The sequence below is a fragment of the Bifidobacterium sp. UTBIF-78 genome (genome assembly GCF_006408945.1).
GTDB lineage: Bacteria > Actinomycetota > Actinomycetes > Actinomycetales > Bifidobacteriaceae > Bifidobacterium > Bifidobacterium myosotis.
The window spans coordinates 1-57,671 of the sequence record NZ_JFAO01000005.1; the positions used below are offsets into that span (position 1 = coordinate 1).

At 63.0% G+C, this 57,671-nt stretch carries 34 protein-coding genes, 1 tRNA gene and 3 pseudogenes (1 of these 38 running past the window's edge); 26 read left to right on the top strand and 12 right to left on the bottom strand.

The window, feature by feature from the left end; genetic code table 11:
• Nucleotides 1-943: 943 nt before the first annotated feature.
• The 8 genes from BG22_RS11035 (at nucleotide 944) to BG22_RS01600 (ending at nucleotide 12,063) form a co-directional block, all read left to right on the top strand.
• Complete coding sequence (locus BG22_RS11035; RefSeq protein ID WP_140492496.1) at nucleotides 944-2,983, top strand: DUF6020 family protein; 2,040 nt, start codon at nucleotides 944-946, stop codon at nucleotides 2,981-2,983.
• A gap of 166 nt (nucleotides 2,984-3,149) precedes the next feature.
• Nucleotides 3,150-4,955 (top strand): FTR1 family protein, encoded by a 1,806-nt coding sequence (locus BG22_RS01565; protein WP_258186159.1) that lies wholly within the window; start codon nucleotides 3,150-3,152, stop codon nucleotides 4,953-4,955.
• A gap of 169 nt (nucleotides 4,956-5,124) precedes the next feature.
• Entirely contained in the window at nucleotides 5,125-5,826 is a 702-nt protein-coding gene (locus BG22_RS01570) for an iron transporter (protein ID WP_140492499.1), read from the top strand.
• Nucleotides 5,827-6,175: 349 nt separating this feature from the next.
• A complete protein-coding gene (locus BG22_RS01575) occupies nucleotides 6,176-7,453 on the top strand; it encodes a DUF2318 domain-containing protein (RefSeq protein WP_094667858.1) in 1,278 nt (425 codons plus the stop codon).
• Nucleotides 7,454-7,483: 30 nt separating this feature from the next.
• Nucleotides 7,484-8,821 carry an ABC transporter permease gene (locus BG22_RS01580; protein WP_140492502.1) on the top strand — a complete coding sequence of 446 codons (1,338 nt, stop codon included), beginning with the start codon at nucleotides 7,484-7,486 and terminating at the stop codon, nucleotides 8,819-8,821.
• Between the two features lie 177 nt (nucleotides 8,822-8,998).
• On the top strand, nucleotides 8,999-10,381 hold the full coding sequence (locus BG22_RS01590) for an ABC transporter permease (protein ID WP_169834090.1): 1,383 nt from the start codon (nucleotides 8,999-9,001) through the stop codon (nucleotides 10,379-10,381).
• Between the two features lie 144 nt (nucleotides 10,382-10,525).
• A complete protein-coding gene (locus tag BG22_RS01595) occupies nucleotides 10,526-11,323 on the top strand; it encodes an ABC transporter ATP-binding protein (RefSeq protein WP_140492576.1) in 798 nt (265 codons plus the stop codon).
• 179 nt (nucleotides 11,324-11,502) lie between these two features.
• Nucleotides 11,503-12,063 carry an FMN-binding protein gene (locus BG22_RS01600; RefSeq protein WP_094667855.1) on the top strand — a complete coding sequence of 187 codons (561 nt, stop codon included), beginning with the start codon at nucleotides 11,503-11,505 and terminating at the stop codon, nucleotides 12,061-12,063.
• Between the two features lie 303 nt (nucleotides 12,064-12,366).
• On the opposite strand, the pseudogene BG22_RS01605 reads toward BG22_RS01600, so the two are convergent.
• From BG22_RS01605 to BG22_RS01625, 5 genes and pseudogenes are all read right to left on the bottom strand, one after another.
• Nucleotides 12,367-12,816, bottom strand: a pseudogene (locus BG22_RS01605) (TetR/AcrR family transcriptional regulator); the annotation flags it as partial.
• A gap of 134 nt (nucleotides 12,817-12,950) precedes the next feature.
• Nucleotides 12,951-15,113 carry a YhgE/Pip domain-containing protein gene (locus tag BG22_RS01610; protein ID WP_140492505.1) on the bottom strand — a complete coding sequence of 721 codons (2,163 nt, stop codon included), beginning with the start codon at nucleotides 15,111-15,113 and terminating at the stop codon, nucleotides 12,951-12,953.
• A 227-nt stretch (nucleotides 15,114-15,340) separates the two neighbouring features.
• Nucleotides 15,341-17,860: pseudogene (locus BG22_RS01615) on the bottom strand (YhgE/Pip family protein); the annotation flags it as partial.
• Between the two features lie 565 nt (nucleotides 17,861-18,425).
• On the bottom strand, nucleotides 18,426-19,319 hold the full coding sequence (locus BG22_RS01620; RefSeq protein ID WP_140492511.1) for a hypothetical protein: 894 nt from the start codon (nucleotides 19,317-19,319) through the stop codon (nucleotides 18,426-18,428).
• 174 nt (nucleotides 19,320-19,493) lie between these two features.
• A complete protein-coding gene (locus tag BG22_RS01625) occupies nucleotides 19,494-21,161 on the bottom strand; it encodes an adhesin (RefSeq protein ID WP_258186161.1) in 1,668 nt (555 codons plus the stop codon).
• Between the two features lie 361 nt (nucleotides 21,162-21,522).
• On the opposite strand from BG22_RS01625, the gene BG22_RS01630 reads away from it, so the two are divergent.
• A complete protein-coding gene (locus BG22_RS01630; RefSeq protein ID WP_140492514.1) occupies nucleotides 21,523-22,854 on the top strand; it encodes a putative ABC transporter permease in 1,332 nt (443 codons plus the stop codon).
• Between the two features lie 460 nt (nucleotides 22,855-23,314).
• Nucleotides 23,315-24,769 (top strand): NADP-dependent phosphogluconate dehydrogenase, encoded by a 1,455-nt coding sequence (gndA, locus tag BG22_RS01635; RefSeq protein ID WP_140492517.1) that lies wholly within the window; start codon nucleotides 23,315-23,317, stop codon nucleotides 24,767-24,769.
• A gap of 253 nt (nucleotides 24,770-25,022) precedes the next feature.
• Here the strand turns inward: gndA and pgl are convergent, their stop codons facing one another.
• The 3 genes from pgl to zwf all read right to left on the bottom strand — a co-directional run bounded on the left by pgl (nucleotide 25,023) and on the right by zwf (nucleotide 28,677).
• A complete protein-coding gene (gene pgl / locus BG22_RS01640; protein ID WP_140492520.1) occupies nucleotides 25,023-25,895 on the bottom strand; it encodes a 6-phosphogluconolactonase in 873 nt (290 codons plus the stop codon).
• 209 nt (nucleotides 25,896-26,104) lie between these two features.
• Complete coding sequence (locus BG22_RS01645) at nucleotides 26,105-27,142, bottom strand: glucose-6-phosphate dehydrogenase assembly protein OpcA (RefSeq protein ID WP_140492523.1); 1,038 nt, start codon at nucleotides 27,140-27,142, stop codon at nucleotides 26,105-26,107.
• Nucleotides 27,139-28,677 carry a glucose-6-phosphate dehydrogenase gene (gene zwf / locus BG22_RS01650; RefSeq protein WP_140492526.1) on the bottom strand — a complete coding sequence of 513 codons (1,539 nt, stop codon included), beginning with the start codon at nucleotides 28,675-28,677 and terminating at the stop codon, nucleotides 27,139-27,141. The genes BG22_RS01645 and zwf overlap by 4 nt, the downstream gene beginning before the upstream one ends.
• Before the next feature lie 735 nt (nucleotides 28,678-29,412).
• On the opposite strand from zwf, the gene BG22_RS01655 reads away from it, so the two are divergent.
• Both BG22_RS01655 and BG22_RS01660 read left to right on the top strand, forming a co-directional pair.
• Nucleotides 29,413-29,485 (top strand) — tRNA-Lys (locus tag BG22_RS01655).
• 1,185 nt (nucleotides 29,486-30,670) lie between these two features.
• Nucleotides 30,671-32,266, top strand: coding sequence for a C69 family dipeptidase (locus tag BG22_RS01660; protein WP_140492529.1), 1,596 nt, complete (start codon nucleotides 30,671-30,673; stop codon nucleotides 32,264-32,266).
• 74 nt (nucleotides 32,267-32,340) lie between these two features.
• Here the strand turns inward: BG22_RS01660 and BG22_RS01665 are convergent, their stop codons facing one another.
• Together BG22_RS01665 and BG22_RS01670 are read right to left on the bottom strand one after the other, a co-directional pair.
• Nucleotides 32,341-33,375, bottom strand: a complete 1,035-nt coding sequence (locus BG22_RS01665; RefSeq protein ID WP_140492533.1) for a glycosyltransferase family 2 protein — start codon at nucleotides 33,373-33,375, stop codon at nucleotides 32,341-32,343.
• A 260-nt stretch (nucleotides 33,376-33,635) separates the two neighbouring features.
• On the bottom strand, nucleotides 33,636-34,481 hold the full coding sequence (locus BG22_RS01670) for a TetR/AcrR family transcriptional regulator (protein WP_223852054.1): 846 nt from the start codon (nucleotides 34,479-34,481) through the stop codon (nucleotides 33,636-33,638).
• A 132-nt stretch (nucleotides 34,482-34,613) separates the two neighbouring features.
• Between BG22_RS01670 and ftsY the strand changes: the two genes are divergently transcribed.
• From ftsY to BG22_RS01690, 4 genes are all read left to right on the top strand, one after another.
• Complete coding sequence (gene ftsY, locus BG22_RS01675) at nucleotides 34,614-36,083, top strand: signal recognition particle-docking protein FtsY (protein WP_181163331.1); 1,470 nt, start codon at nucleotides 34,614-34,616, stop codon at nucleotides 36,081-36,083.
• Nucleotides 36,084-36,425: 342 nt separating this feature from the next.
• Nucleotides 36,426-37,721, top strand: a complete 1,296-nt coding sequence (locus tag BG22_RS01680; RefSeq protein WP_094666605.1) for an ammonium transporter — start codon at nucleotides 36,426-36,428, stop codon at nucleotides 37,719-37,721.
• Nucleotide 37,722: 1 nt separating this feature from the next.
• A complete protein-coding gene (locus tag BG22_RS01685; protein WP_109057958.1) occupies nucleotides 37,723-38,061 on the top strand; it encodes a P-II family nitrogen regulator in 339 nt (112 codons plus the stop codon).
• Nucleotides 38,062-38,492: 431 nt separating this feature from the next.
• A complete protein-coding gene (locus BG22_RS01690) occupies nucleotides 38,493-40,319 on the top strand; it encodes a nucleotidyltransferase domain-containing protein (protein WP_140492537.1) in 1,827 nt (608 codons plus the stop codon).
• Between the two features lie 95 nt (nucleotides 40,320-40,414).
• On the opposite strand, the gene BG22_RS01695 is transcribed toward BG22_RS01690, so the two are convergent.
• Nucleotides 40,415-41,722, bottom strand: a complete 1,308-nt coding sequence (locus BG22_RS01695; protein ID WP_258186163.1) for an MATE family efflux transporter — start codon at nucleotides 41,720-41,722, stop codon at nucleotides 40,415-40,417.
• A gap of 421 nt (nucleotides 41,723-42,143) precedes the next feature.
• Here BG22_RS01695 and dnaB point away from each other — a divergent pair, with 421 nt between their 5' ends.
• From dnaB to BG22_RS01725, 6 genes are all read left to right on the top strand, one after another.
• Nucleotides 42,144-43,583 (top strand): replicative DNA helicase, encoded by a 1,440-nt coding sequence (gene dnaB / locus BG22_RS01700; protein WP_169833996.1) that lies wholly within the window; start codon nucleotides 42,144-42,146, stop codon nucleotides 43,581-43,583.
• 2 nt (nucleotides 43,584-43,585) lie between these two features.
• On the top strand, nucleotides 43,586-45,064 hold the full coding sequence (locus BG22_RS01705; protein ID WP_140492543.1) for a Mur ligase family protein: 1,479 nt from the start codon (nucleotides 43,586-43,588) through the stop codon (nucleotides 45,062-45,064).
• Nucleotides 45,065-45,120: 56 nt separating this feature from the next.
• Nucleotides 45,121-45,873, top strand: a complete 753-nt coding sequence (locus BG22_RS01710; RefSeq protein WP_140492546.1) for a type 1 glutamine amidotransferase — start codon at nucleotides 45,121-45,123, stop codon at nucleotides 45,871-45,873.
• 124 nt (nucleotides 45,874-45,997) lie between these two features.
• Nucleotides 45,998-46,297 (top strand): hypothetical protein, encoded by a 300-nt coding sequence (locus tag BG22_RS01715; protein WP_140492549.1) that lies wholly within the window; start codon nucleotides 45,998-46,000, stop codon nucleotides 46,295-46,297.
• A gap of 167 nt (nucleotides 46,298-46,464) precedes the next feature.
• On the top strand, nucleotides 46,465-48,201 hold the full coding sequence (locus BG22_RS01720; RefSeq protein ID WP_140492552.1) for an AarF/ABC1/UbiB kinase family protein: 1,737 nt from the start codon (nucleotides 46,465-46,467) through the stop codon (nucleotides 48,199-48,201).
• A 387-nt stretch (nucleotides 48,202-48,588) separates the two neighbouring features.
• A complete protein-coding gene (locus BG22_RS01725) occupies nucleotides 48,589-50,727 on the top strand; it encodes an alpha-galactosidase (protein WP_094666612.1) in 2,139 nt (712 codons plus the stop codon).
• Between the two features lie 97 nt (nucleotides 50,728-50,824).
• Here BG22_RS01725 and BG22_RS11040 read toward each other — a convergent pair.
• A pseudogene (locus tag BG22_RS11040) lies at nucleotides 50,825-53,044 on the bottom strand (alpha-galactosidase).
• A gap of 351 nt (nucleotides 53,045-53,395) precedes the next feature.
• Here BG22_RS11040 and BG22_RS01740 point away from each other — a divergent pair.
• The 4 genes from BG22_RS01740 to BG22_RS01755 all read left to right on the top strand — a co-directional run.
• Nucleotides 53,396-54,745: an ABC transporter substrate-binding protein gene (locus BG22_RS01740; protein ID WP_223852053.1), complete on the top strand. Its 1,350-nt coding sequence runs from the start codon at nucleotides 53,396-53,398 to the stop codon at nucleotides 54,743-54,745.
• Between the two features lie 164 nt (nucleotides 54,746-54,909).
• Nucleotides 54,910-55,830 carry a carbohydrate ABC transporter permease gene (locus BG22_RS01745; protein WP_094666615.1) on the top strand — a complete coding sequence of 307 codons (921 nt, stop codon included), beginning with the start codon at nucleotides 54,910-54,912 and terminating at the stop codon, nucleotides 55,828-55,830.
• The gene (locus tag BG22_RS01750) at nucleotides 55,827-56,711 is read left to right on the top strand and encodes a carbohydrate ABC transporter permease (RefSeq protein WP_094666616.1); all 885 of its coding nucleotides are present in this window, start codon (nucleotides 55,827-55,829) and stop codon (nucleotides 56,709-56,711) included. The genes BG22_RS01745 and BG22_RS01750 overlap by 4 nt, the downstream gene beginning before the upstream one ends.
• Before the next feature lie 508 nt (nucleotides 56,712-57,219).
• Nucleotides 57,220-57,671, top strand: the 5' portion of a protein-coding gene (locus BG22_RS01755) for a LacI family DNA-binding transcriptional regulator (protein WP_181163332.1). Its footprint extends 583 nt past the window's final position; the window shows 452 of its 1,035 coding nt (coding positions 1-452); it begins with the start codon at nucleotides 57,220-57,222; its stop codon lies off the right edge, out of view.

Consider the following 57,671-nt stretch of genomic DNA (forward strand, 5'->3'; position numbering starts at 1 on the left):
CCGGAGAGCGGTGAATGTACCCCTTGCAACGCAGATAGCCCGCGGATGGCTCACTCGGATGGGACCGGATAGGTCTAGATGGGGCCGGATAGCTCACTCGGATGGGGCCGAAGGGGCCGGATAGGACTTGACAGGGCCGGATAGTGCGTATCTGCGTTACGAGGGGCTGCCTAATCCGTTCATGCCTGCACGCAGCGTCGCAATCGTGGTGATTGTGCCTTTGGTCTGCGCATGAACCACCACAGCCGGTCGCCAAGCTCGCTCGCCTGAGTGTGTACCTTCAATCTGCGTGTGAACCAGCCCCTGTAACGCTGATACGTCGCACGGTATTCCATCGGGGCGAAGGACGCCGTCCTGCCTTCGTAACGCGGCTGCGTCCCAATCGCCTTGAGCATGAACGCATTGCTCCGTCCGCGTGAATTGTTGGTGTCCCCGGCCTCGCGGCGCCGAATGAAACCTAGGCTGTACAACCATGTGCGACAAGGTTCCTCCCCAAGCGTGGCGTCCGCTGGCGGTATCGGCAATGCAGGCGGAGCCAATATCGCCAGCGGACGCGCCGGTGGCCGTTGCGGAGGATACGAGGTTCGGACTCGGCACCGCTGGGACCGGCCTACGCCTTGCTGCGCATGCGACGCCATCCCATGTGATGTCATCTCATGTGACGCCACTCCATGCGACAACACCCCAATCGACACGCCCCCGCATACCGCAGCCTCATGTGTTGCCGCTTCGCCCGGAGCGATTCCCCGTGACGTTGGGGCGCGCGACAATATTGCGCAGGGTTTCATCCCGGTTTCGCGCTACGGCGGCCCGCATGGCGTCATTCCTCGCCGCTCGCTGTCCATCCACGTTGACCGCATCGCTCAGATTGGTATTCCTTCGATACTTTGCACTCATTGCCGTCGCATGGCTGCCATGGCTCGTCATCGCGTGGCCCGGTGCAATGCGCGACGATACGCTCGCCCAGTACCTTCAAGTGTCCGGCATTCACCAGTACTACACGCAGCATCCGCTTTTCGACACCCTGATCTTCGGCTTGTTCTGGCATGCGGGCAGCGCCGTCGCCGGCACGCCACTCGCCGGCCAGGCCGCATACATAGTGATTCAGGCAGTGCTTCTCGCCGCGGGGGCCGCGTTCACGCTGTGCTACATCCGCAAACTCGGTGCACCCCGCTGGCTCGTCATCCTGTCGCTCCTCTACCTCGCCACCAGCTATGTGGTGGCCGGCTCCATCATCACGATGGGTAAGGATTCGTTGCATACCGTCTTCTTCGTGCCGTTCGCGGTGATGTTTGTGGAGGCGTGTCTCACGCGGGGTGCCGTGCTGGCCCGCCAGCCGGTCGCCATCACGTTCGTTGCGCTTGCCTTCGCCGTCATCGCATCCAAACGTACGGCACTCGTCATCGTGCTGTGTGCCGGATGCTGTCTGCTCGCCGCATGTCGTGGAAATACAGAGGATAGGGACGCGGGCGGGACTGCGGATAAGGATGCTGACGCCAGCCGACTTCGGCGCAGCGCCCGGAACCATGATCGGTTCTTCGAGCGCAACTCCGACCGTAAGCCTGATTCCGACCAGCCCCGTGATCATACGTGCGGTCGGCAATCCCCGGAGTCATATCGTGGCCAGCAGGACCAGCAAGTTCAGCAAAGCCAGCTTCGCGGTCGAAGTGGCGACCAGAACACGCGGCAACGTCCCCAACCCCGCGCGCAACAACGCCCGCGACGTCCCCTGCGTCTGAGTCCTCGCTTTCGCGCCTTCGCGTGCCTGACCACCGCCGTCATCCTCGCTCAGGGCGTATGGGCCCCGCTCGCCGAGGCCGCCACGCATGCCAATCCCTCGCCCGGACGCGAGGTTTGGGGGCTCGTCACCCAGCCGGTCGCGCAGGTCGCGCACGACCATCCCAATGACCAGACCGCCATCACGCCCGACCAGCGGCGCGCCCTCAACGCCATCATGAACCTTGATCAGGCCGCCGCCGATATCAATCCGCACCGCACCAACGAGACCTTCCAGACTCTGCGCGAGCATCCGCAGCCGACCACGGCCCAGAAACTCGCGGCACTTCGCGTCTGGGCGGAACTCGGCGTGGCCCATCCCGGCGAGTATGCCAAAGCCTATGCGGGCCCGATCCGCGGCTGGTGGGACATGTCCGTGAACTTTGCGTACCCCACCGATTCCGATTACCTGTTCACACGCGGATACCTCAAACAATGGTCCACCTTCCTGCCGGAGACCGTGACGGGTGCATCCGCGGTCGGCGGTTCGGCGGCCGGCACGAACCCGAATGCGGACACTGGTTCCGGCGCCGGCACGGGCGCTGATGCGGCCGCCAATGGCGATGACGACGCCGACATCGCCGCCGCGCAACGCATCGTCGCCATCGAGCACGACCTTGCGCCGCTTATGGGCACGTCGCGCAAACCGCAATGGAAGCGGACCGTACTCGATGACGTTCGCCATTGGGTCCGCGACGACAACCCATTGACGGCCATGGGCCTATATGTCACATGGATTCCGCTGATCATCGGCGCCGCTCTGTTGCTGCGGTTGCCGCCGTGGCGCCGGACGGCTCGGCGACGCCGTTCGCCCCAGCCTGGCCAACTCGAGCAGCCCGACCAACTCGGGCGAATCAGCCCCTCTGCGTGTGCTCGCCAGCCATACTCGTATGATGTGCCGGCCGGTATCGCATCGGCCGGCATTGCCTCGGCCGGCATTGCCTCGGTTGGTATTGCCTCCACTGACATCGCCACAGCCGACATTGCCCCGGCCACCCCCGTCCCCGTCGATTCTGCCTCGTCCCGCACCGCCGCACCCCGTCCGGCCTCGGCCCTCGCCGCATACGGACTGCTGTTCTTCACAATCCTCTCGCTGTACGCCTCACCCGAGGCGCTGTTCTGGTATCCGATTCCGGTGTACTTCACGTTGCCGCTGTTCTCGGCCCTGCCGTTCGCCCGGGCGTGTCGTGCGGAGCCTGTCCGGTAGCTGGGTCGCATGGTGAGACAGATTCAGGGGTAAAACAGGCCGAAATCGCGCTTGTATTACCGCACTGGACTCAAAAAATCAAGACTGTTGCTGAAGAATTTTTTTCTCTACATTTCTAGATGGTTTTCAAGCCATTAGGCAAATGCATTTGAGAGAGGAATTCGGCATGCTTCGTCAGCCGCGCTGGTCCGTGCCGCGCGCATTCGTCGCGTTGGCCTTTTTGTTCGCCATGATCGTCGCCACCGTGGCACCCGCCGCGCTCGCGCCGCAGGTGGCCTTCGCCGACTCCTCCGACTCGAGCTCCTCCAGCTCCAGCAGCTCCGCTGACTACGCCTCATGGACCGACGTGGCCAAGGCGATGGACAAGCAGCTCAAGCAGGGCCTTAAGACCTACAAGGACGGCAACACCGCCGGCTCCACGTCCGAGGTCATGTCCGCGTACAACACCATCTACGTGGCCTCCAACTTCACCGCCGTGGTGCGCGACACCATCGGTCAGGACAAGCAGACCGCCCAGCAGCAGGCCTTCCAGTCCATCCAGGACCTCACCTACGTGCCCGGCAACGACGATCAGATGAGCCAGCAGATCGACGCGCTTTCCGCCGACCTCGACGCCACCGCCCAGCAGCTGGACGCCAACACCCAGCTCGCCAAGCCGAAGGCCTACGCCGAAGCCCTCCAGAAGCAGCTCGACAAGGAGCGCAAGGAGCTCGACGCCAAGAAAAAGAAGAACCCCGGCAAGGGCAACCGTTCGTGGACCGACGTGGCCAACGAGATGACCCCGATCCTCGACAACGCCTACAAGGCGTACGAGAGCGGCGACGGCGCGAAGGGCGCCACGCTCGTCAACACCGCCTACTACCAGTACTATGAAAAGCTCGGCTTCGAGAAGAACGTGATGAACGCCATCAGCGGCAACCGCGTCTCCGAGGTCGAATATCAGTTCAAGATGTGCCGCAAGTCGATGAACACCGGCGCCTCGCTCAAGGACACCAAGCAGCTCATCGATGACCTCAAGGCCATGCTGGTCAAGGACGCCGGCATCCTCGACGGTGGCGCCGCCGATCAGGAGGGCGGCTTCACCAAGTTCATCACCAGCTCGGTCGGTCAGGCCTTCCTCATCCTCATCCGTGAGGGCCTTGAGGCGCTGCTAGTGGTCGCCGCCGTGATCGCCTATCTCGTCAAGTCCGGCAACAAGCGCTTCACCAAGTGGATCTACGTGGGTGTGCTCGCCGGTCTGGCCGGTTCGGGCATCATCGCCGTGATCTTCGGCCTGATGTTCGGTGGCTCCGGCCCGCAGCAGGAAATCATGGAGGGCGTATGCGCCCTGATCGCCATGGGCATGCTGCTGTGGACCAGCAACTGGATGCTCAACAAGAGCTCGGTCGAGGCGTGGAACCGGTACATTCGCACCAAGACCGAGGCTGCGGTGAAGTCCGTGTCCTCGCAGGTCGAATCGGGGGAGAAGGTGGCGTTCGGCACGATCGTCTCGCTCGCCATGCTGAGCTTCCTCGCCGTGTTCCGCGAGGGCGCCGAAACCGTGATTTTCTACGAGTCGATCTACTCGATGAGCCAGGATTCCAAGGGCATGTGGATCGGCGGCATCGCCGCGGCCGTGGTGCTCGTGATCATCTTCCTGATCATCCGCTTCACCTCCGTGAAGATTCCGATCGGCCCGTTCTTCCTCGTCACGTCGATTCTGATGTCCGTGCTCGTGGTCGTCTTCGCCGGCGGCGGCGTGCACGCGCTGATCGAGGGCGACGCGCTCCCCGCCAACTACCTGCAGGGCGTGCCCACGAACGACTGGCTCGGCTTCTACCCGTACATCGAGACGATTGTGGCCCAGGCGATTGCGGCCGTCGCGGTCATCGCGCTGTTCGTGGTCGGCTTCGTCAAGCAGCGCAGGCTCAAGAAGGCCGCCGCCGCATCGGTCAAGCCCGTAGACGCTGCGGCGGGCGAGGCCAAAGCCTAGACGCGGTGAGACGGTCCGCCGCCGCGAGCCCACATCGTGAGCCGCATCGCGAGCCGCATCACGCGGAATCGCCTGCAGGCGACCGTGCCAACCCAGCTTTCCCCGAATAATCCATAATTCAACAATCTGTGAATACTATTCACTAACCAAATAAAGGAAGAGAACAATAATGATGAAGAATAAGAAGATGGCCGCCCTGCTCGGCCTGCTGCTCGCCGGCTCGATGACCCTGTCCATGGCCGCCTGCGGTTCCACCAACAACGCATCCTCCGACACCAAGTCGGACACCTCCTCGCAGTCCACCGACTCCTCCAGCTCCGACACCTCCTCCGACTCCGGCGCCTCCGATGCCGGCGCCGGCTTCGAGGAGGTCCCGGTGGGCCCGTCCGGCACCGCCGAGGAGCAGGACCAGGAGGCCGGCCCGCTGACCGTCGGCGCCGTGTACTTCCAGCCGATCGACATGGAGCCCGCCTCCATGGGCCTCAAGGCCGCCGACGCCTCCTTCCACCTCGAGGCCGACATCCACGGCAACGAGAAGGCCACCGAGCTGGGCTACGGCAAGGGCGACTTCATCCCGGACCTGACCGTGAACTACACCATCATCGACAAGTCCACCGGTAAGGAAGTCGAGGGCGGCACCGCCACCTCCGGTACCTTCATGCAGATGAACGCCTCCGACGGCCCGCACTACGGCGCCAACGTCAAGCTCGACAAGGCCGGCACCTACCAGCTCAAGCTCTCCATCGAGTCCCCGGCCAAGAAGGGCTGGATGCTGCACGTTGACCCGGAGACCGGTGTGAAGGGCCACTTCTGGACCGAGCCGATCGAGGTCACCTTCGACAACTGGGATTACACCCCGCGTCAGTGGTGAGTGCGTAAAGCAAACAGCCCGGTGGGCTGTTTGTAGCACTCATGGGCGATGCGACAGCATCGCCCGGGACAGTCGGTCGAAGGCCGTCCTCCAGTGCACGGCGGAGTGGCCGAGCCGTTAAGAAAACGCCAGAGGCGTTTTTAGGCGAGTGCCGTACGTAACCTGACTCCGTCAATAAACCTCAACAGAGCCCCCTCATCCCAGAGGGGGCTTTCGGCCGATTATGGCATGTAGGATTCTGCGTCCGGAAGCCCACTATTTGACTACCCCTCAGTCCTGTTTCGGGCCAGCTCCCTATGGCTGGTGAGGGGATGACGCAGGACAAATCAAACCTCAGGAAAGGGCGCGAATGCTCGAGCAATTCGTAGCGGTGATGCCGGGGACGCTGGCCCCTGCATTGCTGGTCATGTGTCTGGGCGTGATGCTCACCGTGGGCGAGGGCCGCGACAAGCCGATCAGCGCCCACTGGCGGCTGTGGGGCCTCGTCATTGGCCTTATCGCGGCGGTGGTGTTCGCGGCCCTGCGTGCCACGGCCGTCATCAACCAGCGCACGTTCATCAATTATCCGGTGCTCATCGCGGCCGTGATTGTGGATGTGCTGGCACTCGCGGTGGTGCTCGCCGCGCCCAGAATCACCCACAATTGGGCCAAGCATGCGCTCTGGATGCATGTGGCCAATGCGGTGGCCGCCGTGCAGATCGCCCTCACCGTCTTCTACGCCCTGCCGGACGTGATTCTGCAGCTCACCATCTGGGTGGAGCCGGGCGAGACCGCCTTCACCTCAGCCATGCTGCTGCGTGCGCTCGGTTTTGTGCTCGGTCTGACCATGTCCATCGTGGTGGCGGCCATCTTCCGCACGATGCGCACCACGGCGGTGCGATGGGCCTTCACCATCGCGGTGGTGGCCGTCATGGCCATCCTGCTCATCCAACACTTCACCGGACTCATGCAGATTCTTCAGGCCCGCGGCTTCCCGATCGGACACATGGGATTCGTGGCCCTCGCATGGTCCATCAACCACAATTCCGCGATGATTATGGCGCAGGCCATCGTGTTCGCCGTGCCGGCCGTGGCCTCCGTGGTGGCCGGCTTCCGCATGAAGACGCGCGGCGTGCCCGGCGCGAACGAGGCCACGCTGCGCCGTCATAAGGCGTTCCGCCGCCATGCCATCGCCGCGGCCGTATGGTCGCTGGTCGCGATGATCGGCGTCACCGTCACCCTCACCGTGGGCGTCGCCGCCACCCATCAGACCATCACGCTGTCGCCGCCCGAGGCCTATTCGCTCAAGGACGGCGTGGCCACCATCCCATTCAGCCAGGTCGAAGACGGCCACCTGCACCGCTTCGAATACAAGGCGAAGGACGGCACGGTCATGCGTTTCATCATCATCAAGAAGAACGGCGGCGCGTACGGCATCGGCCTTGATGCCTGCGAGAACTGCGGCGACGCCGGCTACTACGAGAAGAACGGCAAGATCATCTGCAAGAAGTGCGAGGTGGCCATCAATCTGGCGACCATCGGCTTCAAGGGCGGATGCAACCCGATTCCGTTCAACTACAAGACCGGCAACGGCAAGATCACCATCCAGACCGCCGATCTGGACGCCCTGAGCGTCCACTTCCAGTGATTCCAGTGAGTTCGAGGCGGGAGGCAAATCATGTTCTTTCTGCGAATGATCGCGCGCTCGTTCACGCGGCAGCTGCGCAGGCGGCTGCTCATCGCGCTGACGGTGTGCCTGTCGGCCACGGTGAGCGTCTCGATGCTGGGCGTGGTGTTCGACGTGGGCGACAAGCTCAACGCCGAGCTGTCCACGTACGGCTCGAACATCACCGTGCAGCCGAAGGCCGACGCCGTGGTCTCCGACCTGTACAACACCGAAGGGGTCTCCGGCGCGGCCAGTGAGGCCGATCCGACCGCGTTCCTCAAGGAATCCGACGCGGTCAAGATCAAGACCATCTTCTGGGCGTTCAACATCACCAATTTCGCGCCGCAGCTCAACATCCACGCCACCACGAGCCCGAGCGGCTGCAGCGGATCGTCGTGCGCGTCCGTCCCCGTCTCCGTGGTGGGCACATGGTTCAACAAGAGCCTCAAGCTGCCGTCCGGCGAGACCACTGTGGTGGGCGTCGAGGGCATGCGCTCGTGGTGGAAGCTCGAGGGCGCCTGGCCCAAGGATGATTCCGATCAGGGCGTGATTGGCAAGACCCTGGCCGATTCGATCGGTGCCAAGGTCGGTGACACCATCACGCTGCACAAGAAGACCGCGTCCGGCGAGAACCATGAGCAGAACATCACGCTGACCGGCATCTACGATTCCGGCGACGACGAGAACAGCTCGCTGTACATCCCGTCCTCCACCGCCCAGGTGCTGGCCGATCTGCCCGATTCGGTGGACAAGATCGAGGTCAAGGCGCTGACCACGCCGGAGAACGACCTCGCGCGCAAGGCCGCGAAGAACCCGGCCGCGCTGAGTCAGGACGAATGGGAGACGTGGTACTGCACCGCCTATCCGAGTTCGATCGCCTACCAGATCGAGGAGGTGATTCCGGGCGCCGTGGCCAAGCAGGTGCGTCAGGTCGCCGCCCTGCAGGGCAACGTGCTGCAGAAGACGCAGGCGGTGATGATTCTGATGACCGTGCTGAGTCTCATCGCGGCGGCCGTGGCTGTGGCGAACCTCATGGTCGCCACAATCGGCGAACGGTCCGCCGAGCTTGCGCTGCTCAAGGCCATCGGTGCCACGGACGGCGCGGTCTCCCGCCTGATGATGGCCGAGACGGCGGTGATCTCGCTGCTGGGCGCGATCGTGGGCGCCGGCCTCGGCTCCGGAGTGGCCCAGATCATCGGACAGGTGGTGTTCGGTTCGGGCATCACGATGCGGCCGATGGTGTTCGTCTTGGTGTTCGTGCTGCTCGCGGTCACCGTGCTGGTCGCCTCCGCCTCGTCCATCCGCTCGATTCTGAGCTTGAAGCCTGCGGAGGTGCTGCATGGCCGCTGAGTTCCACGGTGCCGGTTACGCCGGTTCCTTGGCGTGGGAGGTCGCGATGACACGGCCGGCCGGGGGATTTCGCGATCTCGCGATTTCGTCCTCGGCCATGATTTCGTCTTCGGTTAAAGCCGTCCTTCCGCCCTTCTTCGGAATCGTCGCCAACGTATGCAAGAAAGGAGACCGCCGATGACCAATACCGGCATGTTCTTCAGAATGCTGTTCAGCGCCGTGTTCCGCCGTCGTTCGCGCGCGGTCATGGCCGTGGTCGCCTCGATGGTGGGTGCGGCCACGCTGTTCTGCCTGGCGATGATCTGCATCGCCGTGCCGCAGCAGATGAACGAGGAGATGCGCGCGTACGGCGCGAACCTCATCGTGACCCCCACCGAAGCCGGCGCCGACGGCAAGGCTGGCATCGATGAGGCGATGGTCACGCACACCACCGAGATGGTGGCGGCGAAGGGCTCGGAGAAGCACGCCGCCTACCGGTACGAAAACGTGCGTGTGAACGCCGCGCCGTACGTGATGGCCGGCATCGACACCGCTGAAGTGCGCAACCTCAACCATCACTGGGTGGTGGATGGTGCGTGGCCGTCCGCCGGCAAGGTGCTCATCGGCCGTGACGTGGCCGATGCGATGGGACTCAAGGTCGGCAGCGGCATCACCATCGGCTACCGCGCCTCCGACAACGCCGGCTCTTCCACATCTGGTTCCACCGCAGGTTCCAACTCGGGTTCCTCCGAGTCCTCCACATCGGCTCCCTCTGATGAGGGATCTGGCTCCGCGCCCGCGGAGACTGAGGGAGAGACCGCCGCAGGAACGGGAGCCACCGCCAACGCCAACCCGCAGAACTCCTCCGAGAACTCCGGCACCTCCTCTACCCCCTCCGACCAGCCCACGCAGGACGGCCGCGTTTCCAGCGACATCATGGACACCTCCGGCACTGAATTCCGCGTGGCCGGCATCGTCGACACCGGCGGCAGCGAGGACTCGATCATCTACGCCACCAACGAGGACGTCAACAAGCTCACCGGAACGACCCGCGGCGTGGACGTCATCGAATACTCGGCCGGTACGGACGACCTGAACGGTCTGGTCCAGAGCATCAACGACATGACCTCGATGCACGTCAAGGCGCAGCAGGTCACCAAGATCACCTCGTCCGACACCCGCATCATCACCATGCTGCAGACCCTGTTCTGGATTGTCTCGCTGGTCGTCCTCGTGCTGACGCTCGTGGGTGTGGGCACCACGATCAGCTCGATCGTCTCCCAGCGCCGCAACGAGATCGGCCTGCGGAAGGCGCTCGGCGCGTCCTCCTCGGCGATCGGCATCGAGTTCTACGTCGAATCGGCCATGTACGGCCTGATCGGCGGCCTGATCGGCACCGCAATCGGCTACGGGCTGGCCCAATGGCTGTGCGTGGCCGTCTTCGAACGGTCCATCGGCTTCAACTGGTGGCTCGGCGCCGCCTCCGTGGTGCTCGCCGCGCTCGTCGCCGTGGTCGCCTCCATCCCGCCGGTCCACCGCGCCACCCGCATCGACCCCGCCGTGGTGCTGCGCGAGGAATGATGCCGTATCCGTCATCCGCCATCCGCCAGCCGACGGACGACGGACGACGGCCCGCACACGGGAGCAGGCGGAGGACGTCTCCTCCCAATCCCGGTTGAATACGTGAGTTGATAATGAATCCCAGGAGAGGAAACAGCCATGGATATGCTGCTTGAACTCGACCACATCTCGAAGATCTACGGCGACCTGCATGCCGTGGACGACCTGAGCTTGACCGTGCCGCAGGGCGAATGGCTCGCCATCGTCGGCTCGTCCGGCTCCGGCAAGACCACGCTGATGAACATGATCGGCTGCATGGACACCCCGTCCAAGGGCTCGGTCAAGCTCGAAGGCCGCAAGCTGGAGGACCTGAACGCCGGCCAGCTGGCGGATGTGCGCAAGAACATGATTGGTCTGGTGTTCCAGAAGTTCTACCTCGTGCCGCACCTGACCGCCGTCGAGAACGTGATGGTGGCGCAGTACTACCATTCGGTCGTCGATGAGAAGCAGGCGCTTGCCGCGCTGGAGCGCGTGGGGCTCAAGGACCGCGCCCACCACCTGCCCAGCCAGCTGTCCGGTGGCGAGCAGCAGCGCGTGTGCGTGGCCCGCGCCCTCATCAACGAGCCGAAGCTGATTCTCGCCGACGAGCCGACCGGCAACTTGGACGAGAAGAACGAGAAGATCGTCCTCGACCTGTTCCGCCAGCTGCATGCCCAGGGCACGACGATCATCGTGGTGACGCATGACGCGCTGGTCGCCAGTTGCGCCGAGCGCGAGATCATGCTCAACCACGGCGTGCTCGTGGGGGAGAAGTGGAACGACGAGAAGGCCCGCGCGGCGTACGAGGCGGCCGGCGGCAAGCCTGCATCCACCGGCGCCCAGGTCGAAGGAGCACAGACCGGCGAGACCGCCATCGGCTTCGCCGACCCCACCAAAGCCGCCAAGACCGGCGGCGAGGACTAGTGGTCTTCGTAAGTTCGTTGATTATGTTCTGGCTCCCCTTGTCAGGGGAGCTGGCCCGCCAAGCGGGACTGAGGGGTAGTCATTTCGTCAATGAATTTCTGGCGTAGCACACTGGTTGACTTCGTCCGTCCCGTACCCCGTACCGGACGTAATTCGCATGATTCAATAGGATGGTGGATATGACTGATAGCAAGACATTGCGGAAGACCGCCACGCTGGCCGCCGCCGGATTGGTGGTGACCGGTGCATTGCTCGCCGGCTGCGGCGAATCCAAGGCCACGCCGATGGACGACTCCTATGCCGGCAACTCGGGCGAGACCCAGCAGTCCCAGGAGGAGCAGTCGCAGTCCGGCGGCTCCGATGCGTCATCCGATGCGTCCCAGTCCGATTCCGGGTCGTCCGACTCGTCGTCCACCACATCCGACAAGAAGGACACGGGCAACTACAAGGACGGCGACTACTCGATCAACGGCCAGTACGGCCCGGTCGGCGAGGATTCCATCGACGTGCATCTGACCATCAAGGATGGCAACGTCGAGCATGTGGACATCGTTGGCCACCCGTTCACCACCATCTCCAAAACCCATCAGGACGACTTCGCCAAGGCCATCAACGGTGTGGTGGATGGCAAGCCGCTGAAGGATCTCAAAGTGGATAAGGTCGCCGGTGCCAGCTGGACCTCCGATGCCTTCAACAAGGCTTTGGAGATCGCCCGTCAGGAAGCATCCATCCAGGAGTAGCGGCACGCGGCACGGGGTTCCCCTATGGAATGATCGTCTGGGCGTTGTCTCGTTGCCGGTGGGGGCCATAGTTGGCGGATTATCGACGCCGAGTGGGTTCCAACGTTGTGTCACTGCCGGACTGCCGGTAGGCGGCCGCAACACGACGCGGGCCGGCCTATCCCGTTACTTGAGCAGCGCGGGCCACAGCAGGTCGGCCATATGATCGGCCCAGAGAGTCTTGACGTCGGTTGCGTCGGTTGCGCTAGTCGCGCCGTCCACCGGTGCATGCATCCAATCGGAGGAGACGGCACCTGTGTCCCCAATCGCCTCGTACGCCACCAGTGATCCGATGATGGTGGAGAGCAGCAGCTGTCCGTTGAGGCCCTGCCGGAATACGCCCTCCCGGGCGCCGCGCCGAAGGAACGCCGTCAGCATCTCAAGCCACGGCGTGACGACCTGATTGACGATATGCCGGAAGAATTCCGCTTCGCTCGACAGCACGATGCCCACGCTTTTGATGTCGATGTCGTTGTCCTGCACCCAATCGACCAGCTGCCGCAGCATCTGTGTGAAGTGCTCGCGCGTGGGACTGGGTGGTTCCGTGGGCATGTCGTGCACGAGGTATCGCGCACTGATCTCGCGCAGTAGGTCGTTGGCATTGTGATACCGACGATAGATGGTGGTCTTGGCCACGCCCGAACGCCGGGCCACCTCCTCGATGGTCACGCCGCTGATGCCGCGTTCCACCGCAATCTGCAAGGTGGCCTTCATAAGCTTCCGATCGGTGGCCTCACGCCTGCGCTTGGCGCGAGGGGCCACGCTTGCCGTGAGGCCCGATGCCGTTTCCATATGTCCTTCTTCTCGTACTCTTCTCGTGATTCCGTCGTTGGCCGTGGCTTGTCCGACTAGCTCAGCACCTTCGTGCTCTCCACCTTGGCCACATACCACTGGTTGAACCTGACCAGCGGCTTGCGCAGCAGCAGGCCGAGCAGGAGCAGCGGTGGGATGAACGCCAGCAGCATTCCGGTGGCCTTCCAGTAATCCATGTCGTAGATGCCGGCGATGGCCGCGCGCATCATCGTGACCGAATGGCTCATCGGCAGTACGGGGGGGAGCTTCGAGATGAAGTCGGGCAGCATCTGCACCGGGTAGGCGGCGTTCGCGCCGGTGATCTGCACGATGAGCATGAGCACGCCTATGGCCTTGCCCACGTTGCCGAAGCTCACCACCATCGTGTACATGAAGAACGAGTACACCAGCGCCGACAGCCATCCCGAGAGCATGAACAGCATCGGATGCACGGCCTGCACATGCAGGAACAGCAGGTCGCCGCCGAGCGAGACCGTGGCCTGGATGAGCGCGATCAGCCCGAACACCCCGTAATGGCCCAGATACAGCTGATGCGGGCGCGGGTCGCCCAGTTCGCGGCGGATGCGGCGCGAGACGGTGGTCTTCAGGGTCACCACCATGAGCAGGGACCCCACCCACAGCGGGATGAGCGTGTAGAACGGTGCCATCGACGAGCCGAAGTCGGCCACCGGGAAGACGGCCTTGCGTTTGAGCTGCACCGGTGCGGCCAGCGTGCCGGCCAGCGTCTCCGGGTCGGAGCCCAACACGTCCTTGACCATGCCCATGTCGCCGGTGTCGAGCGCTTCGCCCAGCTTGCCGGTGAACGAGTTCAGTTCGTCGGCCGCCGTGCGCAGCTTGGATGACACCTTGGCGAGCGTGGTACGCGCGTCCTTGAGCATGGAACCTGCGTCGGCCGACGAATCCTTGAGCTCGCCCAGCGTGCCTTTGAGCTGGTCGGCGTTGCTGTTCAGCAGTCCGGCCGCGTCCTTCACCGAGCCTGACAACGACTCGATCTGCGGCTTCACGTTCTCAGCGAAGTCGGTTTTGACACCCTCCACGCTCTCCTTGGCCTGCGCGGCGAGCTCCTTGACCTGCTCGCGTTGGTCCTGCGCGTTCTGGTTGCTTTGACGGATCTTGTCCGCAGCGCCGGTCAGCGCGTTCTGCAGCTTGGTCTGACGGGCGATCGAGCGGTCCAGCATACGCACGGTCAGTGCGTCGTCGCCCAGAATGCCGGCCAGCGTGTTGCGGATTTCCGTGTAGTGCGCGATCTGCTCGCCCACGGCCGCCGCCTGACTGTCCAGCTCGCTCGCCGCGGTGGAGGCGCCGGCGGCCGCGTCATCGTACAGCGAGTCGATGGAATCGGAGACCGCGCCGAAGCTGTTCGCGCTGGTCTGCAGCGCCTCGGTCATGGCCGATGTGGTGGTCTGCAGCGCGCCGGCCACATCGGTGACGCCGTCCTTGGCCCCGGACAGGTCCTTGCCCGCCTGCTCGGCCGAATCCGAGGCCTGCGCGATGAGGCCGTTCGATGTGTCCAGCAGCAGCTGCGCCGATTCGGCCAGTGAATCGTATGTGCCGAGCATATCCGCCGTGTCGTTGAGACGGGCGGCGAAATCGGTGATGTTCGTGTTGAAGTTGGCCAGCTTCTCCTTGGCCTCCGGCTCATCGAGCTGGTTGGCCAGAGAAGAGGCGATCTCCAGGGCGGAGGAGGTGATCGTCTTGGCGAACGTGGTGTTGATCTCGGCCGCGACCTCGTCGGCGCCCTCGTTGAGCAGATTCGGGGCCAGCGCGTTCTTCTTCTCGTTGCGGTAGTAGGTGAGCTGTGCGTTCTTGGCGTCGCTGGAGAAGAAGGTCATCATGTCCTTGCTGAAGGACTTCGGAATCACGATGGCCGCGTAGTACTTGCCGGATTTCGCCCCCTCGATGGCGTCTTCCTTGGTGGTGATCGTCCAGTCGAGTTGGCTGTTGGCGCGCAGGGCGTTGACCACTTGGTCGCCGACGGTCATCTTGAGGGGGATCAGGTCGGATTTGTAGCCCTCATCCACGTTCGCCACCGCGAACTTGAGATTCTTCATGTTGGAGAACGGGTCCCAGCAGGCGGCCACATTGAACCAGGTGAACAGACCCGGGATCATCACCAGTCCGATCACGATGATGATGGAGACCACGTTGCTGGTCAGTCGCTTGATATCGCCGATGAACAGCTTCCAGATCGTCTTCATCGTGCGTGCCTTCCTTCCTTCTGATGCAGCGGCGATGGCGTGATGCGTACGGTTTCAGCGGCGTCGGCGGCGTTGCTTTTTATGTCGCCGGTCGTGTCGCCGGGTTCATTGCCAGCGTTGCTGGCGTCAGCGACTTCGGCGGTATTGCCGGCCGCGGCGACTGCCCCGCCTACGGCCACCGCTGCGCCGACCAGCCCCACGGTCTTGCGCGCCGCATGTCCGGCTCCTGCCCGATGCCCGTACAGCATCGCGCGAATCGACTCGTCGGACAGGTTGCCGAGCTCGGTCTGGCGTCGGATCGAGTCACGCATGAACTCCACGACCATCAGGAATCCGATGATGATGATCACCCACGCGAGCCAGGTGGCCATGACCACGATCTTCTCGCTGGCGGTCAGCGAGAACACGATGATGAGCGTGGCAGGCACCACGAACCCGGCCACCAGCGCGCCGGTGAGCAGACGCGGGTAATGACGCTGGAACGTTGCCGCACGCCGTTCGATGGCGTGACGGTAGTCCTCGTGGTCGGCCAGTGCGGCGATGGCCTGCGTGATGCGGTATTCGTTGCCGGGCAGATGCACTTTCTCGCCGATGATGATGTCGCTCTCCTCGATCTCCCGCGCGAACAGGCGGTTGAGGTTCGCCAGACGCGGGCGTGCCACCAAGCCCAGCAGGAAGGCGAGCACCGCGAAGATGAGCAGCTTGCCGATGTAGTGGAACCAGTTGCCGTCGTAGAAGCCGGCGATGGCCTCGCGCATGGCGTCGATCGAGTAGGTGAACGGCAGCAGCGGGTAGATGGCGCGGAAGAAGCCCGGCATCATTTCGATGGGGTACAGTCCGGACGCGCCTGGCACCTGCAGGATCACCAGAGCCACGCACAGGCCCTTGCCCACATGCATGAACGTGGTGGCCATCGCGAAGATGAATGACATATCCACCAGCGAGGTGATCAGACAGGTGAGGAGGAACACGGGGATGTTCGCGCACTGCATGCCGAGCGCCAGATTGCCGATGCCCGTGACCACGCCCTGCGTGGCGGCCAGCACGGACAGCAGCATCAGACGGCCCAGATACCCCTGCGTGGGGGTGAGCCCGTCGATGCCCTCGCTGTCCGTCTCGATCTTGGGAATCACCACCAGCACGAACGCGCCCACCCACAGCGCCAGCGCGGTGAACAGCGGCGCCATGCCCGAGCCGTATGAGCTGACCGGATAGAGCGTCTTCTCGCTGATCACGGTGGGGGAGAGCATGAAATTGGAGATCTTGGCGGCATCCAGCTTGCCGTCGGTGTCCATAAGCGCACTGAACGTGCTGGAGATCGACAGCGCCTTGATGTCCGTGGCGAGGGTGGAGAGCTTGTCCTGCACGCTCGCCAGCGCGTTGTCCGTGTCCTTCAGCGCGGTTTTGGTAGAGGACACTGCACTGTCAAGTTGGTCCAGAACCTTCTTTGACTGGTCGATGAGCGAGTCCTGCGAGGTGATGCCGTTGGACAGCACGCCCGCGGTGGTGCTCAGCGTGTTGAGTCCGCTGTTGAGTTGCGGCAACGCGCCGGAGACCATCGTCTTGCGGGCGTCACCCATCGCGCCGATGGTGGTCTGCGTGGCGCTGTTGAGGTTGTCGGCGAGTCCCTGCGTGTGCGTCGCGGCGTTGCCGATGGTGGTGTTGAGGCTGCTCAGATTGCCCAGCGTGCCGGCCAGCCGGCTGTTACGGTCCGCCAGCTTGTCGATGACCGACTTGAGTGGCTCCTTATCCGCGTTCGGCAGTGCCTGCAGCTGGGCGATGATTTCGGCGTTGGCCTCGTTGATGTCCGTGGCGGTGTTGATCAGTCCGCCTACCTGCTGGTTGGCCGAGTTGATGGCGCCGGTCACCGTGCCCACGCTCTGGTTGGCCTTGTTCGCAGCCTGGCTGAGCAGGCTGGAGCCTTGGTCGATGGTGCCGGAGGTGTTCACGACGAAGTCGGTTACGCTGTTCTGCGTGGTGCCGATGAGTTTGGAGGTGCCGGCCAATCCCTGTGCGGCGTCGAGGCCGAGTTTGCGTGCGTCCTCGATGGCCTCGCGTGCCGTGCGTGTTTGCGTGGGTGCCTTGTCGAGCGCGGTGTTGAGCTTGGCGATGGTGTCGCGCGTGGACTGGACGTCGCCGGAGGCCTCGCTCAGGGCGTTGAGCGCCTTGCCCTTGGTCTGGTCGGTGCTGGCGATGGCCTTGTCGCCGGCCTGGTTGATGGTGTCCGTGAGCACCTTGGACACGGTGGAGACGAACGTGGAGTTGACCGTGCGGTCCAGCGTGGAGGCGCCCACGTCCGTGACCTTGGGTGCCACGGCGTTGGCTTTCTCGTTGACGTAGTACTCCAGCGTGGGGCGGTCGCTGCCGCCGGTCACCACGCCGGCGAGGTCGTCGGAGAAGCTTTTGGGGATGACGATGGCGGCGTAGGCCTTGCCTGATTCCACCATGTCCATCGCCTCGGCCTGATCGACGAAGGTCCAGCCGAGCTGGGTGTTCTGCTTCATCTGGGCCACGATCTGGTCGCCGAGGTTCTGCTTGCCGATGAGGGCGTTGTCGGTGCCGGCGTCGTTGTTGGCGATGGCCACTTTGATGCCGTTGGTGTTGCCGTAGGGGTTCCAGAAGCCCACGATGTTGTACCAGGAGTACAGCGGCGGGATGAACACCATGCCGAACAGGATTACCCATGCGGTCGGCACTTTGAGCAGGCGCAGGACGTCCCGCTTGAAGACCTTGAAGATATTGCGCACTGCATACTCCCGGCTTGTGTTGGTTGGTTGGTTGTGGTTGGCGGCTTTGTGCCATGCCTGTCAGTCAAGGGCTACGTTTTCCGTAGCGATACGATAACCGTAGCGCTACGCCGTAAGTAGCGTAGCGCGGTGCCGGGAAATTGCACGCGAAAACGCAGACTGCCCAGCGGCATATCGTGCGCCGCTGGGCAGTCTGACTAATTTGTGGTTGTGGATGGAATCGATGGGGTGTGAATGATGTGATGTGATACGCGGCAAACCGGCCTTAGCTGGTTCGGGGCGTTCGGAGGTGATGTTACACACGGCGTGCGGCAGTCAAGTCATGGCCGGTAGGGGCGTTCGCACGGTGTGGACGGCACTCCACCATGTAGGGAACGTCCCACCGTGTAGGGAACTTTACACCGTGTAGGGATTTCCCCATGATGTAGGGATGCAAAATGGCGGAATTCTGCGGATGTGAAGATTGTGTTCCCTACACGGTGGGCAAATCCCTACATGGTGGGGTAATCCCTACACGGTGGACGACCCCCTACGCCGTGTAGGGACGCCATTGGTCGGCCGGAGGTCAGCTTTCGATGGTGTCGGAATCGGCGGAGGTGCCGTCCAGCTGGCTGGACTGGTCCGATTGGCCGTTTGAGGAGCCGGCAGCCCCGGAGCCCGAGCCGGAACCCAACTGCCCGCCGGGAGCCTGCGGCATGGTTCCGGACTGGCCGTCACTGCCGGAGGACTGCGAATCGGTGGATTCTCCGGATGAGCTGTCGCCATCCGATTGTCCGGACTGGCCTCCCGGCAGGCTCTGCCCATCGGATTGTCCGCCATTGCCGGACGGGCCGAATCCTTGGCCGCCCATGCCGCCGTGGCCTGAGGATGATCCGCCGGGCATCTGCATCTGCTGGCTGTTGCTGGATGAGGAAGAGCCGGTGCCGGCGATTGCGCCGTAAGCCAGCCCACCTCCGAGACCGCCCACCAATCCGCATGCCAAGCTGATGCCCACAATCAGCGCGATGGCCTTGCCGGAGAAGCCGGCCGTCGCGCTGGCAGGGCCATCACCGCTTCCCGGAACGGCCGGTGCCACAGGCGCTGCGGCAGCTGCAGATTGCCAGTACACATTGGCATTGTTGTTCGGCTGGGCCGGTGCAGTGTACGTCCCGGGGATTCCCTGACCGACTGTTTGGGCGGTGGGGCGTCCAGTGGCCGGATCGGCCTGATTGACTTGGGCCGGTCCGGCCGCAGACTGGCCCGGCCCGGATTCTCCGGCAGAACGCCCGTCGGCCTGCCAAGAGGCCTGTCCAGACAGCCCGGACAACCCTGCTGGCGCCGCCGAGGTGGTCCGTCCGCTCGCAGAACTATTTGCTGTGCCGTTTGCCGGGACGGCGGACGAACCGGGAGTGCCCTGTGCGAGGGGACGGTTCATGCTGTTGTCGGGGATGTTGGTGTTGTTGGTGTTGTCGGTGGTCATGATGATTCCTTTCGGTGCGCCGCCGTTTGTGCGGCTGATGAGATTGATTGATGGGGTGGGTTTGCCTGGTCCGGCCGGCTGGGCCGGATGGGAAGTTCGATATGCGGGTCGGTCCGATGGGCTTCTCGCCAGTCAGGTCGGGTCTCTTCGGTCGGCCTGATCGGCGCGGAGAGCCTACATGCTCCACGTCGTGGAGGTGCCGAATTGGTCGTCGAAATCGGACCGGTCGATGAGGTCGGTATCCAGCTCGGTGTCCTCCCCGGTGGCGGCATCGGGCAGCGTGGTGCCGTAGTCGCCGGTGACGGTCACGGTCAGCGAGCTGTCGCCCTTGACCACGGTCTTGCCATTGGCCACGATGGTCACGCTCTTGCCGTCCTCATCCACCACCTTGCCGCCGGATGCCACGTTGAGCGCGGACGCGGTCGTGTCCTCGGTGACCGTCCACGTAGAGGTGCCGTCCACATTCACGGTCACCGGCGCGTCCGTCGTGGTCTCGTCGGTGGCGTTGGCGTTCTCGGTGATCGAAGCCGAGCCGGTCCAGCTCGAGCCCTCCAGCAGGTTGAGCGTGACCGACGAGATGGTGTCCGCGCTCACCGTGCCCTTCAGCGTCTGGTTGCGGCCGGTGAACACCACGGTGGCGCCGTTCGAGCCGGCCTGTCCCCAGCTGTTCGCATCGTTGCCGGCGGCGGTGATCAGCGCCGCCTTGGACGAGTCGAAGTCGAGCGTGGTGTCGGACAGCACCACATCCGCCGTGGTGTTGGTGAAGTAGAACATCGAGCCGGACTGGATCGCGGACTTCAGCGTGGAATCCGCGGCCTGGAAGGTGGCATGCTCGCCGGTGGAGGCCTCCGCGTCGCCCGAGGTCGACTGGTAGATGATCACACCGTTGGCCACCGGGTCGCTGGCGGTTTTATCCGTGATGGTGCTGGTCAGTTCGGAATCCTTGATGAGGATCGTGTTCAACCCTTCCATACCCGCGATCTGCGAGCCGGTGGAGGTGCCGGTGACGCCTGAGACCTGCACGTTGCCGGTGGAGTAGAGCAGCGGCGAGCCGGAGCCCGCGGTCGAAAGCGTGGAATCGGTGGCGGAGATCGATCCGCCGCCGCGGTCCGTAGCGATGGTGGCGCTGTGGTCGCCCTTGGTGGTGCCGGTGACGGCGCTCGCCAGGATCGTACCGCCGTAGGTGGCGTCAAGGGCGCGCGAATTTGCGGCCGTGGTGTTGATGGTGACGTCGTTGGCCAGCACGGTGCCCGAGTCGGTGGCGAAGATGGCGTTCGAGCCCGAACTCGAGGCGTTGAGGGAGGAGCCCGAGATGATGGTCTTGGAATCCTCGCCGACGGTCAGTGAGACGGAGTTGGTGCCGTAGAAGTTGTTGTTGTCGGCGTTGTCGGAATCGCCGGATTTGTTGAGTGTGGCGTCGGTCAGGGTGAGTGTGCCGCCGTTCTGCGTCAGCGTGGTGTTCTGGTCGGACGAGGTGGCCTCGGTGGTCTCGCCGTCCGACGTGACCTCCTCGCCATCGGCGGTCAGTGCGCCCGAATAGGAGCCGGTGTAGTCGTAGCTCATGGTGTTCGCGCCGCCCATGCCGCCGGCGGCGCCGGATTGTTCGCCGGCGGTTGCGGCGGTACCGGAGCCGATACCGAGGTTGGCGGCGATGGCCATGCCGGCCATGCCGTAGCCGAAACCGGTGACGAGAGATATCGCGGCCGCAGCGGCGGCGGCCTTGCCGAGCGGCAGCTGCGCGATGCGTCGCGCCTTGGATGAATCCGTACGGGACTCGTCGTTGCCGCCATGGGTCTGACGATGTGACGTCCGCCGCTTGCCGGACAGGGATGTACTGGTCATGGCCGTTCCTTTCGCAGTGCATGACGGAGACGGCCCGCGCTTGCGGTGGGCGCCCGTCATGCGTTCGCTGGTTTGTTGATGGTTCAAGTACACCGCTGCCGCTGCAAAGGGGCCTTGGGCAGTGCGCAAGGGTCCCTGCGACTTCCGGCAAGAGTCTCTGGATGGTTTTTGGATGTTTCCTGAAAGCGGTCGCATACGAAGGGGGGCGCGATTGGGATGGATGGGCGCTGTGGGCGTCTTGCCCAGTGGCGGTCGTCTTGGGCGTGTCGGCCATGAGTGTCGCAGAGCGAGTCATGCTGCAAGCCACGGGACATGCCACAATGGAAAAGGCCTGAACGGTACGTACTAGAAGGGGTGCGCTATGACCGATCACACGTCCGGGAAACTCGGCGAGGATCATGCCGCCGAAGCGGCCGCCGTCGATAACGCCGTTGACGCCGCTGCCGGTGCCGCTGTCGTCAACCCGGGCAGTGAATCGGCCCTCGAAGCGGAACTCGCAGCCGCGGAGCTGGACGGCGCGGATCTGGACCTCGATGCCAAACGTTTGCCGATCCTTGCGCGGGTCTACGGCGTGCTCGTGCTGCTCGACGGCCTCGCCACGTTGCCGATTCTCGTACTGTCCACCGTGTATTCCCTGCGCGAGATCCTCGAGGGTCGGGTCCACGTCGACGCCATGAGCCTGACGTTCATCCTCACGTCGCTGCATGCGGTGGTGCTGATCGTCAACGCCGTGTGCCTGACCGTCTTCGGCATTCTGTTGGTGCGCAACCGCCGTCGATACGCGGCTCGATGGGCGTACGTGCTCATGCCGCTCACCTTGGCCGACGGCATGCTGTCGCTGGCGCTGCAGGGCCTCGGCTGGAACATCGTGATGCCGGGCATCCAGATGATCATACTCATCGTGATTTCGGTGACGGCGGACCCGTCGCTGCGCGAGGAACGCCGGCTGCAACGGGCACTCAGGCGCATGGACGAACGCGACGACTACGAATCCGCGGTGGCTGCGGGCATGCTGGGTCGCGACCAGTCCGGCAAAGGCTACATACAGCTGGATTTCTTCAATATCTTCTGGCTGTTCACCATTGCGTCGGTGGGCGGCCTCGCCATCGAGACGATCTACCACATGGCGTTGTACCACGGCGAGCTGCAGGACCGTGCGGGACTGCTGTGGGGCCCGTTCTCGCCGATTTACGGCTGCGGCGCGGTGTTGGTGACCGTTTGCCTGAACCGACTGTGGAAGGCCAACCCGTTCCTGATCTTCTGCGCCTCCGCGGTGATCGGCGGCGCGTTCGAATACGCCACCAGCTGGTTCATGGAGGTGGCGTTCGGCATCACCGCATGGGACTACACCGGCCAGTGGCTCTCCATCGACGGCCGCACATCGGGCAAGTACATGTTCTTCTGGGGATTGATCGGCGTGGTATGGGTGCGATGGCTGCTGCCGCGCATGCTGGCGCTGATCAACCGCATTCCTTGGAAGGTGCGCTATTCGCTGACCACGGTGTGCGCCGTGCTCATGGTGATTGACATCGTATTCACGCTGATGGCGTTGGACTGCTGGTACGGGCGCATCGCCGGCCAGCCGCAGGATTCCCCGGCCGCCATGTGGTTCGGCGAGCATTTCGGCAACGACTACATGGCCGAGCGCTTCCAGACCATGAACATCGACCCGTCCAAGGCCGGCCTCATGTAGCGGAGGTAGGTTGCCCCTGAGCGCGTCGGGCGTCGCGTATGTGGCCGCCAGTGCGGTGGCCCGTCCCTGGTGCCCATCTTTGTCGCGGCGATGACGTGCGCGCGACCCCAGTGTGATGGTCGTCCGCGGTGCTTACGGTCGCGCGCACGGTATCGGTGGTGAGGGCCGTCCGCGGACCGGCTGTCTGCATGCCGGCTCGCTTGCATGGCGGACACCTGCATGGCGGACGTCTGCATGCAAGGTCGCCTGTCTCATCCCTCATTCCTCATCCCGCGCGACCAATACGCGGGCAGCGTAAGACGTGCCGTGCATCGCGTCATGCCGAACGATAGACTGGCAGTGTTTGAACGAAATCCGGGTCTCCGAAAGGGGACGTCGGCGGCCAGGCGGGCCATCTGCGCGCACGTCGCCGATTCACAGGGCGCTCGCGGGCGTCCTACGGTCAAGAAAGGCAAGGCATATGGCCGAAGCTACTGCAAATATCGGTGTCATCGGACTGGCTGCGATGGGCTCCAATCTGGCCCGTAATCTGGCCCACCACGGCAACACGGTGGCCCTGTTCAACCGTCACTACTCCCGCACCGAGAAGCTGATGGAGGAGCACGGCACCGAGGGCGACTTCGTGCCGACCAAGACGCTGGAGGAGTTCGCGGCTTCGCTGAAGCGCCCGCGCACCGCCATCATCATGGTCAAGGCCGGTGCGCCAACCGACGCCGTGATCGAGCAGCTCGAAGAGGTGTTCGAGCCGGGCGACATCATCGTGGATGGCGGCAACTCCTTCTTCAAGGACACCATCAAGCGCGAGAAGGAAGTGCGTGCCAAGGGCTTCCACTTCGTGGGCTGCGGTGTGTCCGGCGGCGAGGAGGGAGCGCTCAATGGCCCGTCCCTGATGCCCGGTGGCACCGTGGAGTCCTGGAAGACGCTTGGCCCGATTCTTGAGTCGATCGCCGCGAAGGTCAATGGCGAGCCGTGCGTGACCCACATCGGCACCGACGGCGCCGGCCACTTCGTCAAGATGGTGCATAACGGCATCGAATACGCCGATATGCAGGTGATTGGCGAGGCGTACGACATTCTGCGCCGCGGCTTGGGCATGGACGCCGAAGAGATTGGCGACGTGTTCGAGGAGTGGAACAAGGGCGATCTTGATTCCTACCTCATCGAGATCACCGCCGAGATTCTGCACCACAAGGACGCCGAGACCGGCAAGCCGTTCGTGGATGTGGTGGTTGACCACGCTGGCATGAAGGGCACCGGTACTTGGACTGTGCAGACCGGTCTGGAGTTTGGTTCCCCGGTGGCCTCCATCGGTGAGGCCGTGTTCGCCCGCGCCCTGTCGTCGCACGGCGAGCTGCGTGAAGCCGCCCAGCGCGAGGGCCTGGCCGGTCCGAACAAGACCATCGCGCTGGAGGGCGAGGACCGTGCGGCGTTCGTGGAGGACGTGCGCAAGGCGCTGTTCGCCTCCAAGGTGGTGGCCTACGCGCAGGGTCTTAACGAGATTCAGGACGGCGCCAAGGAGTACGGCTGGGACATCAACCTGTCCGAGGTGGCCCGCATTTGGCGCGGTGGCTGCATCATCCGCGCCCAGTTCCTGCTCGACCGCATCACCGAGGCCTTCAAGGGCGACAACCCGCCGGAGAGCCTGCTGTTCGACCCGTACTTCGAGAAGATCATCGGCGAATCCCAGGATGCATGGCGTCGCGTGATTATGAAGGCCGTCGAGGCCGGCATTCCGACCCCGGTGTTCTCCAGCTCGCTGGCCTACTACGACGGCCTGCGCTCCAAGCGCCTGCCCACCGCCCTGACCCAGTCCCAGCGCGACCTCTTCGGTGCCCACACCTACGGCCGCGTAGACAAGCCCGGCGTGTTCCACACGTTGTGGGCCGAAGAGGGCAAGCCTGAGATTGAGGAGTAATACTCCTCAATCTCAGGCTTAGGACGGCCCAGTGGGCCGTCCGGCCTTCTTCGGTGCGAGGCGGTTTGCCGCCGAGCCAACGTTGAGCCTCGCTCGTAGAGCGAGTCCATAATTGCTGGGGCCGGAGGTGAACCGGGCGGCCGGTTCGGGTTTGGCGATAGCCAAACGGGAGAGAATCTAGGACGGCCCAGTGGGCCGTCCTAAGCCTTTTTTGGTATGCGGCGGCTTCGGCATGCCGCTTCAGTTCGTCGGTTCAGAGCTTCACCACGGTCTCTTCGGTGGAGAACCAGACGAACTCGTCCACGCCGCCGGCAAACGACGACGGATACTCCGGGTCGCCAGTGAGGCCATCGCCATCAGTAGGCGCGGCGAACACATGCGCCAAGGAATCGGCCTTCCCCGCACCTGCCGAGAAGAACCAGGTGTGACGGGAGCGGGCGATCAGCGGCGCGGTGAGAGACACGCGCAACGGCGGCATCTTGGGAGAGTGGCTGACGCCTACCGTCAGACGATTGCGCACCAGCACCTCGTGGTGCCCGGAGGAGGCCGGGAACAGCGACGCGTAATGACCGTCCGGTCCCATGCCCAGAATCATCAGATCGATGACCGGCTCAGGGCCGAGTTCGCGAATGAGCTTGGACTCATAGGAGCGGGCGGCGGCGTCCAGCAGAGCATCGTTGGCGACGTCTGCGGCCGCGCGCGCCTCCTCGTCGTCGCCGGATGCGGCGGCGGTCGCAGCCGCAATATCATCAGCGGAGCGCACATCGGCCGGCATCTCATGGATATTGGATTCGGGCAGTTTACCCTCAGCCACCAATTGGTCGAGCAGCAACCGACGAGCGGCCACAGCGTTGCGATCCGCGCTGTCGGCCGGCACGAAACGTTCGTCGCTGAACCAGAAATGCACGCGCGTCCAGTCGATCGAAGCCGACAGCGGGTCGTCAAGCACCAAACCCAGTGGCTTCGCAGCCGAGCCGCCGGAAAGCGCAACATCCACGCGCTCGCGGCGCTTCCCATCCGGCAGACGCTCGGCGAGCAGGTCGAGCAGCGTCAATACCAAGCGCTGCGCACCGGCCTGAATCATCAGATCGGTATTCGGATAGACGATGAGTCTGCGATTTGCCATGTGATGCTCCTTCATTAAACCACTCGATAGTTTCTCTCTCAGTGGCGACTCATAGCGGTCATGACGGTTGTTGGCGCTGCGCCATGCTCATGAAACAGAAGAGCCGGTCCGCGAGGTTTCCTGCAAGTACAGATACCCACGAACCGGCTCGTAGTTGCCGATTGTGCGGCCGATTCATCTGCGGCAGAGTCGATGGAATTAGTGCCGAATCAGTGCCGAATCAGATCCCAGCCTTCATTGATGACCTCGGCGTACACCTCATCAGGGTCGATACGGCGCAGCTCCTCGGTCAGGCAATCCTCGATGGTGCGCACGGGCACGGAAATCGCCTGCGGTGTCTGGCCGGGCATCGAAATCAGCGCCTGATCCTCGTACGGGCGTTCCAGCGAAACCACGCCGTCCGAGCGAGTCAGGTATACGCCGGTCACGGCTTCGGCGTCATTCACATACTCGACGTCCACATTCACGCCCAGCTTCAACCGCAGCCATGCGCACAGGAGATCCATCGGCAGGAATTCCTTGGGACCGCTCACCTTCACGGCGGTGATCGGCAGGTGCGGCGGCTGGTCGAGCATCGAGGCCAGTAGACCACGCCATACGGTCAGACGCGTCCATGAGAGATCGACGTCCTCTGCCGTCCAATTGCGGCGCAGGCGTTCGATGGTGGCTTCCGGATTGTTGGAGCGCATTGCATCGGTGAGGCGGCTGCGGGCCATCGCGCCCATCAGATCCTTGGATGGGTTGGACGGTGGATTCGTCGGCCACCACGCCACCACGGGCACATCCGGCACGAGCAGTGGGATGACCAGCGTATCCGGGTGGTTGATCAGCCCGTTGCGCGGGCGGAGAATGATAATTTCTCCAGCACCGGCGTCCGCGCCGAACCGCACCTGGGCGTTGAGATTCGACTCAGCAGGGCCGTCGGTAAGGTCGATCGCCGGGTTATCGGTCTTCTCCATCGGCTTCGCGCCGGCGCTGTTGTCAGAAGCTTCCACGCCGGCATGGTCGGCGTCATTCGCGTCGCCGTCGTCATGATGTTCGGTATCCGGCACGATTGCGATGACTCGGCAGGGGTGCTCACGGCTGGCGGCGTTGGCGATCTCCAGCGCGTGCTCGAGCTCGCTGTCATCCGTGGCGATCAGCAGCGTCAGCACGCGTCCGGTGGCGGATTCGCCGCGTTCCTCGTGCAGCTGTTCGATCTTATGCGCGATTTCGCGCGTGCGGGTATTGGGCAGATCGATGATCATGGCATCCTCCAGTGACGGCCTTCGCGCGCCAGCATCTCGTCGGCTTCGGCCGGGCCCCAGGTTCCCGAACGATAGGGCTGCGGCTGGCCGAGCGTGGACCAGAATTCTTCAATCGGATCGAGGATTTCCCAGCTCAGGTTCACCTCTTCGGTGGTCGGGAACAGCGGCGGATCGCCGAGCAGCACGTCCAGAATCAGTCGCTCATAGGCTTCGGGCGAGTTCTCGGTGAAGGAGCGGCCGTAGCTGAAGTCCATGTTCACGTCACGGACCTCCATCGTGGTGCCGCCGGGCACTTTGGCGCCGAAGCGCATGGTCACGCCCTCGTCCGGCTGCACGCGAATCACGATGGCGTTCTTGCCGAGCTCGCGTACGGCGGTCTGCTCGAACGGCAGATGCGGCGCGCGCTTGAACACCACTGCGATCTCGGTCACGCGCTTGCCCAGGCGCTTGCCGGTGCGCAGGTAGAACGGCACGCCGGCCCAACGGCGGGTATCGATGTCCAGCTCGATGGCGGCATACGTTTCCGTGGTGCTCTTGGGGTCGATGCCTTTCTCTTCCAGATACCCGACGACTTCGTGCGAGCCCTGCCAGCCTCTGGCATATTGGCCGCGCGCGGTATGCAGCGAAAGATCCTTGGGCAGACGAACGGCGGAGAGCACCTTGGTCTTTTCGGCGGTCAGATCCTTGGCGGTGAAGCTCACCGGCTCTTCCATGGCGGTCAAGGCCATGAGCTGCAGCAGGTGGTTCTGGATCACGTCGCGTGCGGCGCCGATGCCGTCATAGTAGCCGGCTCGTCCGCCGATGCCGATGTCCTCGGCCATCGTGATCTGCACATGATCGACGTAGTTCGCGTTCCAGATCGGCTCGTACATCGCGTTGGCGAAGCGCAGGGCCAGCAGGTTCTGCACGGTCTCCTTGCCGAGGTAGTGGTCGATGCGGAACACCGAGCTCGGGTCGAACACCTCGGAGACCACATGGTCGAGCTCCTTGGCGCTGGCGAGGTCGTGGCCGAACGGCTTCTCGATGATCACGCGGCGCCACGCGCCCTCGGACGAGCGGGACAGTCCCGAGGCGGCGAGCTGCTTGGCCACCACCGGGAAGGCGCGCGGAGGCACGGACATGTAGAAGGCGTGGTTGCCGCGCGTGCCGCGGTCGCGGTCGAGTTCCTGCACGGTGGCGCTCAGACGTTCGAAGGCCTCCGCGTCGTCGAACGTGCCGCGAACGAACCGGATGCCGGCCGCGAGGTTCTTCCAAGTCGATTCCTTGAATGGCGTGCGGCAATGGGCCTGTACGGCGGCTTTGACGAATTCGATGAAATGCTCCTGCGTCCAATCGCGGCGGGCGAAACCGGTCAGACCGAAGCTGGGCGGCAGCAGGCCGCGGTTGGCCAAATCGTAGACGGCGGGAAGCAGTTTCTTCTGCGACAGGTCGCCCGTGACGCCGAAGATGACGAGACTGCAAGGTCCGGCGATGCGGGGCAGTCGCAGGTCGCGCGAATCGCGCAGCGGATTGCTCCAGGCAATGGATTCATTCATGGTGCCCAGCGTAGTCTGTAGGGGCCATCATTCGCCAGAGGCGATACACGATGCGGGTGCGATGTGGGTCACAGGGCGGTGCCATGTAGTGGCACTGGGGACATTCCGCTGGGATTATTCCGTTGAGGGTGTGCGTCCGTGCTTTGAGTCCGAGAGCCCGACTGGTGATTGACGGATTGTTAGTGGCCTACGTCAGAAGTTCGTTGATTATATCGTTGGCTCCCTTCGTCAGGACGTTGCCGTGAAACAGACAGCGGAGCTATTTGCCGGCAACATGCAAGCCGGCAGGCAAGCCAGCAGAACACGCGCGAAGTGCGTCCGTGATTGCAGGACGAGCTAGCCCGCGAAGCTGGTTTGAGGGGGTAGTGAATTAATCAACGAACTTCTGACGTGGCATACTAGTATGCCGCGTCATTAATTCGTTGATTATATTTTTGGCTCCCCTTGTTAGGGGAACCGGCCCGCGAAGCGGGTCTGAGGGGTAGGGAATTAATAAACGAATTTCTGACGTGGCATACTAGTGGTCTGTCTCACTAATAATTGAGGGGTCCAGCTTCTGTCTCTCCCCAGTCAGCTTCATTGGTAACCTCCTCGTTAGAGGAGAAACTCTACCCCTCAATTATTAGTGAGACGGATCACTAGATGTTCGATTGACGTGTGGCTGACGTGTGAGCGAGGTGATACGCAACGCCGGACTAGACAATGTCTGGAGCCCGCGTGTATCTTAGTGCTGTTGCCCCTTTAGCTCAACGGTTAGAGCAGCGTCCTTTTAAGTCGTGGGTTGTGGGTTCGAATCCCACAGGGGGCACACTTAAGGCATCGGCTTTGCTCGGTGCCTTTCTTGTTTCTCCTTGAAACCCTTGGAATCATTGAGGTCCAAGGGTTTTTCTTGTTTTTGCCAATCGCGTCTCATCCCTGATTATCCCTGAATTTTCTTAGCTGCTAATTGCCTTCCGAGACAACATTGGACAACATGAGCGCAGATGCTCGCTACCTCTCAGGCATCGGTTTGACGCCGGTGCCTTTCTTGTATTCCGCGGAGCCTTGGACTGTGCTCTCCGAGCAAGACTGCCACAAGATTGCCGCAAACTGTCGGTTCTCGTCGTTTCGGTGACGGATTTCGACGCTTCGGTGACGGATTTCGACACCTGACTGTCGGACCTCGACGTAAGACTGTCGGATTTCGTACGGCATACGTACGAAATCCGACAGTCAAGTAACGAAAACCGACACTCTTGCGTTGAGAACCGTCACCGAAGCGTCGAAATCCGACAGTCCTGCGACGGTCTTGTGACAGTCTTGTGACAGTCTTGCTCGGAGCGTGAGAGAGGTGGCTGGCCTTAACGAATGGCAGGTGGATTGCTGAGACCCATCATGGAATTGCACCCCAATCTGCGCCTCCGCACCTGTCCATATGCGCCACAAACAAACAAAGCCCGGCGGGAACCGGGCTTTGAAGGAGAAGAAAGAGGAAGAGAAGAAGAAGGTTCAATTATTGCGGGCTTTGCGGCCGTGATTCACATATAACACCATCAGTCTCGGTGCGGCGTGTGCATTAGCTGGGAATTATATGGGAATCACAGCTTGCGCAGTGCGTGGTCCTGTGCATGATGGCGCTTGATGTTGATTGCTCATTATCCCCCAGCACTCGGCCGCGTAATCGGCGAGGCAAGAACTGGCACGATAAGGCACAGAGCGTGGATGCGAAGGCTTGCGCGGTCGTAGTTTCGTCCTCGATATTCACCTGATGATTGATCAGTAGCACGGATGGCGGCGATTTTCGCGACCATCCGCGATAAATGTTGGCTCTGTTAAACCACCTTTGGCGTAAGAGGCGAATCGGTGAGGTTGATTTCCCTAGGAAATCAACCCATTCAGAACTCTCGTTGATTAGCCCATGCCAATTCTGGTTTAACAGAGCCTAAATGTTACGATCGCCCCGTCCAGTGCCCGGTCCGGATTCCCGGCCATCCCGTCGCCTACAGTGGGCCGCATGTCATGCACTACCATCCTCATCGGCAAGAACGCCAGCTACGACGGCTCCACCATCATCGCCCGCGACGACGATTCCGGCTCCGGCCGCTATGATCCCAAGCGTCTCATCGCGGTCCACCCGGATGACCAGCCGCGCCACTACGTCAGCGTGCTGAGCCACGTCGAAATCGACCTGCCGGACAATCCCTGCCGCTACACCATCGCGCCGAACGTGCTGCACAACCGTGGCGTGCTGGCCGAGGCCGGCGCCAACGAACATAACGTGGCGATGAGCGCCACCGAAACCATCGCCGTCAACGAACGTGTGCTCGCCGCCGACCCGATGGTCGAGCTGCAGCCGGCGCAGGGCGAGCCCGGTGACGACGACTACCGCCCCGAACAGCCCGGCGGCATCGGCGAGGAGGACATCATCACCCTCGTCCTGCCGTACGTCACCACCGCGCGCGAGGGCGTTGCCCGGCTCGGCGAGCTGCTGGAGACCTACGGCACGTACGAGTCGAATGGCGTGATCATCTCCGATGTGGACGAAATCTGGTACGTCGAGACGATTGGCGGTCACCACTGGATCGCCCGCCGTGTGCCGGACGACTGCTATGCCACCATCCCCAACCAGCTGGGCATCGACGACTTCGACCTGACCGATGCGTTCGGCAAACAGCGCGAATACATGTGCAGTGCGGATTTGCGCGAGTTCATCGCCGAGCATCATCTTGACCGTGCGATGGGATCGCCCGCCGTGTCCGGTGGCCGTCACTCCCACAGCGCCGGTTTCGGGGCCGTTGCCGGGACGAGCGCCGGCGTAACCGGCAGTTTCAACCCGCGCAAGGTCTTCGGCACCGCCACGCCCAAGGACCACATCTACAACACCCCGCGCGCCTGGTACATGCAGCGTCATCTCAACCCCGGCGAGGACTGGGATTCGCCCGCCGCGCGATACACACCCGAGTCCGACGACATCCCGTGGTGCCGCGTGCCGGAAGACAAGGTGACCCTCGAGGACGTCGATTTTCTGCTGTCCTCCCATTTCGAGGGCACACCGTACGACCCCTACGGTACGACCGGTACGGCGGAATCACGCCACCGGTACCGTCCGATCGGTGTGAACCGCACCGGTCATATGGTGGCCATTCAGCTGCGCCCGTACGTCCCGGCGTGCAGTCGTGCGGTGATGTGGGTCTCCTTCGGTTCCGGCCCGTTCACCACAATCGCGCCGTTCTATGCGAACGTTGACGATACGCCCGCCTACCTGCGCGACACCACGCCCACGGTCTCCACCGGCAATCTCTATTGGGAGAACCGTCTCATCGCCGTGATCGCGGACGCCCACTGGTTCGAGACGCGCAACGCGATCGAGCATTATGCGGAGCTGGTGCGCGCGTTCGGCCATCGTCTGGTCGAACAGACGGATGCGCAGGTGGCCGAGGGCGGCTATGGCGACGAGGACGTGCGCGCCGTGCCGTCGGTGCTGGAGGCTGCCAACGAGCGCACAGCTGATTATTTGCGCGAGCACACCGCCAAGCTGCTTGACAGCGTGCTGTACACGTCCAGCAACCTGATGCACAACAGCTTCGCCATGTCCGACCGCTGGGTGTGACGCGGGCGATTGCCGCAGGGGCGGTGTCCGCGCGGGTTCTGCGTCCGCCGCCCCATCCGGATTCGAGGACGGAATCAGTTGAAGCCGACGACCTTCTCGGCGATGGTGTATCCGTTGCGCACGGCCCAACGCCCGGCGGAACCGGGCAGATTGATCGCGCGGGACATGATCTTGGCGCGCACGTCATGTCCGATCGCCGGAGAGTACTCGTCGAGTGCGGCCCACAGCTCACGCTTTTTCTCGTAGTTCGCCGGGTCGCGGGACAGGATGAGGAACACGGACGTCACGCACGATTCGATGGACAGGAAGTGGATCATGTACCGGTACAGCCCGTCCGGGACCGTGCCGCGTTCGGGCGTGGCCTCGGTCATGAGACGGTTGACGAGCCGCAACTGATCCACGCGGCGAATCATGACATCCGTCTGCACGCTCTGTCCCTCGCGCCCGATGAAGTAGTGGTAGAACGGCACATCCAGATACTGGATGCGCTTGACCCACGGGAACGGCTGATACGAGTAGTAGAAGTCCACGTAGAACGTGTGCTCCGGGAGCGTGAGCCCGGAATCGCGCACCACCTGTGTGCGGAAGGTGAGCGCATGCATGATGATGTACTGCGCGAGGCCGAACGTGCCCAGATCATCCCAGCCGAGCACACGGCCGGAGTCCATCACGCGCCGGAAGTTCACCGTGTGCTTGTGACGTTTGGCCACTTTGTCGTACACGTAGTTGGTCACCAACATGTCGATGGGCTCGTTCGTCTCGCGTTGCGCTCGCAGCGTGGCGAGCACGGTGTCGATGGCCTGCGGGTCCACCCAGTCGTCCGCGTCCACCACCTTGACGTACATGCCGGTCGCGGCCGCCAGGCCGGTGTTCACCGCGCCGCCGTGGCCCTTGTTCTCCTGATGAATCGCGCGCACCACGCCAGGATTGGTGCGTTCGAGCTTCTGCGCGTAGGCGAGCGTGCCGTCCTTGGACCCGTCGTCCACAATCAGTACCTCGACGTCCTGGGTGTTCGCGGCGGAGAGTATCGAATTCACGCAGCGGTCGAGATAGGACTCCATATTGTATGCCGGGATCACGAAGGTGAGCGTCTTTGCCGTATTGGCCATAGCAGTATGTCGTCCTCACATAATTCATCGTTGTGCGTTGTACTGTTCACACCGTAGCACTTGGGTGCCCGGCGCGGCAGGACGTTACGCAAGTTGGCGCCCTGAATGCACGTTCTGCATCCCCTGAATCTTCCCCGAGTTCGGCTTGGAATGGACTTGGGAATGCACCTGTGGCCGGAGCGGGCTGCCGGGCGGCTGTTGTTGTTGGACGGCAGCCCTCGGCCGACTACTTCCTGCTGACTGCTTTTGGCCTACCGACTTTAGTCCCTACGCGCCGGCCCGCGCGTCGTTGTCCTCGCCGTCCGTCCGGTGCGGGGCGATGTCTCGTTGGATACGTCCGGTTCGCCCGGGCCCTCAGGTATGACGTCTGACTCGCCCTGTCCGGCGGGCTCGGACCCGTCCGGCTCGTCCGGTTCGCCGCACTTCGCGTCGGCCGGGCGTGACGATTCCTCCGGCGACGCCGCGTCATCCCTATGCCGACGCTCTGCCTCCTTCCGGGCCTTCGCGCCCTCGAACAGCAGCTGCGGCTTGGAATTCAGACGGCTTAGGCCATGCCACGCTAGATCCACGATGTACGCCGCGAGCTGCTCCTTGCTCACCTTCGGGCGGTCCGCCCAGTACTGGCCGGTGAATACGGTCATGCCCACCAGCATCTGCGCGTAGTACGGCACGCCCCTGACGGACAGCTTCTGTCGCTTGAAGGTGTCGGAGAGGATGTCCTCGACCCTCAGTGAGATATCGCCCAGCAACGAGTTGAACGATCCGGACGGGTCGGTGCTGGGGGAGTCGCGCACCAGCACTTGGAAGCCCTCCGCGTTCTCCTCGATGTATGTGAGCAGCGCCAGCGCGGTCCGCTCCACGATGCGGCGCGGGTGGACGTCCGGATTGTCCAGCGCCTCGGTGAGCGTGGTGGTCAGCGCGCGCATCTCCCGGTCCACGATCACCGCGTAAAGACCCTCTTTACCGCCGAAATGTTCATAGACAATAGGCTTGGATACCTTGGCATGCGCGGCGATCTCCTCGACGCTCACCGCTTCGAACCCTTTGGCCGCGAACAGTGAACGCCCCACCTCGATGAGCTGCTCGCGCCGCTGTAGCGATGTCATACGTGAAGAATGTGCCATAGCGTTCAGCTTAGCCCGCGGGCGGAATCGGCCTCCATTGGGCGTATCCGCGCGGCGGTCGGTTCCGGGGTCTGGCCGGTGCCCTGATTCCGGGCGCGGGATAGACTTTGGCTTATGGATATGAATACCGTATTGGCCGTTATCGGCGTGATTGTGGTGGCGGTCATCCTGATCGCCGTGAGTGTGTGGTGGTCCAAGTCCCGCAGGCGCGATCTGGACCGCGCGGTGGGCCAGACCGCCCCGGATGACAAGCGGACCCGCGATGCCAAGGCCGCGGCGGACGCGCGACTGGCCGCTGAGGCCGAAGCTGAGGAAGCGGCGAAGGCTCGGGCCGAGAAGGAAACGAAGGCTGAGGCCTTCAAGAGTGGACCATCGGCATCGGAACCGGCCTCATCGAAGGCCGAATCCGCCGCCCCCGCCGCGGCGTCCACCGAATCCCGGGCTGAGTCTCAGTCCGAATCCCAAGCCGGAGCCGAGACCGTTGCAGGCGGGGCAACGCCGTCATCGAAGGGTGAATCGCAGACTTCCGATTCCCTTATCGCCGACACGGAACCGAAGCCGGCTTCCAAGTCGACGCCTGAGCCTGCTTCCGAGCCCGTCACCCCGGAAGCTCCTGAGGCCCCGACGGCCCCCGCGCAGCCCAAATCCGAAACCCCGGAATCCATCGGCTCGCGACTGACTCGCCTCAAGGCCAAGCTCGCCAAGTCCGACAATCCGTTCGGCAAGGCGCTGTTCAATATCCTGACCAAGGACAACCTCTCCGAGGCGGACTGGGAGGATGTCGAGGACACCCTGCTGCTCGCCGATGTCGGTGCCGAGGCATCCGGCCAGCTGGTTGACGAGCTGCGTACGGACGCCCGCGTCAACGACCGGTCCAATCCCGCCGAGGTGCGTGCCGCGCTCAAGGAGAAACTGCTCGATCTGGTGGGCCGCGACACTGATCGTCGCCTCAACGCCGAAAAGCCGGGAGCGAACAAGCCGGGCGTCATCATCATGGTGGGCGTCAACGGCACCGGCAAGACCACCACCGCCGGCAAACTGGCCCGTCTCTTCGTGGCCGAAGGCAAGCAGGTGGTCATGGGCGCGGCCGACACCTTCCGCGCCGCCGCGGCGGACCAGCTCGAGACATGGGGTGCCCGCGTGAACGTGCCGGTGGTGCGTTCCGACAAGGACGGCGCCGACCCGGCCTCGGTGGCCTTCGAGGCATCCGCCAAGGCCAAGGAGACGAACGCTGACGTGCTCATCATCGACACCGCCGGCCGACTCCAGAACAAGGCCAACCTCATGGACGAGCTGGGCAAGATTCGCCGCGTCACCGAGAAGAACCTACCGGTGGACGAGGTGCTGCTCGTGCTGGACGCCACCACCGGCCAAAACGGCATGATACAGGCCAAAGTGTTCGCCGAGGCCATCGGCATCACCGGCGTGGTGCTCTCCAAGCTGGACGGCTCGGCCAAGGGCGGCATCGTCATCTCCGTGCAGAAGGAGCTCGGCGTGCCGGTCAAGCTCGTCGGTCTCGGCGAAGGCCCGGACGATCTGGCGCCCTTCGATCCGGAAGGCTTCGTGGACGGCATTCTGGCGTAGCTCGCGTGACTCGTCGTCGGCCGTGGCTGCATCGCGTCGGCCCGCGTCCACGTTGTGAGCCGTGAAACGCTCCATGCAGACCCAAACAAGGCCCCGAATCATGATGGAAACATGGTTCGGGGTCTTCCCGTATCCGTTGGAATCTCGCCGGAATCCGTCAGCGAAACCCTTGCGATAAGCCCGGTCGTGCTTAACAATCGCGTAACTTGCCGTAACGAAACCAAAATGATGCGGGCTTTAACTGACGAACTGTTAGCCCCGAACGGGGACTGCAAAGTGAGTACAAAGACGCCGGCCGTGTAGCGGTTCAGGCGCCGTGAGCTGAAAGAGAGGGAGGTAGACATGGGAACGCTTGATTCCGGTAATGCCGCATGGATCCTGACATCCGCGTCCTTGGTTTTCCTCATGACGCCTGGTGTGGCGTTCTTCTATGGCGGTATGGTTCGTGCCAAGGCCGTCCTGAACATGCTGATGCTTGAGGCGGCCGCCCTGTCGGTCACCATGATCATCTGGACCCTGTGGGGTTGGTCCATCGCCTATGCCGGTTCCGACATCGGCGGCATCTTCGGCGACCCGGCCACGGGCTTCCTGCTTAAGGACACGATGGTCGCGGATCAGGGTGTGTTCGGTTCGGCTTCCCTGAACGCCAACAACTACCCGGCCTCCATCGACGTGGCCTTCCAGGTCGCCTTCGCGATGATCACCGTGGGTCTGATCTGCGGCGCTATCGCTGAGCGCGTCAAGTACAGCACCTGGATGATCTTCGTGGCGCTGTGGATCACCTTCGACTACGCCCCGATGGCCCACATGGTCTGGAACGGCGGCCTGCTCTCCGCCAAGGGCGCGATCTCCACCGCCATCGGCGCGGCCGCCCACGATTTCGCAGGTGGTACCGTCGTCCACATCAACGCCGCAGTCGCCGCGCTGATCATCGTGCTGATTATCGGCAAGCGTAAGGGCTTCGGCACGCAGCCGTTCCGTCCGCACAACGTTCCGTTCGTGATGCTTGGTGCCTTCCTGCTGTGGTTCGGCTGGTTCGGCTTCAACGCCGGTTCCGCCTTCGCCGCCAACGGCACCGCCGGCTACGCCTGGGTCTCCACCTCCGCCGCCACCGCGGCCGCCATGCTCTCCTGGGGCTTCACCGAGAAGATCCGTTCCGGCCACTACACCGCGATGGGTGCCGCCTCCGGTATGGTCGCGGGTCTGGTCGCCATCACCCCGGCCGCCGATGTGGTCTCCCCGCTGTGGGCCATCGTGATGGGCGCCATCGCCGGTATCCTGACCTGCTTGGCCTGCGGTCTCAAGTTCAAGTTCGGCTACGACGACTCCCTTGACGTGGTCGGCGTCCACGGCGTCGGTGGTCTGACCGGTACCGTGCTTATCGGCTTCTTCGGCGAGGGCACCGGTTTGCTGGCCGGCGGCGACTGGAAGCAGCTGGTTGTCCAGATTTGCATCGCGCTGGTCGCCATCCTCTACTCCGCCGTGATCACCGCGATCATCGCCTTCGCGCTCGAGAAGACGATCGGTTGGCGTGTCACCGAGGCCCAGGAAGTCGGCGGCATCGACCTTGCCGACCAGGGTGAACGTGCTTACGATTTTGCTGGTACTGCCAGCTCTGTTCTCAAGGAGGTGAAGTGAGATGAAGCTGATTACCGCTATCATCCAGCCCCATAAGCTCGACGATGTCAAGGAGGCCCTTGCGGCCGCCGGCGTGCACGGTCTGACCGTGTCCGAGGCCAACGGCTACGGTCGCCAGCGCGGCCACACCGAGGTCTACCGCGGCGCCGAGTACACCGTGGATCTGGTTCCGAAGATTCGCGTTGAGGTTCTGGCCGATGACGCCGATGCCGAGACGCTGGTCGGTGTGATTGTCAAGTCCGCCGGCACCGGCACCATCGGTGACGGCAAGGTGTGGGTCGCCCCGCTTGACTCGGTGACCCGCGTGCGCACCGGCGAGACCGGTTCCGCCGCGATCTGATAAGGCGTCCGTTCCTCCTGTGGTATCTCGCTCGGGGTTCGGATTATCGAATAAGACAGGTCCCCGCACGCTGCGCCAGTCGCCGTGCGGGGACTTTTCGTATCACTTCGCGTCCATTCCGGCGCAGCGGCGCGGGCGTTTCGGGGTATTTCGGATATTGATGTGCGTATCTCCGTTGCAAGGGGTATCTCGAGGGCTTTGCGGACAGCTATCTGCTTTGCAAGGGGTACCTGGCCAAGTAGACCAGCGCGAAAAATGGCGTGACGGCGCCACGCCAAGGGTAGACATACTCGGGTTATGCGGTCTGAAGTACCCCTTACAACGCAGATAGCTGTCCGCAAAGGCTCCAATGTACCCCTTGCAAAGCAGATAGAGCGCTAAGCCATGAGCGACGACGCAATCCCAAGCGAAAGATGAGGCAAGGATAGGCAATGGCATCGGCAGTAGATGGGTTGAAACAGCAATTCATGGACATGAGCCGGCCGGATGACGACGGCGTCTACCGGAACGGCTCGGCCAAGCGTCAGGCGCGCACCGAGTTGGCGATGCGGTGCCTCACGGAACTATGGGACGAGGCATGCAAGTCCACGTCCTTCGCCGTGCCGAGCACTGGTATCGGTTTCGCTGCGGTGGGCTCCTTGGCCCGCGGGCAGATCGGCCCCAGCTCCGACCTTGACTTGGTGATTATCTATGAACCCCACGCGCTGAACGACCAGCAGCTCAACGAGCTGGCTAACAAACTGTGGTATCCGATATGGGACAGCGGCCTGGACTTGGACCATTCCATCCGCACGCGCGCCCAATGCGAGGAAGTCACCGACCACGACCTGCCCGCCGCGATGGGATGGCTTGACGTCAAGCCCATCGCCGGGGACACCGAACTCATCACAACCACGGCCCTTTCCATCCTCGAGCGGTGGCGCAAAGCCGCCCGCAAGCGCCTGCCCGAGCTGTTGGACTCCGCGAAGGCGAGGCTGGACGAATTCGCCCGCATGCAATACGTCAATCAGCCAAACATCAAGGAGGCGCGCGGCGGTCTGCGCGACTCGGTGCTGATCTCGGCGCTCGCCGCATCGTGGCTGGCCGACCGTCCGCACGGCATTTACGATGAGGCCGTGGAGCGCCTGCTGGACGTGCGCGACTGCATCCATCTCGTGGCCGGCAAGGACACCAATATGCTGCTCACGCCCTATCAGGCCAAGGTGGCCGCCATGCTGGGCCTCGCCGATCCGACGTGGCCGGAGGAGGAGCGCGCCGCCTACTCCATTGACGACCTGCAGACATTGCTCGCCCGCATCGGCCGCCGCATCTCCTTCTCGCTCGACTCCACCGCCTCCCGCGCCGAGCATTCACTGACGCATGAGAAGCCCCGTTTCGCCTTCTTCCAGATGTTCTCCCAGCGCGCCGGCGGCAAGCGCGAGGCGCCGCAATTCGACCTCGTCGCTCCCGGCGTGGCCAAACACGAAGGCGAGCTGGTATTGGCCCCCGGCGTGGACCCGACTGCGGATGCCAAACTGGCGCTGCGTATGGCCGTGGCGTCCGGGGAGTTCGGACTGCCGATCAATCCGTCCACGCTGATGAACCTCAAGCATTGCCCGATCCGGGACAGCGAGTGGGACGAGGAATCCCGCGGACTGTTCGTGCGCCTTTTGGCGTGTGGGCCGGAGCTGATGAACGTCTGGGAAAGCATTGATTTCGTGGACATTCCGGGACGCTGGATGCCCGAATGGCTCGGAATCCGCAACCGTCCGTCCGCCTCGGCCGCCCACCGGTACACCATCGACCGGCATATGGTGGAGGTCACGTCACGCCTCGGCAGGGAAACGCCGTCCGGTGGCCGGTATGACGATGACCACTACACCGCGCTCCTGCTCGCCGGCATCACCCATGACATCGGCAAACGCGCGTTCGTGCGCGATCACGCCGCCGAAGGCGCACGCCATGTGCCGGTGATTCTGAAGCGCATGGGCTTCGCGCCGGACATCGTGGAATGGGCCACAACGCTGGTGCGTGAGCATCTGACGCTTTCCGAGTTCGCCGCCGGTCGCGACCCGAACGACCCGGCGGTGGCAACCGAACTGGCGGAACGGCTGCATCACGACAAGGTGCTGTTGGACATGCTGTTCGACCTGACCCGCGCGGACGGTTCCTCGCTCGGGGCAACCGCCGGCGAGACCATCACCAAGCAATACGGCTGGTCCAAATGGCGTGAACAGCTGGTCCGCGCCATGTATGCCGCCGTACGCGTCGCGATGTGAGACGCCGGCGTCGCGATATGACACTTCGGTGTTGCGATGTGTCGCATCGCATACGGTGACGTATACGACACTTTCGCGCTGCGTCGGCGACCCGTTCACCTCATCCAACGGTCACCGCGCACGCGCAGCCCGTTGCACAGGCCGCGACCGCCCATCAGCACGATGTTGAATGCCGCCCATAGCGTCACCGTGCGCAGCAGATCGTTGCCCAGATGCGGCGTTACGGCATCGGCCAGCAGCAGCATGAGCGCGATGTACACCACAGCTGTCACCGTGCAGGTGACGGCGAGATACCGGTAGTCGCGTGAGCCGATGAGGATGCCGTCGATTGCCATCATCCAACCCTGAAGCGGGAAGAAAACGCCCATCGTCACCATACCGGCCGCGATCAGCAGCTGGATATGCGGCGTGGGAGAGAAGAAATGCCCGGCGAACAGCCCGATCACGGCGAATGCCAGACCGATGACTGCGCCGATGGCAAGGCCTGCGCGTCCGGTGCCGCGCGTCAGTCGTTTCGCCTCGGCGATGTTGCCGGCACCCAACGCCGTGGCCACCAGGGTCTGGCCGGCGATGCCCACCGAGTCGAGCATGTTCATCGCGAAGTTCCATGAGGAGTTCACGGCTTGGAATCCCGCCAGCACCGCAGTGCCCATGCGGGCGGCGCTGGCGACCGTCACCACCATCGCCGCGCGGATCGCCAAGGTGCGGATGAACAACGGCAAACCATCGCCGCCGGCGGCCACGATTCCCTCGAGTCGGGGCCGCAGGCTCGCTCCATCCGTCCGGGCCCACAGAATGGCCGGTATCACCAGAAACAGTCCCATATACCATTGCGCAATCATCGTGGCCGCGCCGGACCCCGCGATGCCCCAGCCGAACACGATGACGAACAGCACCTCGAGCACCGTGTTGAGCACGGCGCCGCTTACGGCGGCGATTAGCGTGATGCGAACCTTCTGCAGTCCGCGGAAGATGCCGTTGGCCGCATAAACCAGCAGCATGCCGGGTGCGCCCAGCACAATTGCGCGCGTGTAGGTCACGGCCTGATCCAGTACGGCGCCCTGGCCTCCGAGCGCCCGGCACAAGGGCTCGGCGGCCGCAAATAGTCCGACGCTCAGCGCCACGCCGATGCCTAGCGCGAGCCAGAGTCCGTCGATGCCGGCCTGCAGCCCCTCCCGTCGGCGGCCGGCGCCCAGCAGATGCGCCACCTGCGCGGTGGTCGAATAGGCGAGGAAGATGCACAATCCGACGGCGGTGAGGATGATCGTCGACCCGATGGACAGGCCGGCCAACGCCGCGTCTCCGATATGCCCCACAATCGCCGTATCGATGAGAATGAACGTAGGCTCGGCGATAAGCTGCCCGAATGTGGGCAGGGCCAACGCCAGAATCCGCCGGTTGATCGAGTCGCTGCCGGTGCCGTCGCGGCCGTCGGCACCTCGCCTGCCACCGTCCTGCTCCGGTGCGACGGCCGGATTCTGCTGCGTATCATGATTGACTACGTTGCGCAACCGGCCTCCAGTCGTCCGAAATGTTATCCCCAAACTATCCACCAACTTATCCCCATTATGTGGATAAGTTGGTGGATTATCCCCATAGTTATCCCCTAAATGTGGATAACTTATTTTTCTATCCACATTCCCCTCCTCTGCGTGTCGCGCACCCCTCCACAGGGTGAATCCACGGTAAACAAATCGTCGGAAAGCGTACTCGGAGACATGTCTGTGCATGCGCAGGTGCATTCCGATGTGCATAACCATAACGGCGAATGCCAACCCCGGTAAATTTTTACCGGCTCTCAAACGGCCTTCTATACTTGGGGCTATGGCAGAAGGAAGCGACACCTCATATCAGGGATATTCGGGCGGCGGAAGCGGGCGCGGCTCCAACCGCGACGGTTCGGGTGCCACGGCGGCATCCGGCGACGCGATTTTCGACCGCGTGCCCCCGCATGACGACGACGCGGAGATGGCCGTGCTCGGCGGCATGCTGATGAGCAAGGACGCCATTGGCGAGGTCTCGCAGACCATCGAATCGGCCGACTTCTACCAGCCCAAGCACCAGACGATCTACAACGCGATCATCGACCTGTTCTCCGCGAGCCAGCCGGTGGACGTGGTGCTCGTGGCCAATCAGCTGCTCGCCGACGGCAATCTGGACAAGGTGGGCGGTGCCGACTATCTGCACAGTCTTGTGGCATCCGTGCCCACGGCGGCCAACGCCATGTACTACGCCGAGATCGTCCATCAGCGGGCCGTGCTGCGCAACGTGATCGCCGCGGGCACCAAGATCGCGCAGCTCGGCTATTCCGCCGAGGGCTCGCAGGCCGAGGACGTGGTGAATCTCGCGCAGTCCGAGGTCTACGAGATGTCGATGGGCAAGGTGCGTCAGGATTACTCCGCCATCGGCCCGGTGGTGCATGACGCCCTCGATCAGCTCGACAAGCTTCAGCAGGGCTTGGTGAACAAGGGCGTGCCCACCGGCTTTCGCGACATCGACGATGTGACGCAGGGCCTGCAGCCCGGCCAGATGGTGGTGGTCGCAGGCCGCCCGGCCATGGGCAAGTCCACGCTCGGCATCGATTTCGCGCGTGCGGCCTCGCTGCACCACAACATGACCACGATCGTCTTCAGCCTCGAGATGAGCAAGGTGGAGCTCGCCCAGCGCATCATCTCCGCCGAGACCAACATCCCGATGGCCGCATTGCGCCGCGCGGACGACATCACGCCCGAACGGTGGAACACGCTGAACCAGTTCTGGACCAAGATGCAGAACGCGCCGCTGTTCATCGACGACAGCCCCAACATGTCGCTGATGGAGATTCGCGCGAAGTGCCGCCGCCTCAAGCAGACCAACGACCTGAAGCTCGTGGTCATCGACTACCTGCAGCTCATGACCTCGGGCAAGGCAGTGGAATCCCGTCAGCAGGAGGTCTCCGAGTTCTCCCGCGCGCTGAAGCTTCTGGCCAAGGAGCTGGAGGTGCCGGTGGTGGCCCTTTCCCAGCTGAACCGTGGCCCGGAGATGCGCAACGACAAGAAGCCGCAGCTGGCCGATCTTCGTGAATCCGGCTCCATCGAGCAGGACGCCGATGTGGTGTTCCTGGTCCACCGCCCGGACTTCTACGACAAGGAGGACCGCCCCGGCGAGGCCGACATCATCATGGCCAAGCACCGTAACGGTCCGACCGAAACCTTCCATCTCGCCTTCCTCGGCGCCACGTCCAAGTTCAAGGACATGCCGCAGGATTACAACCAGGGGGTGTGATTATGTTCGCTACACCAGCCATCGGAAAACTCGTTCGGGCCGCCGCCCGAGTCACCAGGCATGGCGGTTCGGCGTTCCCGGGCAAGGTGGTGGAGAGGATCGACCCGACGTTCCTGGCCCGCACGCTCGGTCGTCTGCCGCTTGGCGTGGTGCTGGTCTCCGGCACCAACGGCAAGACCACCACCACCCGCATGGTCGCCTCGATGCTCACCGATCTGGGACTCAAGGTGTTCACCAACCCCACAGGCTCCAACTTCACCCGTGGCGTGGTCTCCTCCTTGCTCACCGAGGTGAGCTTGTCCGGTCGGCTCGACGCCGACATCGCCGTACTGGAGCTGGACGAGGCCTATGCCGTGCACTTCGTGCGGCAGGTCAAGCCGCGGTATGCCCTGCTGCTCAACGTCATGCGCGATCAGCTCGACCGATTCGGCGAGATCGACACCACGGCGAAGCTGCTCGGCCATGTGGCTGCGGCCACCACCGGAACCGTGGTGCTCAACCGCGAGGACCCGCGCATCGCCGCGCTCGCCGGTCTGGCGCCGGCCGGCACTGAGATTCGGTACTTCGGGTTGACCGATGACCTTAGGCACTACTTCCCGTCCGACGATGACATGGCCACCACGGTCTCCGTCGAGTCCGATGCGCGGTCCTCGCTGACGGGTGAGCCGGCGGCGCGGCCGACCGGAGGGGCGGCAGGAACATCTGGTGGGGCTTTCGGCGGCATGGCCGGCAAGGCCGGCAAGGCAACGAATCCAGCCGACGTTGCACAGGAGACTGAGCCGGATGATGACGAAGTCCGCTCGCCCGCCGACGTCACCCTCGCGGCCGTGGGCGACCACGAGGCCACGTTCCGCATGGACGGCCACGACTATTCCACCGCCGTCAAGCTCGAAGGCGTCTACAACCTGTACAATGCGGCCGCCGCGCTCGCCGTGGTGCGCGCGGTCATGCGGGATACCGCTGCCGCCTCCAAGGCCCGGGCCTCCGCCCATGCGTGCGCCGTCTCCGCCGACGAACTCATCGCCGCCGTCTCCCGCGTCACGCCGGCGTTCGGACGCGGCGAGATCATCGACGTCAACGGCTCGCCGGTCGAACTGCTGCTGGTCAAGAATCCGATGGGATTCCGCCTCTCGCTGGCGAGTTTCGACCCGACGAACGCGGACACGATGATCGTCATCAACGACGAATACGCCGACGGCCGCGACATGAGCTGGCTATGGGATGTGGATTTCACCTCGCTGCGTGAATCGGGCGTGGGCATGGTCTCCGGCGTGCGTGCCTGGGATATGGCGCTCAGGCTGGGCTACGATCAGGTGCCGGTGCAGGCGACCGATACGGACATCGAATCGGCGCTCGCCGCGTTCGTGAAGGGCAACCCCGGCAAGCCGAAGCACATCTACTGCACATACACGGCCATGCTCGCCGTGCGCGCCGCACTTGCGCAGGTGGCCACCGTGGCGGACGCCGGCGTGGGCCGCTGACGATGACGATGGTCGCTGACCATGACGATTGACCAGGACGATAAGGAGAACGTGGCATGGGCAAGACGATTGATGTGGTGTCCCTGTATCCCAAGGACATGAACATCTACGGTGACTCGGGCAACGTGCTGACGATTCGCCGCAGACTGGAGCTGTACGGCTACGAACCGCGCATCCATCAGTACAATCAGGGCGATGACTGGCCGGACCATGTCGATTTGATCCTCGGCGGCGGCGGCCAGGACACCGGCCAGAAGAAGATCATCGACGACTTCTTCGGGCGTGCGGAGCTGCTGCGCTCGCTGGCGGTGGATGGCACGCCGATGCTGATGATCTGCGGCCTGTACCAGTTGTTCGGCGAGTATTTCGAGACCGTGGACGGCACCCGTCTGGACGGCATCGGCATCATCAAGGCGCACACCGTGGGCCGTGACGTGCGCATGATCGGCAATCTGGTCGAGCATTCCGAGCAGTTCGGCGATGTGATCGGCTATGAGAACCACTCCGGTCAGACCTTCCTCGGCGAAGGCGTGCAGCCGTTGGGTCGCGTCGATCAGGACGGCCGCGGCAACAACGGCGAGGACCACACCGAAGGCGCGCGCGTGCACAACGTGATCGGCACGTACATGCACGGCTCGTTGCTGCCCAAGAACCCGGCGATCAGCGACTTCCTCATCGCCACCGCCGTCGAACGGCGATACGGTTCTTTCGACAAGATCGACCAGACTCCGGAGCAGGCCGCCGAGCTCGCCCGGCTCGACGCTGTGGCCGCCAACGCCCGTAAGGCCGCGGCCGCCCGGCCGAGGTGAAATCCACCGTACGATCAGACGAAATCAGCCTTAGGGCCTAGCGCCAAGGCCGGGCGTTTGCGCTAGGCTTAGCAGTACGGGACGCGGCATAAGGCCGCCGACGGGCCTCGAAGGAGGGGTTATTATGGCAGATTTTGATTTGGGTGACGGTCTGCGCAAGGTTTTGCTGGCGGGCATCGGCGCCTTGGCCACCGGATATGAGAAAAGCTCCGCGATTGTGGACGACCTCGTCAAGAAGGGCGAGCTGACCGTCGAGCAGGGCAAGAGCCTCAACACCGAGCTCAAGCGCAAGGTGGGCGAGGCCCTCGTCAACGATGCCGCCAAGGATGAGGCCAAGAAGGCCGAGGCCGATGCTCAGCAGGCCGATTCCGCGGCCGCGTCTGATGACGCCGCATCCGACGCCTCGGCCGAGGCGGCCGAGTGACGTCATCGCAGTCGCCGCACACCGCCGACGCCATCGAACCGGCCGAGCCGACCATTACGGAAGACCCGGCCGGTTCGGATTTTTCGGCCGGTTCAGGCGAGTCGGCCGGGGCGGTCAACCCGCCCGAACCGGCCGACTCGACTAACTCGACCGACTCGGCCCATACGATGGCACAGTCGGCGCACGCCAGGCCCGATGCCGACTCCTCAAACGGGGAGCCGGCATCCTCGTATGCCTGGAATCAGCCCGACACCGAAACGATCGGCCTGTTCGGCGGCAGACGCGACGATTTTTCCAGCCGGTACCATCTGACCCGGCGCGGCAAGGTGAAGCGTCTCGCGCAGATCAGCCGTATCGTCAACCAGTTCGACGCCCTCAAGGGCCTCACACCGGTCAAGATGCGGCTCATGTTCGAGGCGTTGGGCCCTACGTTCGTCAAAGTGGGGCAGATTCTGTCGATGCGCTCGGAGATTCTGCCGCAAAGTTTCTGCGACGAGCTGGCCAAACTGCGCGCCGACGCCGATCCGATGCCGTATGCCACGGTGCTGGACGTGCTCGCGGAGGAATACGGGCGTCCGGCGGATGAGGTGTTCGTGCACATCGATCCCAAACCGCTGGGCTCCGCATCGCTCGCCCAGGTGCATCGCGCCACGCTCAAAACCGGCGAGGACGTGGCCGTCAAAGTCCAGCGCCCCGGTGTGCGCGAGACGATGGCGCAGGACGTGTCCATCATGCGCTCCATCGCCAAGGTGGCCACGAAGGTGATTCGCACCTCGCAGATCGTGGATCTCAAGGGCGTGGTCGAGGAGCTGTGGGACACCTTCGAATCCGAGACGGACTTTCTGGTCGAAGCCCGTAATCTCGCCGAATTCAAGCGGTTCGCCGCGCGCTTCAAATACATGGACTGCCCGAAGCCGTATCCGGACCTGTGCACCGAGCATGTGGTGGTCATGGAGTACGTGGACGGCATTTCCCTGTCGCACCCCGGCAGGCTGGTCGCGGACGGCTATGATCTCAAGGAGATCGGCACCAAGCTCGTGGACAATTACGCCACGCAAATCCTCGACGACGGCTTCTTCCACGCCGACCCGCATCCGGGCAACATCATCATCCGCGGCGGGCAGATTGTGCTCATCGACCTCGGCATGACCGGGCGCCTCGACGCGAAGACCCGCTCGGTAATGAAGGACATGATCTTCGCCGTCGCCAAGCAGGATTCGCCGGCGCTGGCCGATGGGTTGCTGCGGTTCGCGGGCACCGAGGCCAATCCGGCCGACTATCCGTCGCTGCTGGCCGATCTTGACGCGATCGTCAAGGAATACGGCACCGTCGATCTTGCGGACCTTGACATCGCCGCGTTCCTCACGGCGCTCACCTCGCTCGCGCAACGGCACGGCATCGAGGTGCCCAGTACGGTGACCACCGTGGGACGCGCGCTGGTGACGCTCGAGGGTCTGCTCGACGAGTTCATCCCCGACGTGAACATGATTGAGATCATCTCCCAGCACATCGCCACGTCGAAAACCGCCGACCAGATGGTCAAGGACGAGCTGAAATCACTGGGATTGGAAGGCCATGAGGCGCTGCACAGCGCGCTCGACGCGATGAGCGAGCTGAGGGTGGCCGCCCGCATGCTCACACGCGGCCAGCTGCGCACCAACATCGAGCTCGTCGGCTCCGAAGAGCCGTTCCAGATGCTCTCCGACATGGTGAACCGGCTGGCGATGGCGCTGATCGTGGTGGGCCTGTTCGTCGGCTCGTCCATTGTCTACTATGCCGGCATGAAGCCTATCATCTTCGGCATTCCGATCGTCGGTTTCATGGGCTACGTGGTCGCCTTCGCCCTCGGCTGCTGGATCGTGCTCGACATCTACCTCAAGGGCCGCAAGACGAAGAAGCGGTAGGCTGGCGGTGGGCTCGGTCGCCGCTTCCTCAGCTTACGGCTGACGGCTTACGTCGGATTAGTCCAGAGGCAGTGTGGACTCGCGCTGGATGCCCAGTGGGCGGTCCTTGGGATCTTCCAGGTGCTTTACGGAATGCGAATGCAGCGTGGTTCGCTTGCGGGTCATGCCGCTCATACTCCTTTTGCGGTATCGATACCACGCTCGAAATAAGTGTGTTTAATTTGCTTGGCGAGGCACTCTTTTGTACTATGTGGAATCGATACCACATGTACTGTTCCTCTGTACCTGTGGCATGTGTGTCCGCCAGTGTTGGGACGATGCGGCGACGAGGGCGTGAACGTCCGCGGGCATGCAGAAGGACTCGTCATACGGCAGGTAAGGAGTACCATGCAGACCTTTACATGGGGCAACGAGACGTTGACCATGACCTTTACTTGGGCGGATGATCAGCCGGTCGTGGTGAGCGCGCTGAACACCGGTGGGATCGACGTACGTTTTGAACACAGGCTCCCATTGGTGGAGATCCTGGCAACCGGTACGGGGCACTGGCTGGCGAACGACCGTCTGGTGCATACGGATATCGGACGGGCATTGCGGTATGTCTCCCACTCCACCGATAAGGATTCCCATGGCGATCACCTTGATGTGACGCTTGCCGACGTGGCGCTGGGGATCACCGTCGTCGTCCACTATGATCTGCCTCGCGCCATACCGATGTTCCGGGTGAGCGCGACGGTAACCAACACCGGCAATCCCGCCGTGGAGGATTCGCCGGCGCTTGCCGCCGATGGGTCGATTGTGCTCGAATCCGTGACCAGCTTCGTTTCGGCGTTCGGCGCGCCGCAGGGCACAAGCGCCGATTGCGATGCCTGGCGTCTGATCGAATGCGAGAATGACTGGCTTGGCGAGGGCCGTTGGCATGAGACGCCCACCGGCAAGCTGTTCCCGAGGCTGGCGCAGCAGATGACCGGCCATAATCCGCGTGGTGCGCACTCCGTGGTCAACACCGGAACATGGTCCACCGGCAGGCACACGCCGTTGGCGCTGCTCGACTCCCGCGAATTGGGCCTGACTTGGCTCTTCCAGATCGAGCACAACGCCGCGTGGCGTTGGGAGGTCGGTCGCGATACCGAAGACGGATATCTGGCGCTCTCCGGTCCGACCAATGTGAATCACGACTGGGCCAAGCGGCTTGCACCGGGTGAATCGTTCACCACGGTGCCCGCATCCGCCACGCTGGCCGCCGATTTCGACGGGGCCATCGCCAATGTGACGGCATACCGCCGCGCGATGCGTATCGAAAAGGCGGACAATGAGCATCCGCGCGTGATCTTCAACGACTACATGAACACCATCAACGGTGACCCGACCACGGACAAGCTGCTGCCGCTGATTCGGGGCGCTGCCGAATCCGGTATCGAGATCTTCTGCATCGACGCCGGATGGTATGACGACACCGGCGACTGGTGGCCGTCCGTGGGTGAATGGATGCCGTCCAAGAAGCGCTTCCCGAATGGCATCACCGAGGTGATTGGTGCCATCCGAGATGCCGGCATGATTGCGGGTCTGTGGCTTGAGCCGGAGGTCATCGGCGTCAAATCACCGATGGCCGAGTCGCTTCCCGATTCGGCGTTCTTCCATCGGTACGGGCGTCGCGTGGTCGAGCAGGAGCGGTATCTGCTCGACCTGCGCGACCCAGCCGCGCGCCAGCATCTGGATGACACGGTGGATCGTCTGATTGACGATTACGGCGTGGGGTATTTCAAGTTCGACTACAACGTCTCGCCCGACGCCGGCACCGATTTCAACGCGGACAGCGCCGGCGATGGACTGCTGGGCCATAACCGCGCCTACAGCGCGTGGATTGAGGGGCTGCACCGACGTCACCCGGGGCTCATCATTGAGAACTGCTCCTCCGGTGGCATGCGTATGGATTTTGCGCAGACGTCGCGTTTCCAGGTGCAGTCTACGTCCGACCAGCAGGACTTCCGCCTCTACCCGGCTATCGCGGCGGCGGCCCCGATGCTCATGACGCCTGAGCAGGCGGGCAGCTGGGCGTATCCGAATGCGCAGAACACCCCCGAGGAGTTCGCGTTCAACCTCAACACCACGTTCCTAGGACGGTTCTTCCTTTCCGGTTACATCAACCGGATGAGCGAGGCGCAGCGGGCGCTTATCGTGCAGGCGGTCGAGGCATACAAGACGCATGTGCAGCCGGTGATCGGCTCCGCGGTGCCATTCTGGCCGCTCGGCCTGCCCGACTGGGACGACAAGGTGATCGCGTTGGGCCTTAGAGCCTCCGACCGCACGCTGGTGACGGTGTGGTCCCGCGAAGGGGACGGGGGAGACGTGGCTCTTCCGTTGCCGTGGTTCCACGGTTCCGCGGTTCAGGCGGAGACGCTGCTGCCGGTCGGCGATGGGTTTACTGATTGGCCGGTGCGCTGGGATGCCGATGCCGGGACGGCCATCGTGGGCGTGCCTGCCGATGGCGGGTATATCTCCCGTACCTTCGAGTTCCGCGCGTAACGACTTGGCGGAAGTCCAAAAGGCAAATTAGACGGTTAGACGGGTGGGCGGTTGACCTCCAAACGAGGTCAACCGCCCACCCGTCTTGAATAAGGATCTAGGCGCGTTCCACTTCGAGCAGCAGACAGTGCTCGGGAGCGAGCTGCGGCAGGCGAATGCCCCATTGCGTCAGTACCGCACCCGGTACGGTAATGCCGTCATCGGTCCACCAGTCCAGATGTGTGCGGCAGTTCGGGCTTATTTCGCTGTCGTACAGATCGGCACCTCCCAGTGGGCGCACACGGTATGTCGACGATTCGTTGAGACCGGGGAAGCGCGTCAGCCCGTACGGGTATTCGGCTGACGAGGATACGGCGGCGAACCGGTACACCGCGTAAGACCGGTCGGGTGCCAGCAGTCCGTCCACGCGCACCGCCGGGTCGGGGTTGTCCGCATGGACGACATCACCTTGCGGAAGGCGCGTGCGCCGTGCCTTGTACAGGTCCACCCACCGTTTGATGAGGGCCAGCTCGTCGTCGCTGAGCTTCATGATGTTCCATTCGATGCCCAGATGGCCGAAGAACGCCATCGCCGCTCGCGTGGTGATTGTGGTGGAGCGTCGCGTGGCGTGGTTCGGCGATTCGGAGATGTGCTCTCCGACCATCTCCGGCGGAACGATGAGCGAGGTGCCGCGTTGGATGTCCGCGCGTTCGATTGGGTCGGTGCAATCGGAGGCCCATACGCGGCTGCACCGGGTCAGCACGCCTGCATCAATACGGCCTCCTCCCGAGGAGCAGGACTCGATCTCCAGCCACGGATGCCGGGCGCGCAGACGGTCGATGATGGCATAGAACATCTGCGTCTGCCGATGCACCGCCGTCAGACCGGAAGTGCGGGAGACGGGCTCGGTGAGGAACCGGTTATGATCCCATTTGATGTAGTCGATGTGGTATTCGCCGACCAGCCTGTCGATGCAGTCCTCCACATACCGAGCTGCCGCCGGATTGGTCAGGTCGATGACTTGCTGGCTGCGTGCCTAGACCGGCATCCGCGTGGCATTCGGCGCCAGTATCCAATCGGGATGGGCGCGCGCCGTATCGGAATCCGGGCTGATCATCTCCGGCTCGAACCACAGGCCGAACCCCATGCCGAGTCCATGCACGTGGTCGGCCACGGTGTGCAGGCCGTGCGGCCAGATGCTGTGGTCCACTTGCCAGTCCCCAAGGCCTTTGGTGTCGTCTCTGCGGCCGGTGAACCATCCATCGTCGATGACGAAGCGTTCGATGCCGATGGACGCCGCGCGGTCCGCCAGCGCGATGACCTTCTCCTCGTTCTGGTCGAAGTACATGGCCTCCCATGTATTGAGCGTCACAGGACGGGGTGTGGACGCGAGCTCAGGATGGAAGGATCTCAGATAGGCATGGAACCGTGCGGCAACGGCGTTGAGTCCGTCTCCCACGGAGACGAGCAGACGCGGCGCATGGTAGGTCTCACCTTGTTGCAGCGTGATTTCCCCCGCATAGGGCAGTTCTCCACCACCGATGATGCCATGGGTGTACGGCGTGCGCTCTGCGAAGACCGTACTGTTGCCGCTGAACGCCACATGTGCGCCGAAGGTCAGTCCGTGCTCGAATCCGAATCCCGGCACGCCGGCCACCAGCAGTGTTGCGGCGTTGAAATCCGGCCGCCCCATATGCGAGTCCTTGGCGAACAGCCCCTCCGTAAGCGGCTGGCGCTGCAGCGCGCGCTCGCGAAGATGGTGTCCCGTGCAGGTCTGAATCTCACCGATCTGCGGCGGAAGCGGTACGACCGGGGTCAGCCGGGCTATCGTGAGCGGATTGTCGCCGGCATTGGTAAGGGCGGTGTCGATGCGGATAAGGCCTTCCGGCCCGATGGCGATGGAGGCGTCAAGCGTCAGACCGCCTTCGGGGTCGATTGCTTCGAAGCGGAGCGAATTGTCGGTCCATGAATGGGAAACGACCTTCAGCGCGGGGAAGAGCTCTCTGCCATCGCGGCTCACCTGGATGGCAGGCGTGCCGGTCCATCCCTCGGCCTGGGTGGGCAGGATGGTGGGGAACTCGCTGATGGAGAGCCCAGCGTCGAGTGTTTGAGGGAATTGGAAATCGATGGTTGCGGCTGTGCTGTGGCCGGTGTCGTCTGCATGTCCGTCGCCGTGTCCTCCGCTCGATGATGCAATCGCCGCGTGGGTGATGGCCGCGATGTGGGGAAGGCGGTTTGCGCTTAATCCGATGGCGAGTTCAATGGGCGGCGTACACAGCCGTTTGCCGAGCTCGCTATCGGGTTCAGGTTGGTGGATGGTGACGATCGTTGTTCGCATGGCATACCTCGTCGTATTGGTTTCGTGCAGGGGAATCGATACCAAGCATCATACATCGTGGAATCGGTACCACAAAATCGCCCCTTTGCCCGTTAAGGCTCACATTTTGTTGTTTATATGTCTTACAAGCGTTGAAATAAAGCCAATTGTTAGTTTTTGTTCGTTTGTGTTACCGCATGACAATCTCGCCTCGACACGCCGTGCATGGTTGACGTGGAATCGATACCACATATGATTGTGGCTATCGGGATTCAAGAAGCTGCGATGCCGCAGTGAGGGGCATGACAGCATGTGAACGCCGAGAGTTAATTCCGCTGGAGGGCGGGATGAGAATCCTCAAGGAAAGGCTCAATGATGAGGAACTGGAAGAAAACGACCGCCGCTATCGCCGGCATCGCAGCCCTTGGTATGATGTTCGCCGGATGCGGCAACCCCGCAGCCGCCGGCAGTGACGACAACACCGATACCTCCTCCGCCGATTACTGGCCGGCCGAGGACACCAAGCTTGACGGTGTGAAGCTGACGTTCTGGGCGGCCCAGAACTCCAACAAGATTCCGGTCCAGGTCATCAAGGACTTCGAGTCCAAGACCGGCGCCACGGTCGATCTGCAGACCATTCCGGACAACTACGAATCCAACGTGCAGACCAAGATCACCACCGGCGACTCCCCGGACATCATGTTCTGGCAGGCCGTGCCGTCCACCTTGGCGGGCTTTGTGGCCCAGGACAAGCTGCAGAAGCTGGACAACGCCCCGTGGCTCGAGAACTACGCCGACGGCATCGCCGACGCCGGCGGCAAATACCAGGACACCTACTACGGTGCTCTGGTCTCCGCTCCGGACACCGAAGGCGTCTGGTACAACAAGAAGGTCTTCGAGAAGGCCGGTATCACCGATACCCCGAAGGGTTGGGATGGCCTGATCGAGGCGGCCAACAAGATCAAGGATTCCGGTGCGGCCGAATCCCCGTTCTTCGAGATGGCCGGCTCCCAGTGGGGCACCCAGTGGGCCGTGAACGTGCAGCTCGCCGAGGCGGCCAAGGACGGCCTGTGGGACAACGTCAACGCCAACAAGGACAGCTTCGAGGGCGAGGACATCCTTGGCGCCATCAAGGAATACAAGAAGATGATTGATGATGGCCTGTACAACAAGGACGCAGGTTCGGCCAAGGACACCGATCAGGCGCAGGCTCTGCTTGACGGCAAGGCCGGCATGATCATCCAGACCAACTCGATGTTCAACGCCATCTCGGCACTTGCCGACAACGACAAGGCCAAGCTGGACGACACCATCGGCTTCTTCCCGATTTCCAAGGAAGGCAACATCGCCACCTCCATCCCGCAGCAGGGCAACTGCATCGTCGCCTTCAAGACCGGCGACGCGAAGCGTGAGGCCGCGGCCCGCCAGTTCATCGAGTTCTGGCTCGGCTCCGAGTACGAGACCTTCATCAAGGACCAGAACTACGTCTCCATCATGAAGGACGTCGAGACCCCCGATACCGTGCCTCAGGCCCAGCTCGACGCCTTCGATGCCCTCAAGGACGCGGTCGGCTCCATGCAGTCCCAGGCTGTGGCCAACCCGGACCTCTACCTGAACCTTGCCAACATGGTCAACGGCACGATGACCCCGGAGCAGGTTGCCAAGACCACCCAGGACCAGTTCGCACAGATCGCCAAGGCGCAGGGCGTCGAAGGATTCTGATTGGTTGACCGCCCCGGTGAAGTGTTTCACCGCACTCCCGCCGGGGCATGATCCCAATCGATTTCCGGCTCAGGCATCCGGCCGGGCCACGCCCGAGGCCGCGTTTTCCCTAGCGCGGCTCCGGGCCCCGGCCGCCCAGCCACTTATGTAAGGAAAGCGAAACAATGACGACTCACGTCTCTTCGTCCGCCAAACCAGTCAAGGGTACGCGGACATTGGAGCGCAAGAACTATCCGTTGCGCTACATAGTTCCCGCGGGCGTAATGCTGTTGGTGTTCTTCTTCCTGCCCACGGTCATGAACTTCATCTACGCCTTCACCGATTGGTCCGCGTTCAAGAAGACCATCGAGTTCAACGGCTTGGATAATCTCAAGCAGCTCTTCGAGAGCGGTACCTTGATGGCAGATATCAAGGTCACTTTGATTTACGCGGTGCTCGTGGCCTTCTTCCAGAATGCGTTCGGTCTCGCGCTCGCCGTGCTCCTCGAGAAGGACACGCGTCTGAACCGCTTCGCCCGCACGATGTTCTTCATTCCCGTGATCATGTCCGCCCTCGGCGCCGGCTACATCTGGCAGGCCATCCTGAAGACCGACGGCGTGCTGAACCAGATTCTCGGTTTCTTCGCCGGTCATACCGTGGACGTCCAGTGGCTTGGCTCCACGACGTGGACCATCGTGATCGTCACCATCATCCACGGATGGAAATGGATGGGCTTCGCGATGCTCACCTACCTCGCCGGTCTCAAGACCATCGATTCCGAAGTGCTGGAGGCTGCCTCCATCGATGGCGCCAACGCCTGGCAGACCTTCTGGCAGGTCAAGTTCCCGCTCATCGCTCCGGCCATGACCTTCAACGTGGCCACCGCCCTGCTTGGCTCGATGAACTCCTTCGACATCGTCCAGGCCACCACCAACGGCGGCCCCGGCGGTTCCACCGAAATCCTGAACCTGTTCATCTGGCGTACGTTCGGCAAGGGCCTGTACTCCCAGTCGACCACCATGAGCCTCGTGCTCTTCGTGATGGTGATGATCATCGCCATCCCGCTTGTCACCTACCTGCGTAAGCGTGAGGAGAAGATCCTATGAGTAGCGCAACCTATAGCGAATCCGGTGTTAGAACCAACAGCCTCACCGTCGTCAAGAAGTCGTCGAAAGTCCATGACATCGTTCACGCAGTGATCGTCATCCTCCTGATGCTCCTGTTCCTGGCCATCCCGTTCTGGATTCTCATCGTCACCGCAGGCAAGACCCAGGCCGAGGCCGTGGTGCCGAGCATGGCGCTGCCGAGCCAGTGGCATCTCATCGACAACCTCAAGGAGGTCATCGTCGAAGGTAAGGTGTTCCCGGCCCTCCTCGGCTCGTTGTTGGTCACAGTCCCGTCGGTGTTCATCTGTCTGCTGTTCGGTTCGATGGCGGCGTGGATTTTCGGTCGCCGTACCTCTAAGGGCGTGGGCATGCTGTATGCGCTGTTCATTTCCGGAGTCATCCTGCCGCCGTCCGTCGTGACGATCATGATGCTGCTCAAGATGCTCGGCCTGTCCGGCACCGCCTTCGGCATGAACTGCGTGTACATCGGCATCTACCTGTCCGTGGTGATCTTCTTCATCACCGGCTTCATCCGCACGATTCCGCCGTCCCTCGAGGAGGCCGCCCGCATCGACGGTGCCAGCCCGATGAGGATCTTCTTCACGATCATCTTCCCGCTGCTTGCCCCGACGCTCGCATCCTCCACGATTCTGGTGGTGCTGTACATCTGGAACGACATCTTCTACTCGCTGTTCATCCTCTCCGGCAAGATGAGCACCCTGCCGCTCAACCTCTACAATGTGGCGAGCGCAGGCCTGTATCTCAACAACTGGCATCTCATCTTCGCCTACATCATCCTGATGACGCTCCCGCTGCTCATCGTCTTCGTGATCGGCCAGCGCAAGATCATCAGCGGCATCACGGGCGGCGCCGTTAAGTAAACAGCCTAGTAGGCTGTTTATAGGCGCCGCCGAGCGCCGGTAGACGCGAGGTAATACTGAGCCGGCCGCAGGCCGTCCGCTATTGCAGGACGAGCCGTTAAGTAAACATCCCGGCCAAGCCGTTAAGCGGACAGTCCAGTGGGCTGTCCGTAGGCGAGGTGAGCAGCTGTGCTGCGAAAGGAAAATTCGAAGATTTTCCGGTTTACAGGCTCCGCCGAGCTGCGGCAGTGGCGAGGTAACGATAAGCCTCGCCACAGGCGAGTCCGTAATTGCAGGGCGGTGCGGTCAAGTAAGCGCCCGCATGTTCCGTAGCAGGTTGGTGGTGGGCGAGAATGGAGGCGCAGTGAAGTAAAGCCATACCCAGTGTTCTTCTCCTCTTCCGAAGCGCTCCGTGTTCCCTGACAGGTTCTTCTCCTTCCGGTTGGGGAACACGGAGCGCTTCCCATCGCAAATGTTCCATCACGGGCCCTTATATACTGGGGCAATGATGGAAGATAGACAGGTGCATATGCCAAGGCCTAAAGAGAAGCGGGCGCCGGTAATCAAGGATGTGGCCGCGCTCGCTAACGTATCGGTGTCAACGGTGTCCCGATACCTGAACGATTCGCCCCGTATCAGCGAGGAAAGCCGGAGCCGTATCGCTCATGCCATCAGACTGCTTGACTACCATCCGAGCCGCGTGGCGCGTGGTTTGGTCAACTCGACCATGAAGTCCATCGCGGTGCTCACCAGCAATACCACGCTGTATGGTTCATCGATGACGATTCAGGGCATCGAGGACGAAGCCCGTACGAACAATTATCCGGTGAGCATTTCCAAACTGGATGATGACTCGGCCGATGGCCTGCGTGCGTCCATCACCATGGTCATGGATCAGAACCCCAGCGGCGTCGTCGTGATGAAATACGACGAATTGGCCGCCAAGGCCTTGAATCTGCTCCCTGATACGGTCGCGAAGGT

Bases quoted from the DNA above. Each gene is read 5' to 3' on its own strand.
- BG22_RS01660 (WP_140492529.1), top strand. From the start codon at position 30,671: ATGTCATGCACTACCATCCTCATCGGCAAGAACGCCAGCTACGACGGC.
- BG22_RS01720 (WP_140492552.1), top strand. From the start codon at position 46,465: ATGGCACAGTCGGCGCACGCCAGGCCCGATGCCGACTCCTCAAACGGG.
- BG22_RS01590 (WP_169834090.1), top strand. From the start codon at position 8,999: ATGACCAATACCGGCATGTTCTTCAGAATGCTGTTCAGCGCCGTGTTC.
- gndA (WP_140492517.1), top strand. From the start codon at position 23,315: ATGGCCGAAGCTACTGCAAATATCGGTGTCATCGGACTGGCTGCGATG.
- BG22_RS01645 (WP_140492523.1), bottom strand. From the start codon at position 27,142: ATGATCATCGATCTGCCCAATACCCGCACGCGCGAAATCGCGCATAAG.
- BG22_RS01705 (WP_140492543.1), top strand. From the start codon at position 43,586: ATGTTCGCTACACCAGCCATCGGAAAACTCGTTCGGGCCGCCGCCCGA.
- BG22_RS01690 (WP_140492537.1), top strand. From the start codon at position 38,493: ATGGCATCGGCAGTAGATGGGTTGAAACAGCAATTCATGGACATGAGC.
- BG22_RS01580 (WP_140492502.1), top strand. From the start codon at position 7,484: ATGTTCTTTCTGCGAATGATCGCGCGCTCGTTCACGCGGCAGCTGCGC.
- BG22_RS01570 (WP_140492499.1), top strand. From the start codon at position 5,125: ATGATGAAGAATAAGAAGATGGCCGCCCTGCTCGGCCTGCTGCTCGCC.
- BG22_RS01630 (WP_140492514.1), top strand. From the start codon at position 21,523: ATGACCGATCACACGTCCGGGAAACTCGGCGAGGATCATGCCGCCGAA.
- BG22_RS01740 (WP_223852053.1), top strand. From the start codon at position 53,396: ATGATGAGGAACTGGAAGAAAACGACCGCCGCTATCGCCGGCATCGCA.
- BG22_RS01620 (WP_140492511.1), bottom strand. From the start codon at position 19,319: ATGACCACCGACAACACCAACAACACCAACATCCCCGACAACAGCATG.
- BG22_RS01750 (WP_094666616.1), top strand. From the start codon at position 55,827: ATGAGTAGCGCAACCTATAGCGAATCCGGTGTTAGAACCAACAGCCTC.
- zwf (WP_140492526.1), bottom strand. From the start codon at position 28,677: ATGAATGAATCCATTGCCTGGAGCAATCCGCTGCGCGATTCGCGCGAC.
- BG22_RS01575 (WP_094667858.1), top strand. From the start codon at position 6,176: ATGCTCGAGCAATTCGTAGCGGTGATGCCGGGGACGCTGGCCCCTGCA.
- BG22_RS01600 (WP_094667855.1), top strand. From the start codon at position 11,503: ATGACTGATAGCAAGACATTGCGGAAGACCGCCACGCTGGCCGCCGCC.
- dnaB (WP_169833996.1), top strand. From the start codon at position 42,144: ATGGCAGAAGGAAGCGACACCTCATATCAGGGATATTCGGGCGGCGGA.
- BG22_RS01715 (WP_140492549.1), top strand. From the start codon at position 45,998: ATGGCAGATTTTGATTTGGGTGACGGTCTGCGCAAGGTTTTGCTGGCG.
- BG22_RS01680 (WP_094666605.1), top strand. From the start codon at position 36,426: ATGGGAACGCTTGATTCCGGTAATGCCGCATGGATCCTGACATCCGCG.
- BG22_RS01710 (WP_140492546.1), top strand. From the start codon at position 45,121: ATGGGCAAGACGATTGATGTGGTGTCCCTGTATCCCAAGGACATGAAC.
- pgl (WP_140492520.1), bottom strand. From the start codon at position 25,895: ATGGCAAATCGCAGACTCATCGTCTATCCGAATACCGATCTGATGATT.
- BG22_RS01565 (WP_258186159.1), top strand. From the start codon at position 3,150: ATGCTTCGTCAGCCGCGCTGGTCCGTGCCGCGCGCATTCGTCGCGTTG.
- BG22_RS01665 (WP_140492533.1), bottom strand. From the start codon at position 33,375: ATGGCCAATACGGCAAAGACGCTCACCTTCGTGATCCCGGCATACAAT.
- BG22_RS01685 (WP_109057958.1), top strand. From the start codon at position 37,723: ATGAAGCTGATTACCGCTATCATCCAGCCCCATAAGCTCGACGATGTC.
- BG22_RS01670 (WP_223852054.1), bottom strand. From the start codon at position 34,481: ATGACATCGCTACAGCGGCGCGAGCAGCTCATCGAGGTGGGGCGTTCA.
- BG22_RS01725 (WP_094666612.1), top strand. From the start codon at position 48,589: ATGCAGACCTTTACATGGGGCAACGAGACGTTGACCATGACCTTTACT.
- BG22_RS01595 (WP_140492576.1), top strand. From the start codon at position 10,526: ATGCTGCTTGAACTCGACCACATCTCGAAGATCTACGGCGACCTGCAT.
- BG22_RS11035 (WP_140492496.1), top strand. From the start codon at position 944: ATGCGCGACGATACGCTCGCCCAGTACCTTCAAGTGTCCGGCATTCAC.
- ftsY (WP_181163331.1), top strand. From the start codon at position 34,614: ATGGATATGAATACCGTATTGGCCGTTATCGGCGTGATTGTGGTGGCG.
- BG22_RS01625 (WP_258186161.1), bottom strand. From the start codon at position 21,161: ATGACCAGTACATCCCTGTCCGGCAAGCGGCGGACGTCACATCGTCAG.
- BG22_RS01745 (WP_094666615.1), top strand. From the start codon at position 54,910: ATGACGACTCACGTCTCTTCGTCCGCCAAACCAGTCAAGGGTACGCGG.
- BG22_RS01610 (WP_140492505.1), bottom strand. From the start codon at position 15,113: ATGAAGACGATCTGGAAGCTGTTCATCGGCGATATCAAGCGACTGACC.